At 44.9% G+C, this 57,671-nt stretch carries 52 protein-coding genes (1 of these 52 running past the window's edge); 48 read left to right on the forward strand and 4 right to left on the reverse strand.

The features are described 5' to 3' along the window. The 37 genes from ACW6QF_RS10790 to ACW6QF_RS10970 form a co-directional block, all read left to right on the forward strand. A partial coding sequence (locus ACW6QF_RS10790; protein ID WP_456087830.1) for a PD-(D/E)XK nuclease domain-containing protein occupies positions 1-473 on the forward strand: 473 nt, incomplete at its 5' end. A gap of 86 nt (positions 474-559) precedes the next feature. Beyond that, the gene (locus ACW6QF_RS10795) at positions 560-2,452 is read left to right on the forward strand and encodes a tetratricopeptide repeat protein (RefSeq protein WP_456087831.1); all 1,893 of its coding nucleotides are present in this window, start codon (positions 560-562) and stop codon (positions 2,450-2,452) included. Positions 2,453-2,661: 209 nt separating this feature from the next. After that, positions 2,662-3,057 (forward strand): DUF3244 domain-containing protein, encoded by a 396-nt coding sequence (locus tag ACW6QF_RS10800; protein WP_456087832.1) that lies wholly within the window; start codon positions 2,662-2,664, stop codon positions 3,055-3,057. Between the two features lie 5 nt (positions 3,058-3,062). Further along, a complete protein-coding gene (locus tag ACW6QF_RS10805) occupies positions 3,063-3,704 on the forward strand; it encodes a polysaccharide pyruvyl transferase family protein (protein WP_456087833.1) in 642 nt (213 codons plus the stop codon). 141 nt (positions 3,705-3,845) lie between these two features. Continuing rightward, positions 3,846-4,208 (forward strand): LytTR family DNA-binding domain-containing protein, encoded by a 363-nt coding sequence (locus ACW6QF_RS10810; RefSeq protein ID WP_456087834.1) that lies wholly within the window; start codon positions 3,846-3,848, stop codon positions 4,206-4,208. Between the two features lie 118 nt (positions 4,209-4,326). After that, a complete protein-coding gene (locus ACW6QF_RS10815) occupies positions 4,327-4,509 on the forward strand; it encodes a TIGR04149 family rSAM-modified RiPP (protein ID WP_456087835.1) in 183 nt (60 codons plus the stop codon). Between the two features lie 120 nt (positions 4,510-4,629). Next, entirely contained in the window at positions 4,630-6,069 is a 1,440-nt protein-coding gene (locus tag ACW6QF_RS10820) for a radical SAM peptide maturase (protein WP_456087836.1), read from the forward strand. 5 nt (positions 6,070-6,074) lie between these two features. Next, on the forward strand, positions 6,075-7,232 hold the full coding sequence (locus ACW6QF_RS10825; RefSeq protein ID WP_456087837.1) for a TIGR04150 pseudo-rSAM protein: 1,158 nt from the start codon (positions 6,075-6,077) through the stop codon (positions 7,230-7,232). A 23-nt stretch (positions 7,233-7,255) separates the two neighbouring features. Continuing rightward, positions 7,256-8,416 carry a 6-bladed beta-propeller gene (locus ACW6QF_RS10830; RefSeq protein ID WP_456087838.1) on the forward strand — a complete coding sequence of 387 codons (1,161 nt, stop codon included), beginning with the start codon at positions 7,256-7,258 and terminating at the stop codon, positions 8,414-8,416. A 12-nt stretch (positions 8,417-8,428) separates the two neighbouring features. Further along, the gene (locus ACW6QF_RS10835) at positions 8,429-9,301 is read left to right on the forward strand and encodes a hypothetical protein (RefSeq protein ID WP_456087839.1); all 873 of its coding nucleotides are present in this window, start codon (positions 8,429-8,431) and stop codon (positions 9,299-9,301) included. A 12-nt stretch (positions 9,302-9,313) separates the two neighbouring features. Then, a complete protein-coding gene (locus ACW6QF_RS10840; protein ID WP_456087840.1) occupies positions 9,314-10,546 on the forward strand; it encodes a TIGR04157 family glycosyltransferase in 1,233 nt (410 codons plus the stop codon). Further along, a complete protein-coding gene (locus tag ACW6QF_RS10845; protein ID WP_456087841.1) occupies positions 10,543-12,615 on the forward strand; it encodes a TIGR04157 family glycosyltransferase in 2,073 nt (690 codons plus the stop codon). Before ACW6QF_RS10840 ends, ACW6QF_RS10845 begins: the two co-directional genes overlap by 4 nt. Positions 12,616-12,628: 13 nt before the next feature. After that, the gene (locus ACW6QF_RS10850) at positions 12,629-14,056 is read left to right on the forward strand and encodes a Gfo/Idh/MocA family protein (protein WP_298552275.1); all 1,428 of its coding nucleotides are present in this window, start codon (positions 12,629-12,631) and stop codon (positions 14,054-14,056) included. Positions 14,057-14,096: 40 nt separating this feature from the next. After that, positions 14,097-14,360 (forward strand): glycosyltransferase family 2 protein, encoded by a 264-nt coding sequence (locus ACW6QF_RS10855; RefSeq protein WP_456087842.1) that lies wholly within the window; start codon positions 14,097-14,099, stop codon positions 14,358-14,360. Positions 14,361-14,376: 16 nt separating this feature from the next. Beyond that, positions 14,377-14,994 (forward strand): lanthionine synthetase LanC family protein, encoded by a 618-nt coding sequence (locus ACW6QF_RS10860; RefSeq protein ID WP_456087843.1) that lies wholly within the window; start codon positions 14,377-14,379, stop codon positions 14,992-14,994. Then, positions 14,991-16,232, forward strand: a complete 1,242-nt coding sequence (locus tag ACW6QF_RS10865; protein ID WP_456087844.1) for a TIGR04157 family glycosyltransferase — start codon at positions 14,991-14,993, stop codon at positions 16,230-16,232. Before ACW6QF_RS10860 ends, ACW6QF_RS10865 begins: the two co-directional genes overlap by 4 nt. Continuing rightward, a complete protein-coding gene (locus ACW6QF_RS10870) occupies positions 16,232-16,954 on the forward strand; it encodes a helix-turn-helix transcriptional regulator (protein WP_456087845.1) in 723 nt (240 codons plus the stop codon). The genes ACW6QF_RS10865 and ACW6QF_RS10870 overlap by 1 nt, the downstream gene beginning before the upstream one ends. 113 nt (positions 16,955-17,067) lie before the next feature. Then, positions 17,068-17,238 (forward strand): TIGR04149 family rSAM-modified RiPP, encoded by a 171-nt coding sequence (locus ACW6QF_RS10875; protein WP_456087846.1) that lies wholly within the window; start codon positions 17,068-17,070, stop codon positions 17,236-17,238. A gap of 137 nt (positions 17,239-17,375) precedes the next feature. Next, entirely contained in the window at positions 17,376-18,758 is a 1,383-nt protein-coding gene (locus ACW6QF_RS10880) for a radical SAM peptide maturase (RefSeq protein ID WP_456087847.1), read from the forward strand. 2 nt (positions 18,759-18,760) lie between these two features. Further along, positions 18,761-19,990: a TIGR04150 pseudo-rSAM protein gene (locus ACW6QF_RS10885; RefSeq protein WP_456087848.1), complete on the forward strand. Its 1,230-nt coding sequence runs from the start codon at positions 18,761-18,763 to the stop codon at positions 19,988-19,990. After that, on the forward strand, positions 19,987-21,141 hold the full coding sequence (locus tag ACW6QF_RS10890; protein ID WP_456087849.1) for a 6-bladed beta-propeller: 1,155 nt from the start codon (positions 19,987-19,989) through the stop codon (positions 21,139-21,141). Before ACW6QF_RS10885 ends, ACW6QF_RS10890 begins: the two co-directional genes overlap by 4 nt. A gap of 67 nt (positions 21,142-21,208) precedes the next feature. Continuing rightward, a complete protein-coding gene (locus ACW6QF_RS10895) occupies positions 21,209-22,465 on the forward strand; it encodes a glycosyltransferase family 2 protein (RefSeq protein ID WP_456087850.1) in 1,257 nt (418 codons plus the stop codon). Then, complete coding sequence (locus ACW6QF_RS10900) at positions 22,452-23,765, forward strand: glycosyltransferase family 2 protein (protein WP_456087851.1); 1,314 nt, start codon at positions 22,452-22,454, stop codon at positions 23,763-23,765. Before ACW6QF_RS10895 ends, ACW6QF_RS10900 begins: the two co-directional genes overlap by 14 nt. Before the next feature lie 2 nt (positions 23,766-23,767). Next, positions 23,768-25,963 carry a peptidase domain-containing ABC transporter gene (locus tag ACW6QF_RS10905; RefSeq protein WP_456087852.1) on the forward strand — a complete coding sequence of 732 codons (2,196 nt, stop codon included), beginning with the start codon at positions 23,768-23,770 and terminating at the stop codon, positions 25,961-25,963. Between the two features lie 360 nt (positions 25,964-26,323). Continuing rightward, complete coding sequence (locus ACW6QF_RS10910) at positions 26,324-26,935, forward strand: hypothetical protein (RefSeq protein WP_456087853.1); 612 nt, start codon at positions 26,324-26,326, stop codon at positions 26,933-26,935. A 77-nt stretch (positions 26,936-27,012) separates the two neighbouring features. After that, positions 27,013-27,477 carry a hypothetical protein gene (locus ACW6QF_RS10915; RefSeq protein ID WP_298548081.1) on the forward strand — a complete coding sequence of 155 codons (465 nt, stop codon included), beginning with the start codon at positions 27,013-27,015 and terminating at the stop codon, positions 27,475-27,477. Between the two features lie 151 nt (positions 27,478-27,628). Continuing rightward, positions 27,629-28,075, forward strand: a complete 447-nt coding sequence (locus ACW6QF_RS10920; protein WP_298548079.1) for an HU family DNA-binding protein — start codon at positions 27,629-27,631, stop codon at positions 28,073-28,075. A gap of 54 nt (positions 28,076-28,129) precedes the next feature. Beyond that, the gene (locus ACW6QF_RS10925; protein ID WP_298548077.1) at positions 28,130-28,327 is read left to right on the forward strand and encodes a hypothetical protein; all 198 of its coding nucleotides are present in this window, start codon (positions 28,130-28,132) and stop codon (positions 28,325-28,327) included. A gap of 24 nt (positions 28,328-28,351) precedes the next feature. Next, complete coding sequence (locus ACW6QF_RS10930) at positions 28,352-29,188, forward strand: D-Ala-D-Ala carboxypeptidase family metallohydrolase (protein WP_456087854.1); 837 nt, start codon at positions 28,352-28,354, stop codon at positions 29,186-29,188. Positions 29,189-29,256: 68 nt separating this feature from the next. Beyond that, positions 29,257-30,612: a T9SS type B sorting domain-containing protein gene (locus ACW6QF_RS10935; protein ID WP_456087855.1), complete on the forward strand. Its 1,356-nt coding sequence runs from the start codon at positions 29,257-29,259 to the stop codon at positions 30,610-30,612. Next, positions 30,590-31,567, forward strand: a complete 978-nt coding sequence (locus tag ACW6QF_RS10940) for a lytic transglycosylase domain-containing protein (protein WP_456087856.1) — start codon at positions 30,590-30,592, stop codon at positions 31,565-31,567. The genes ACW6QF_RS10935 and ACW6QF_RS10940 overlap by 23 nt, the downstream gene beginning before the upstream one ends. An 11-nt stretch (positions 31,568-31,578) precedes the next feature. After that, positions 31,579-34,431 (forward strand): excinuclease ABC subunit UvrA, encoded by a 2,853-nt coding sequence (gene uvrA, locus ACW6QF_RS10945; RefSeq protein ID WP_298548067.1) that lies wholly within the window; start codon positions 31,579-31,581, stop codon positions 34,429-34,431. Continuing rightward, positions 34,428-34,646 carry a hypothetical protein gene (locus ACW6QF_RS10950; protein ID WP_008148475.1) on the forward strand — a complete coding sequence of 73 codons (219 nt, stop codon included), beginning with the start codon at positions 34,428-34,430 and terminating at the stop codon, positions 34,644-34,646. The genes uvrA and ACW6QF_RS10950 overlap by 4 nt, the downstream gene beginning before the upstream one ends. Before the next feature lie 3 nt (positions 34,647-34,649). Further along, positions 34,650-35,258, forward strand: coding sequence for an IMPACT family protein (locus ACW6QF_RS10955; protein ID WP_298548058.1), 609 nt, complete (start codon positions 34,650-34,652; stop codon positions 35,256-35,258). Positions 35,259-35,306: 48 nt separating this feature from the next. Then, positions 35,307-36,500, forward strand: a complete 1,194-nt coding sequence (locus ACW6QF_RS10960) for a sodium:proton antiporter (protein ID WP_456087857.1) — start codon at positions 35,307-35,309, stop codon at positions 36,498-36,500. 72 nt (positions 36,501-36,572) lie between these two features. After that, positions 36,573-37,922, forward strand: a complete 1,350-nt coding sequence (gene nhaA / locus ACW6QF_RS10965; RefSeq protein WP_298548055.1) for a Na+/H+ antiporter NhaA — start codon at positions 36,573-36,575, stop codon at positions 37,920-37,922. 2 nt (positions 37,923-37,924) lie between these two features. Beyond that, the gene (locus tag ACW6QF_RS10970) at positions 37,925-38,812 is read left to right on the forward strand and encodes an aldo/keto reductase (protein WP_456087858.1); all 888 of its coding nucleotides are present in this window, start codon (positions 37,925-37,927) and stop codon (positions 38,810-38,812) included. Positions 38,813-38,817: 5 nt separating this feature from the next. Here the strand turns inward: ACW6QF_RS10970 and ACW6QF_RS10975 are convergent, their stop codons facing one another. Beyond that, on the reverse strand, positions 38,818-40,179 hold the full coding sequence (locus tag ACW6QF_RS10975) for an MATE family efflux transporter (RefSeq protein ID WP_456087859.1): 1,362 nt from the start codon (positions 40,177-40,179) through the stop codon (positions 38,818-38,820). Positions 40,180-40,337: 158 nt separating this feature from the next. On the opposite strand from ACW6QF_RS10975, the gene ACW6QF_RS10980 reads away from it, so the two are divergent. Further along, positions 40,338-45,872 (forward strand): alpha-2-macroglobulin family protein, encoded by a 5,535-nt coding sequence (locus tag ACW6QF_RS10980; RefSeq protein ID WP_456087860.1) that lies wholly within the window; start codon positions 40,338-40,340, stop codon positions 45,870-45,872. Between the two features lie 11 nt (positions 45,873-45,883). Here the strand turns inward: ACW6QF_RS10980 and ACW6QF_RS10985 are convergent, their stop codons facing one another. Both ACW6QF_RS10985 and ACW6QF_RS10990 read right to left on the reverse strand, forming a co-directional pair. Continuing rightward, complete coding sequence (locus ACW6QF_RS10985) at positions 45,884-46,288, reverse strand: HEPN domain-containing protein (protein WP_298548049.1); 405 nt, start codon at positions 46,286-46,288, stop codon at positions 45,884-45,886. Beyond that, a complete protein-coding gene (locus ACW6QF_RS10990) occupies positions 46,285-46,599 on the reverse strand; it encodes a nucleotidyltransferase domain-containing protein (RefSeq protein ID WP_298548047.1) in 315 nt (104 codons plus the stop codon). Before ACW6QF_RS10990 ends, ACW6QF_RS10985 begins: the two co-directional genes overlap by 4 nt. Before the next feature lie 547 nt (positions 46,600-47,146). Here ACW6QF_RS10990 and ACW6QF_RS10995 point away from each other — a divergent pair. Then, positions 47,147-47,956 carry a DUF6261 family protein gene (locus tag ACW6QF_RS10995; RefSeq protein ID WP_456087861.1) on the forward strand — a complete coding sequence of 270 codons (810 nt, stop codon included), beginning with the start codon at positions 47,147-47,149 and terminating at the stop codon, positions 47,954-47,956. A gap of 63 nt (positions 47,957-48,019) precedes the next feature. Here ACW6QF_RS10995 and ACW6QF_RS11000 read toward each other — a convergent pair whose 3' ends face one another. Continuing rightward, positions 48,020-48,493 carry a GAF domain-containing protein gene (locus ACW6QF_RS11000; protein WP_456087862.1) on the reverse strand — a complete coding sequence of 158 codons (474 nt, stop codon included), beginning with the start codon at positions 48,491-48,493 and terminating at the stop codon, positions 48,020-48,022. 62 nt (positions 48,494-48,555) lie between these two features. Between ACW6QF_RS11000 and ACW6QF_RS11005 the strand changes: the two genes are divergently transcribed. The 9 genes from ACW6QF_RS11005 to ACW6QF_RS11045 form a co-directional block, all read left to right on the forward strand. Then, the gene (locus ACW6QF_RS11005) at positions 48,556-49,902 is read left to right on the forward strand and encodes an MATE family efflux transporter (RefSeq protein WP_456087863.1); all 1,347 of its coding nucleotides are present in this window, start codon (positions 48,556-48,558) and stop codon (positions 49,900-49,902) included. 41 nt (positions 49,903-49,943) lie between these two features. Next, entirely contained in the window at positions 49,944-50,237 is a 294-nt protein-coding gene (locus tag ACW6QF_RS11010; RefSeq protein WP_298548038.1) for a nucleotidyltransferase family protein, read from the forward strand. Then, the gene (locus ACW6QF_RS11015) at positions 50,230-50,619 is read left to right on the forward strand and encodes a HepT-like ribonuclease domain-containing protein (RefSeq protein WP_456087864.1); all 390 of its coding nucleotides are present in this window, start codon (positions 50,230-50,232) and stop codon (positions 50,617-50,619) included. The genes ACW6QF_RS11010 and ACW6QF_RS11015 overlap by 8 nt, the downstream gene beginning before the upstream one ends. Positions 50,620-50,637: 18 nt before the next feature. Continuing rightward, complete coding sequence (locus tag ACW6QF_RS11020; protein ID WP_298548034.1) at positions 50,638-51,279, forward strand: cytidylate kinase-like family protein; 642 nt, start codon at positions 50,638-50,640, stop codon at positions 51,277-51,279. Between the two features lie 171 nt (positions 51,280-51,450). Continuing rightward, positions 51,451-52,221, forward strand: a complete 771-nt coding sequence (locus tag ACW6QF_RS11025) for a sulfide-dependent adenosine diphosphate thiazole synthase (protein ID WP_005644098.1) — start codon at positions 51,451-51,453, stop codon at positions 52,219-52,221. 282 nt (positions 52,222-52,503) lie between these two features. Further along, positions 52,504-52,908, forward strand: coding sequence for a DUF6769 family protein (locus tag ACW6QF_RS11030; RefSeq protein WP_456087865.1), 405 nt, complete (start codon positions 52,504-52,506; stop codon positions 52,906-52,908). A 105-nt stretch (positions 52,909-53,013) separates the two neighbouring features. Next, on the forward strand, positions 53,014-54,237 hold the full coding sequence (locus tag ACW6QF_RS11035) for an efflux RND transporter periplasmic adaptor subunit (RefSeq protein ID WP_456087866.1): 1,224 nt from the start codon (positions 53,014-53,016) through the stop codon (positions 54,235-54,237). Between the two features lie 76 nt (positions 54,238-54,313). Further along, positions 54,314-57,439 (forward strand): efflux RND transporter permease subunit, encoded by a 3,126-nt coding sequence (locus ACW6QF_RS11040; RefSeq protein ID WP_456087867.1) that lies wholly within the window; start codon positions 54,314-54,316, stop codon positions 57,437-57,439. Next, positions 57,436-57,671, forward strand: the 5' portion of a protein-coding gene (locus ACW6QF_RS11045) for a TolC family protein (protein WP_456087868.1). It continues 946 nt past the right edge of the window; the window shows 236 of its 1,182 coding nt (coding positions 1-236); the start codon lies at positions 57,436-57,438; its stop codon lies off the right edge, out of view. Before ACW6QF_RS11040 ends, ACW6QF_RS11045 begins: the two co-directional genes overlap by 4 nt.

Consider the following 57,671-nt stretch of genomic DNA (forward strand, 5'->3'; position numbering starts at 1 on the left):
GTTTTGTCAAATACCTGTTGCCTTTTTATGCCAATGTGAGTGCCTCGAAAACGCCATTTGAAATCAGTCGTTTTATTCGGGAAATCCGTTCAGGTGACTATGATGCCTTCTTCCGTCGTCTGCAAAGTTTCTTTGCCGACACCCCTTACGAGACGATTACCGGCTTGAAGCCGGATCGTGATACCGAACTTCATTACCAGAACGTCCTGTTTATCGTCTTCCGTCTGATCGGACTCTATACCAAGGTGGAATATCATACGAACCGTGGACGTATCGACTTGGTCTTACAAACGGATCGTTATATCTACGTGATGGAATTCAAGTTGAACGGGACGGCAGAGGAGGCCTTGCATCAAATCAACGAAAAACAATATATCCAACCCTTTGTCTCGGATGGGCGGCAGATAGTCAAGATCGGTGTGAATTTTTCCTCCGAGACCCGTAATATCGAGAGGTGGATAGTGGAAAACTGATATAGTCAACAAAATGTCAACAAAATAATAAGGGAATATGAGTGGATATAGGTAATATTGCATTTGCAAATAACAAAAGCAGTACGATGAAAAAACTTATATCGTCCATATTTCTATTGCTGATTTTTGGCCTGATCGCTTGCCAAAAGCATTCTCATGTTTTACCTCTTTTGCAGGAAGCAGAAACGCTCATGCCGGGCCATCCGGACAGTTCGTTGATTTTGTTAGAATCCGTCCGTTTTCCAGAAAAACTCTCAGAGGAAGACTATGCCACCTGGTGTTTGCTGGTCACGCAGGCGCGGGATAAGAATTATGTGAAGCATACGTCGGATTCGGTGATCAATGTGGCGGTACGTTTTTTTGAGAAACAGAAAGATCCGTTGCAATATGCAAAATCTTTGTATTATAAAGGACGTGTTTTTCAGGATCAAAAAAAAATAGAAGAAGCAGCGGAATTGTTTGTGAAAGCTTTTGATGTCGGAAAAGACTGTCTGGATTATAATTTGTTGTTCCTTATCTCTTCCCGGTTAGGGACATTGTATGGAAAACAGGATTTAGCAAAGGAAGCTCTAACGGTTTACCAAAAATCCTATCAATATGCTATTCAGTCTGGAGACAGTTCTTGTCTTTCTTTTGCTTATTCGTATCTGGGAAGAGCTTATGGTCTGTCTGAAGAATGGGAACAGAGCCTGTCTTATTATGAAAAGGCACTGTCCATCGCCACCCGGATAAAGGATTCTCAAGCTACAAATTTAGCTATGAATGAATATGTCGCTGTATGTGTGAATGCCGATAGAAGTGATAAAATTACGAATTATGAGGATCTACTTTTGGAGACAGATGAGGATGAATATAATAGAACAGGTAATTTGGAGCAGTTTTATTTGACGGCAGGAGATATGTATCGGCATATAGAAAAGTATGATGAAGCTATTCTGTATTTGAATAAAACCCTTCAGTCTGAAAATCTGTATACATTGGCAGGTGGATGCCAATGTTTATACCTTTTGTATGAGGAAATGAAGCAATATGAGAAAGCAGTTCACTATAATAATATGAATCGGATGTACACCGATTCCATTCAAAAGTTAGAGAGCCGTAAAGCTATTATGGAGATTAAATCCAAGTATGATTATGAGAAGATGCAGAAAGAAAATCTGCAATTGAAATTAAATATTCTTTATGTGGTTGGAGGAAGTTTAATCGGATTGTTTGCTATTTCATGGGCTGCTTTTGTAAAGATGAAAAAAAATCGAAGACGTATGAAAGATAAAATACAACTTATTTCAGACTTAAAGGCACAGCAGGAGACGTTACTGCAAAAATTGGACGTAAACGTACAAAAACAGAAAAAAAATCTGTCTGAAATCACTTTTTTGTCCGATCAATTAGAAACCTCACAGCAAGGGTTACGTGAGTTGCAGAATGCAATGGCGTTATTAAAAGGAGGAGAAGGTCTGAAAAAGGATGTAGATGATTTGTCAAGACAATTAGAAATGAAATCTGTTAGTATTTGTGAGATGGAAAAGTGCCGATCCATGTTGATCGATGAAAACAAAAAACTGGAAAAGAAAAATCTGGATTTTGAACAGACAATTCGTTTGTTGCGGGAAAATATTTGTAAATTGAACATAGATAAAGCACAGGAAACCCTTAATGCCGTTTCATTTGCCTTAATAATAAAAATGAGAAAAGAAAAAGCACCTCTTCAAGACAATGAGTGGGCTGAACTTTTCCTGATTGTTAACTTGCTGCACAAAAATCTTATAGATCGGTTATCAACCTCTTTTCCTCAATTAAATCATGAAGATTTGAAGCTGTGTTGTTTGGTGAAGCTGATGTTTACGAATGAAGAAATTTCTTCAATCCTTGCTGTGCAAGAAGATGCTTTAGCCAAGCGAAAGCGACGTTTAAGTACTAAATTTGGTAAAGAAAAGTGGGACAAAGGTGGTTTGGGTGCATATATCGATACTTTTTAACATATAGTGTCCATTGGCGTTAAGGCTCTGTTATGTAATAAGTTGTGGCATGGGCTTTTTGGCGTTTTCAAATCGAATGTGATATAAGACGTTTATAATTAATGAATTATGGCACTGTTGACATAGAGGTGGAATAGACTGTTTTTGCACTAAATGTCCATGTAGATGTGCTCACTCTTGTATACTTTTATCTCAAAAATCATGAAACCATGAAGCACATTAATTTAAACAATTGGATCACATTATTAGTGGGATGTCTTTTCATCCTGAGTGTACAAAATCTATTCGCCTCTTCCGGATTGGACGGGGAAGAAAAAAAGAAAATCCCGTTGCAAGGAAAATGGTTCGAGGATAAACGATCTGTGGAGGCAGAGTATCCTGTCTCGGTCTCTTGGGACGGAACCTGTCTTTATGTCGAGAGCCTTTCCCCTCGTTCGACCATTCATGTTACATTATCTAATGGTGTAGAAAATATCTGCGATGAAACGATTCAGGCAGGTTCTTGCCCGGCTACCTTATATATAGGGGCATTGGATCCGGGAGAGGCATACCAATTAGTTTTGACCAACCAGTTTGGAGATCGATTGGAAGGAGCGATCGACTGAACCTGATGGGAGAACGACATTTTGCCGGTTTCGAATATCGAGGATTGAATAATCTGGGAGATTCTATCCAGTCGGTAGCGGTAGAACGGTTATTGCCAGCAATAGAGCAGCGGTTCGATAGGGATACATTGGCTTATGCCAATCCTGTCGTTCCCATGTCGATTGTGATGAATGGATGGTTTTCGCATCATCCGCAAACCTGTCTACCGCTATCCGATATGTTAACTCCCTTCTTTTGGGGATTTCATATTACGGATTATAATGAGAGTTGGAGCTATTTTTCCCGTAAAGAGATCGTCAATTACCTGAAACGATACGAGCCTATTGGATGTCGTGATCCTTATACTGCTGATCGTTTGTCACAGTTGGGAGTGAAAACTTTTGTCAGTTTTTGCTTTACACTGACATTGCCCAAACGAGAATATCAAGAAAATTGTGATAAAGTCATTGTTGTAGACGGTGAAGGCATCCCTCTTCCGGCTGAATTGAAAGAACAGGCTGTTTATTATACACATGTCATACCCGGTAAAAACAGGGACGCGATAAAGCGATGGGAATACCGGTCGTGTTCTTCAATAATCCGGATAATTATAGAACTTCTTGGGTTAGGGATATTGGTGTGGAAATCCATACGTTACAGGATATAGAGCGAGTGGATTGGAATCCGACACCGATAGATATGGAGAAACAGAAAGAACGATTAATAAGTGATTTTCAACATATGCAGGAAAGAGTTGCTGCTTTTTGATTGCATTTATTATAGATAAAGTTAAGAAAGGGCGAGTGATATGGATACAATAGAAGTGAGAGACGATATGATCATTTATCCTTATAAGAATGGTCTGAAAACATCTTGGTGTAGTGATTTGGTTGTACTTGTGTACAATAAACCCAATATTTGGCTGGTATTTAAAGATAATGAGGTTTTAGTCCATATAAGTATGATCCAAATAGAATCTGTGTTGCAAAGTGATTTTACAAGAATAAACCGGCAAGTCATTGTCAATATGCACCATGTATCTGAATTTATATTCAAAGGTGGTTCATATTGGATTCATTTGAAAAATGGTTCAGTGTACAAAGTAAGCGAACGCAGAGAAAAAGCTGTTCGAGCGGCTTTCCTTTCGCATGCTAATCCGAATAAGGTCTAATAAAGTGTACGTTCGGTAGCGAAAAACATGCGTTCGGTAATAATGGCTTAAATTAATTGGGTGGTATAAGAGGAAATGGCTAATATTGTAAACATGTTAATTTTTAATAGAAAGCATTATGAGAAAAGTTGGTAAAATCAAGTTGAATCAATTCGGTCAAGAAGAATTGGATCGACGTAAGCTAAATGCCTTAAAAGGCGGGTGTGGATGCACAAGTGGTGATTGTGGTGACTGTGGTGGAACCTCTGATTGGACTTATTACAGTAATTATAAAGACAACAATAAGGCCTACCACTATTAATCATTTTTCTGTTCAAAAACTGGAATTCATTTTTGTGACGAATATGAATTTTGGTTATTAAAAAAATGCAACCAATAGATATCATGTTGGTTGCATTTATAACAACTAATATAATCTAATATGAAACGATCCTTTTTTTTTACATCAGGAAATAAAAATCTATACATATACGATGATCAGAGCAGATTATCTATATTGGCGCATCCGGAATTAAAGAAAGCATCTGAAAAATCGACGGATGTTGATTCGTACTATGTGAAAAAATATGCCTATTTAAAAGCGCATGGATTCTTTACAAAGCCAAAAACGGCTGAGTTTGCGGTATTGGAAGAATCAATAGTTGAAGACAATATAAAGAATATCAAGCAGGTCGTGTTTGAAGTGACAGATTCTTGTAATCTAAGTTGTACGTATTGTGCATTTGGGGAATTGTATGATGGATATGATGAAAGAATCAGTAAAAAGATTGATATTCGCAAGGCCATTCAATTGTTGCAATTTATTTTTGACCATAAGCCCAAGAGGAAAAATGATAAATTGGCAATTAGTTTTTATGGTGGCGAGCCACTCTTGAATATGACGTTTATCAAACAAATTGTAGCGCTTTCTAAAGAATTGAACCTGTCCAAACAATTTGCTCTCGAATATACCATGACAACTAACACTACGTTGCTTCATAAGTACATGGATTTTTTGGTCGACAATAATTTTCGTTTGTTAATCAGTTTGGATGGTAATGAAAAATGCCATAGTTATCGGGTCTTTAGTAAGGATAATAGAAATTCTTTTCAAAAAGTAATTGATAATTTGGATATACTCCAAAGAGATTATCCGGAATATTTTTTAAAGAATGTGTCTTTCAATGCCGTTCTGCATGATAGAAATTCAATAAAGGAAATTTATGAATTTATTTATGCACGGTATAATAAAATACCAAGAATATCAGAATTAAATACAAGGCATATTAGGCCGTGCAATAGAGATCGATTTAACGGTATGTATCACAGTGTGGCAGACAGCGATGCCGAATTCCGCAAGGTGGATTCCGAGTTGGCTCGTTTAACACACAAAAATTCATTGTCATACACGGAGTTAACAAATTATCTGAAATATATTTCGATAAATTATTACATATCCAATATAAGAGAATTATTGTATAATATTGAAAAGCTATTGCCAACAAGTACTTGTACACCTTTCTCTAAAAAGGTTTTATTGACCAATCGAAACAAGCTGTTGCCTTGTGAAAGAATAGACTATCGGTATTCGATGGGAAAAGTGGATGAAGATATAGAATTTAATATACCGGAAATTACGCGGCAATACAATTTTTATTATAAACATATCCAAAAGTTTTGTCGGACTTGTTATGCTTATAAATATTGTGGTTCTTGTCTGTTTCATATTGAAAATATAGATAAAGCAAATGAAGAAGGATTTGTTTGTCAATATCATCAAAATCAGAAGGATTTTAAGAATAGATTGGGGGATATATTCACTTTCCTTGAGAAATATCCGCAAGATTATGCTGAAATAGTAAAAAATGTAGTAATAGAATAAAGATTATGAAGAACATACCCGATTATTGGTTTACTATTGAACCTTATGTGTTTATGGATATAAAAAATAAACACGCTTTATTATATAATACGCTTGACGGAGCTACAATCGAGTCAACCCATGATGATATTATAGGAATATTACGTGAAACTCTTCAAGAAGAAAATTGCGGTGTGGCTTTATTGACTAATGAGCAATACCAACAAAGAGAGGTCAATCGTTTTATTTGCGAACTTCGTGAAAAATTCATGGGGGATGTAATAGAGGTTTCTTTATCGAATGCTAAACCGGTTCAGATATTGCCCTTTTACAATTATTCAAAGGAACAGGAACTATACAAGAAAAATAATTTTTCTTCGTACAAAAATATACTGGAAAAACTATTTGAAATATCTTTACATATAGATGCAACGACGAATATAACGGAGCTAATTCATTTCTTGGCAACGCTTCCGAAAAACCTGACATTTAATATCGTCGGAAATTTGGAAAAGGTTCCCAATTATGGTGAATTGTTCTCTTATCTGGACCACTGTTCTTCACCGAAGAATCTATTGTGTTCCTATAAAAATGTAATAGCTCTTCAACCGATTTTTGAGAATAATTTTTCATATCAGATTTCTGTTAGTATTCCGATAGATGTGGAACGATGGAATCACGCAATGGAGACCTTACTTAGTCAGACTTTACCGGTGGAATTTGTGTTTGAGGTATCATCGGAAGATGATATTCAACAGTCTGAACGCCTCATTGAACAATATCAGATAGATAAGTACAAATTGAAACCCATTTATACCGGAAACAATATTCGTTTTTTTAAGGAAGAGGTCTTTCTTTCAAAAGAGGATATTTTGTCCACCCCTATGACTATGAAAGATTTTTTCGCACGTCAGGCTGTGAATTTGTATGATTTTGGTAAAATCACCATCCTGCCTAATGGGGATGTCTATGCCAATCTTAATCATCCTTTACTGGGGAATATTTATACCAATAATATCCATGAAATCTTACACAAAGAAGTGGAAGAAGGCAAATCGTGGCTCCGTGTTCGTGATCAAGCTCCATGCTCTGATTGTGTTTATCAATGGATTTGCCCGTCTCCATCCAATTATGAGATAGCTATCGGACGTTCTAACCTATGTCATATAAAAATGACGGAATAAACAAAAAATAAAATGATATGCAGATGAAAATATTAATTTTTATAGAAATAATCATCCTGTTTGTAGTGACAGGGTGTGGAGAGAATTCCTCGACTGATGGTTTTATAACAGTAGATGTAACTAAAGGTTCTTACCCCAAGAAAGAACTGGTTCTTCAAGACTTCATGGATGTGGAATATATTCCGCTGGAAACAAACGATGAGTTTGTCAATCAGGGAGTGGTACAGGCGGTTGGTGAAAAATATATAATAGCGACAAATTATAGAAAAGATGGTGATATTTTTGTGTATGACCGAAACGGGAAAGCTATCCGTAAGATAAATCGCAAAGGGCAAGGGGGGGAAGAATATATATCTTTTATAAGTGTTACGTTGGATGAAAAAAATGAAGAACTGTTTGTAAACGATCACCATGCAAAGAAAATAAAAGTTTATGATTTAGAGGGGAATTTTAAGCGAAGTTTTAAGCAAAAAGATAGTGGAAATTCTCAGTTTTATGGGGATATATTTAATTATGATAAAGAAAATCTGATTTGTTACGATGAATGTAATGACGAAATTCCATTCCTATTTATATCAAAAGAAGACGGAGGTGTAACCAAAGAAATTAAAACTCCATTTAAAGAGAAAAAACTCTTTTTTCAAATTTTAAGACATGAAGGAGGAACAAGAGCTGCTGGACCGGGTGAATACAGTAGAATAATCCCATTTAATGGCAATTGGATTCTGTTAGAACCCTCATCAGATACGATCTACACATTAATGCCCGATTACAATTTGCGGCCGTTTATCGTACGAACACCTCCTATCCACACTATGAATCCGGAATTTTTCTTAGTTTTAAAGTTGGTTTCCAATCGTTATTATTTCATGGAAAGTATAAAGAATGTATATGATTTCAGTAAAAAAGAAGGCTTTCCGAGAACGTACTTTGTGTACGATACACATGAAAAGGATTTTTATAGTTATACAGCATACAATGGTGATTATACATATAAAAAAGAATTTTATATGTCTATGTTGACCCCTATCAATTCCAAAGGCGAATTATGGGCGACTCTAAATGCTTTCGAACTTTGCCGGGACTATAAAAAGGGAAAGTTAAAAGGCAAACTAAAGGAAGTGGCCGCAAGATTGGATGAGGATGATAATCGGGTGGTTATGTTGGTGAAGTCTAAAAAGTAAAAAATATTGCCAATGTCGGAAAACAATTTCATTCAAATAAAAAAAGATCTGCAACAAATTACCGATATGCTCATGCTTAACGGTACATTAACCGAATGTCCGGGCTTGCTGCATGGTAAAATGGGGATTGCTATTTTCTTTTTTCATTATGCACAATATACAAATAATATGTTGTTTGCTGATTATGCTATGGACTTGATTGATGAGATATTGAATCAATTACATGTCAATAGTCAAGCAAATTATAAAAAAGGGGTAGCCGGGATTGGTGTTGGTTTCGATTACATGATCCGGAATAATTTTCTGGACATAGAAGATGATATTTGTGAAGATTTTGATGGAAGAATGTATCGGGCGGTGAAATATGATCCTTGGCTGGATTTCAGCCAATACAACGGATTAACCGGTTACGGGCGATATTGGATGACACGGCTGAATTACCCTACACCTGCAATACTGGCACGTGAATGTCTAACATATATAGTAGAATTGATTGAAAAAAAATTACCGGATATATCTGTGGAAGAGCAAATAGATGTGTATTGCTTTTTATATGATTTGCAAAAAATATCCGGTTTTGATTGTTGTTTCGGACTTTTGGAACAATGTCGGAGGATATGGGGAGTAGAATCACCAAATTTTATCCAGGCTATTCCCCGATTACAGGAGTCTGTTGTTGGCAATGTCGTGCGCGTTTATCAACATCATCGTTATTTCCATGAACCGATACAAGATAAAATCGATATTGTTTTGAAACAAATCCCGGATTTGGATATGAAAAAACCTCCCATTGGTACAGGGCTTCTTAGCGGATATGCAGGTGAAGGTATGATACGTTTGGCTGCATTGGATCGAACAAATATATCATGGATGAATCTACTGTAACTTGCATTGAATATGAATTTATATATTTTCAATCAAACCCGTCGTGGAGCGGTATTTGGTGTCGGTACTTATATCCATGAATTGGTTGCTGCATTGAAAGATTGTGGTATAAATGTTTGTGTAATAAATCTGATATCTGAAAAGCCTCAAATAGGAACAGAGCAGATAGATGGAGTTGCATATTGGCACTTCCCTTTAGCCATATCGGACCGGCGAACGATAAACGATCAAGAACAATGGAATTTGTATTATCGGAATGTCGTTTATTTGCTTAGACTGCATATCAAAGACAAAAGAAACTTGATATTTCACTTGAATTTCTTTGAAAGCGGAAAATTGGCAGAAGAACTGAAAAATGCGTTTGATTGCCGACTTGTAGCTGTCTCTCACTTTTTCGATTGGGGATTTACCATTTATGACAACCCCGAACGGTTATCTCGTATTTTGAAACAAATGCATCCGGATGCGTTGGAGAAAAGGCTGCAAACGATGTTTGAGGTGGAAAGAAGCTATTATTCAACAGTTGACCACGTTATTTGCATGACACGCTATATGAAAGATCTTTTGTGTGAGAATTATGGCATTGATATCGCTAAAATATCTGTCATTCCGAATGGTTTACGGGATATGTCCGATAGGTTAATCGATAATATGGCTCTTCGAAAGAAATGGAATATATCGGTTGAAGAAAAAATAATCCTATTTGCCGGTCGCATTGATGAAATCAAGGGGGTGTTTTTTATAATCAGAGCCTTTCGCGAAGTGTTAAATAAATATCCGAATTGCCGTCTCATAATGGCCGGTAGTGGTAACTATGATATATGTTTCCAGGAGGCTAAAGATATTTGCACGAAAATAACATTTACCGGATTATTGGATAAAAAAGAGCTGAATGAAATCTATCAAATAGCAGACATTGGGGTTGTACCATCCTTATTCGAACCATTCGGCTATGTGGCTGTTGAAATGATGATGCACGAATTGCCTGTGGTAGCCACAACTACATCGGGATTAAATGAAGTGGTTAATAATGCTTGCGGGTTGAAAATACCTCTCACTATATTATCTGAAAGTGTGGAAATAGATGTCATGTTATTGTCGGAAAAGATTATATACTTGTTGCAACACCCGATCGAAGCCAGACTAATGGGACAAAACGGACGGAAAAGGTATCTTGACAATTATACTTCGGAAATATTCCGTATCAATATGGTAAAAACATATAATTCTTTATTCCAGGAATGAACCTATATATTTTTCATACATCAAGCGAAGCTGCGGTATATGGGATTGGAACCTATATTCGTGAACTAACCATTGCGCTTTGTCGTAGTAGGATTAAAGTATGTGTGGTTAATTTAAGGGCACACATACCTCAAATGCGAGTGGAGGAGACAAGCGATGGCATAAAGCGATGGTATTTTCCGGAGCCTATAGAACAAATGGTAACTGATCACCTAAGTGATTTGTATTATAGAAATATTGTATATCTGCTGCAATTATACATTGAGGATAAAAGTAATCTGATATTCCATTTGAATGCCAACCATAACAGCAAATTTGCAAAAGAATTAAAAAAGGCATTTGATTGCAAGATCGTATTGACTATACACTATTTAGATTGGGGTTTCAAACTGTCAGGCAATTTGACTCATTTCAGGAAATTATGGGAAACACAGCAAACTGTTCAGGGGCGTAAGTATATTGACAATTTGAAAGACGATTTTCAAAAAGAAAAAGAGACTTTTGATGTCGTAGATCATATTATTTGTCTTTCGAAAAAGACAATGTCTGTACTGCAAGATGATTACAAAATAAAACCGGATAAAATCACAGTAGTATATAATGGGCTTACTGATAGTAAAATCAGTGTTGAAAAATCCGTGTTAAGGCAAAGATATGGTATATCCGATGCTCCCATTTTTTTGTTTGCCGGAAGATTAGACAATATAAAAGGTTTAAAATATGCTTTAAGGGCATTCAAAATAGTATTAAAGATGTATCCGGAATGTCGTTTCATCATTGCCGGAAATGGAGAGTTTGATGCCTTCCTGATTGAATGTGAAGATATTTATATGAATGTCATCTGGACAGGATTGATAAACAAAGAGAAACTTTACGAACTATATGCAATGGCCGATATAGGAATTATGCCTTCATTTCACGAACAATGTAGTTACGTGGCTATAGAAATGATGATGCATGGATTACCCATTATAGGCAGTACTTCTACAGGCTTGTATGAAATGATAGAAAATAACGTTACTGGCTTACACATTCCAGTGATAGAGCATGCTGATAGAGCAGAAATTGATAGTTCGCTATTGGCTGAAAAGATATTATACCTACTGCAACATCCAATTGAAGCTAAGCAGATGGGGCAAAACGGGCGTAGAAGGTATCTTAATTATTATTCTTCAGATATATTTCGGGAGAATATGTTGAAAATGTATGAATCATGCTTACATGATAAAGATAATAAGATTAAAGTTTTGATCGTAACCGGACAGAGCAATCATAATTGGGAAGTCAGCCACCTTACAATCAAGCAGATTCTTGAGAACTCCGGGCTTTTTACGGTCAATGTCGCTATATCGCCTGAAAGAGGAAAGATCATGTCGAATTTCAGCCCCAATTTTACATCTTATCAGTTGGTGGTTCTCGATTATAATGGTGACAGATGGCCGGAAGAGACGGAAAAATCTTTTTTGGAGTTTGTGGAAAAGGGAGGTGGCGTGGTGGTTTACCATGCTGCGAACAATGCTTTCAAAGATTGGAAAGAATATAATCGGATCATCGGCTTTGGGGGCTGGGGTGGACGTGATGAGATGGCAGGTTCTTATATCTATCAGCAAGACGGATGTCTGGTGTATGATGAAGAATCTTCCGGATGTGCCGGTTCACATGGTTGCCGGCATGAGTTTGTGCTTCATTGTGGCAATCCGGAACATCCGGTGACGAAAGGCCTTCCTGCTGCATGGCGGCATGCACAGGATGAATTGTATGACCGGATGCGTGGTCCGGGTATTGTCAAAGATGTTTTGTTTTGGGGATATTCCGATCCAACAACGAAAGGATCCGGACGGGATGAATTGGCGATGTTTACGGTCGATTACGGAGAAGCGCGTATTTTCCATACGACTTTGGGACATGCCGGAAATTCGCTTGACGATAATGTCGCCATGCAGTGTACCGGATTCCAAGTTACATTGCTTCGCGGTGCTGAATGGGCAGCTACCGGTCAAGTGACACAACCCGTTCCGGATGATTTTCCGACCGAGGCAACCGTTTCTTTGCGTAAGAATTATAAGTAAAATAAAGTATAACATGCAGATCGCACCAAACTCTATTTTAGGCAAAAGCCACGGGCATAAAGCTCCATCGGACAAACTGAATATAGCTGTCGTAGGTATTGGCGGTATGGGAATCACCAATATCCAGCATGTTTTTGAGACGGAAAACATCGTTGCTCTTTGTGATGTGGATTGGAAATATGCAAAGCCGGTCTTGGATTGTTTTTCGCGAGCTGGAAAATATAAGGATTTTCGCCGGATGTTTGATGAGATGGGTCGGGATATCGATGCGGTTATGGTGGCGACTCCCGATCATACACATGCTATTATTGCAGCTACTGCCATAACATTGGGCAAACATGTGTATGTCCAAAAGCCGTTGGCACATTCGATTTATGAATCGAGATTGCTTACCCGATTGGCTTCCGAATACAAGGTGGCCACGCAAATGGGAAACCAAGGTGCTTCCGGTGATGATATTGATTTGGTGTGTGAATGGATTTGGAACGGTGAGATCGGTGAAGTGACAAAGGTCGAAGTGGCGACCAATCGCCCTGTGTGGCCACAAGGATTGGAAACGCCTGCCAAAGCACACAAAATTCCGGCGACATTGGATTGGGATTTGTTTATCGGCCCTGCTCGAATGAGGCCGTTTAACAAGATATACCATCCGTGGAACTGGCGTGGTTGGTGGGATTTAGGAACCGGTGCTTTGGGGGATATGGGTTGCCATGTTTTGCATCCTGCCTTCAAAGCGCTTAAATTAGGTTATCCTGTTTCAGTGGAAGCTGCATCTTCACCCTTGTTCATCGATTGTGCCCCGCAGTCGGAATATGTGAAATTCGTGTATCCGGCACGGAAAGGGATGCCGAAAGTGGATTTTCCGGAAGTCGAGGTACATTGGTATGATGGTGGGTTTATGCCCCAACGTCCGGCAGGGTTTCCGCAGGGACGTCCGCTCATGGGGATAGCTGGTGGAGTGACGATTTTTCATGGCACGAAAGACACTTTACTTTGCGGTTCTTATGGCCTTCAGCCGTGGTTGTTGTCCGGGCGTGTGCCGGATGTCCCCCAAACAATCCGCCGTATAGGTCGGGCGATGGATGGCGGTCATGAACAGGATTGGGTACGCGCCTGCAAGGAAAGCCCGGAGAATCGGGTGAAAACAAAGTCGGATTTTTCGGAGGCAGGACTATTTAACGAAATGATCTTGATGGGAATATTGGCTGTCCGTCTGCAATCGTTGAATAAAAGATTGGAGTGGGACGGGCCGAACATGCAATTTACAAATATCAGCGATGATGAAAAAATCCGGCAGATGATCGTAAACGGTTTTACAATCAAAGCGGGACATCCTTCATTCAATGCAAAAATGTCGGATCCGGTTCATGCGAAAGAATTTGCCGCCGAATTGATCAAACATACTTATCGTGCAGGTTGGAATCTGCCGGCAATGCCGTAATTTGTATGAAATGGTTTAATTTTAAAATTAATTTGAATCTATGCCAGTACAGGTTTCTGTAATAATGCCGGTATATAATATGACTGAGTTTGTTGGACAGTCAATCAATAGTATATTGCAGCAATCATTTTCGGATTTTGAATTGATTGTCATTGATGATGCATCGGAAGATGGAACAGATAAAGTAGTTCATAGTTATAAAGATCGGCAGATTATATTTGAACGTAATCCTACAACGATAGATATAGAGAAACAAAAGGAACACTTAGTAAGTGATTTTTCACTGTATGGTAAAGAATCATAACTTAAACAATTTTAATATGGATAAGAATAAAAATATAGTATTACAACAAATTGCCAATCATTTGATAATCAATTCAAGCTTCTTGACAGACTTGAGTTTGTTTCATGGTAAGAGCGGTATTGTACTGTTCTTTTACAAATATGCGCAGTATACGAAAAATCCTGTTTATGAAGAATTTGCCGAAAAATTGTTGGATGAAATATTTAATGAGATTCATGATGGTATTGGTGTTGACTTCGAAAATGGATTATCCGGTATCGGATGGAGTATATTGTACTTACTCAAAAATGAATTTATAGTTGGAAACCCGAATGAGATATTGGAAGAGATTGATTTGAAGATAATGGAGGTAAATTTATTAAGAGTAAGAAACTGCTCTTTAGAAAGAGGAATCGCAGGTTTGTCTGTATATCTTTCTTTTCGATTATCATTTCCAAAAAGTACTTCTTGTTTCGATACGAAATTTATATCCGATTGGCAAAAAGTAGTTTCAGAGAAAGTGATAAATACGAAGTTCAATCTGTTTTTTCTTATAGATCAATGTGCCTATTCTTCTTTAGAAGAAATCGGAATCACTTCATTGGGATTGTATAATGGATATGCAGGGTATGGACTTAAATTAATGACAGAATGAAAAAGCAGGTGTATCTTTTTGCAAAAAGCAGCAGGGCTTCTATCTATGGGATTGGCACGTATATTCGGCAAATGATAGAATGTTTGGCTGGCAAATTTGAATTGTCATTGCATGTTGTGCTTATTGGTGCGGACGTGGAACATTTTGAAAGAAAAGAGATGTCGGGATATGACCTTTATAGTATCCCGCAATTTTGTATCCCGATGGAAGATAAAAGTGATAGTTATCAGCGAAATATTTATTACCTTCTACGATCGAACTGTAACTACTATGAAAATAACGAACTGATTTTCATATTTAATTATTCCCATCATCTTCCTTTGATCCGTTTTTTTAAAGATGGATTCCCCAATAGCCGCTTTTATTTTGTTATCCATTATCAAAATTGGTGTTTCAGTCTAAACGGAGATGTTGCACGTCTGAAGCCGATCATTCAAACTGATGATGTTTCATCTTCTTTGGAGCGGGAAGTATATCTTTCTTTCCTAAAGGAAAAGGAGGTATATCAAATTGTAGATCGAGTTGTTTGTCTATCTGAATTTACTTTTTCGTTGTTGAATGAAATGTATGGAATATCTTGTGATAAACTTGTACGGATCTATAATGGTTTGAAAGATGAGAAAAAAATATTGTCGGTTGAGGCACGAAATTTGTTGAAAAAGCGGTATGATTTTTCTTGTGAAGAAAAGATTATATTATTCGTTGGGCGCTTGGATGCAATAAAAGGAATTGAAATGCTTATCCGATCTTTTGGAGAACTGTTGCAAAAAAATAAAAATTATAGATTAGTAGTCATAGGTGAGGGCAACTTTTCTTTCTGCTTGAGTTGTTGTGGAACATATTGGAATAAAGTGGTGTTCACCGGTCGTTTAGATAAAGAGCAATTGTATGATTTTTATCAGATAGCCGATGTCGGGGTGATACCTTCCATGCATGAACAATGTAGCTATGTGGCTATAGAAATGATGATGTTTGGATTGCCATTAGTAGTGTCAAAGATGACCGGACTGAAAGAAATGGTGCAGAATGGCAGATCTGGTTATACGTTTGATATGGAAGAGTATTGTGAAAAGGTGAAAAACGAATTGGCTGATCTTATTTTTAAAGTCTTGGATGCACCTTTGTGGAAACGGAATGAAATGCGACGTTTGTCCCGTTCTTCTTATGAAGAGAGATATTCGGTAGAAGAGATGCGGAAAAAGTATTTGGATTTGATAATCTTAGATCAGAGTAAATGATGAAACCAATTTTTGCCTTGGATCGATATTTCGAACAATTTGCATCCATTGCCATAGGGAGTTTTTATGTGTTGGATGTGCAACAAAAAAAGATTTGTTATGTCAAGTCTGATGATTTATTTTTGTGTGGTTTTTCTATCAATGATGTTTTGAGATTGGGGTATGACTTTTATTCCAAAGTGATCTTTGCTGAGGATTTGCCACTATGGATGAATATGTATAGGCTTACTTTGCAATATCTGAATAGGAAAGAGGAAGATCGGGAGATAAGTTGTTTTTCCTGTACATTTCGTTTGCAACGTACCTATACGTTTAATTCCCATCCCATTTTACAAATGGTTTATCACCGAGGGATACCTGTTTGGGTCGATAATGAATTGCGCTATATGCTTTGTTGTGTGGATAGTTCAACATGTAAAGAATCTGGACATTTGTGTTTGCACTATAAAGATGGATTGATTTTTAGTGAATATAATTTCATCACGAAACGTTGGATGCAAAAAGAAAAAGAAGTATTAACAGAGCGCGAAAGGGTGCTACTGATGTTTGGTCAACAAGGAAAAAGTGCTATTGAAATGAGCGATCTTTTATGCAAAGGGTATGATACCATACGGAATCAAATAAAAGCATTGTTCTTGAAATTGAAAACACATTCAATGCAGGAATCTATTGAGATGGTTAATCATTTTCACATGCTCTATTCCAAATTAAAAGAACTCTGATAAATATTGATTGGAAAATACAAATAGGCCCAATTGGGCTAATCGAGGTTAGGAGTATAATATTAAATTTGCAATATGTAGTATTTATGTTGATCTTTTTAAATATTAGAAGCATGAAAGAGTTAGGTAAACTTAAACTGAACGAGATTCAAGGCTCGAAAAAGTTAAACGTGAAAGAACTTTCACGTTTAAAAGGTGGTGCGTGTGGTTGTGTTAGTATTTGCACAGATAACCACGCTACAGCTACTATGGATAATGCAGTGACACTTTATGTCTCAAAGTAATTACTTGAGGTTGTGTTGAAATCCACAGTCCTGCTTATTTCAGGTTTATCTGAAATAAGCAGGTAGACTTTTGGGGTTATGTTAGATATCGGCTCCAGTCTTCCCATTTTTGATACAATCTCGAAATAAAAGAAAATATGTTTGATATTGTAACCTCTTCTGCTGGCAATAATTATATTTTGGATATCTCTAATGGGATAATTCAATATGTTCATCCATTTTTGTTTACAAGAGAATTTGGAGGAAAAGAGTATTATCAACAAAAATATAATTATTTAAAAGAATATGGAGTGCTAAAAGAAGAACAATCTGATAATTCTCTCTCTCTTTTATCAAAAGAGGATGTTGAATGTAATTTTGTTGGAACTTCTCAGATTTTGTTTGAGGTTACTGATAAATGTAACCTCAAATGTAAATATTGTGGATATGGAGAATTGTATAGTAATTATGATAAGCGTGAAAATAAAAATTTAAGTTTTGAACTTGTAAAATCATTTTGGGATTTTTATTGTAAAAAATGTGATGACTATAATTATCAAAATAATAACTTAACAATAGGGTTTTATGGAGGTGAACCATTGCTTAATTTTGGACTTGTTAAAGAAATAATATTGTATATAGAATCAAACTCTAAGGTTAAGCTGAAATATAATATGACCACAAATGCAGTTTTGTTGGATAAATATATGCAATTTTTGGTTGATAAAAATTTTAATTTATTGATTAGTCTTGATGGTGATCAATTTGCTTCTTCCTATCGAGTTGATCATAAGAATAAACCAATATATGATAAAGTTATTCGAAATATAAATGTTTTAAAGTTGAAATATCCTGATTATTATAGTAATAATGTGAATTTTAACGCGGTTTTACATAATAGAAATACAGAAGATGCAGTTTTTGAGTATTTTAAAAATAAACATAAGAAAGAACCTTTTATGTCGCCTCTCAATCCATCAGGTATAAATCCGTTAAAAAGAAGTGATTTTGATAAATTTCAAAATAAAACTCAGTCTGTTGAAAAATTTGTTTTAGAAAATGGTCGATTTAAACGAAAAATCTTATTGGAATATTCTCGTTTTTTTTATAATAGTATGTTTTCTTACTATGATAATTATATGGAGTTGTTTATTGGTAGTCGTAAGAAAGATATAGTACCAACTGCAACTTGTAGTCCTTTTATGAAAAAAATATTTATAACTGTGCAAGGAAAGATTCTTCCATGTGAAAAAATAGGTCAAGAATATCCTTTAGGGAATATTAGTGATGGAATTGTGCAAATTGATTTTGAAAAAATTGCTAATCAATATAATAAGTTGTATCAGGAAATTTATGAAAATGAGTGTAAAAATTGTCCGTTTTTATTCAATTGCTCAATGTGCTTATATTTTTTTCATAAAGGAAAATGTTCAATTAATATGAGCAAGGATGATTTTTTTGTGTTTATTAAAGAAAAAATAAATTTTATAGAACATAATAGAGCTATTTATTCGGATTTAGATAATATAACATTTAGATAAATATGGAAGGAAGGAAAGGTGTATATTGGTTTTATTTGGAATATTATGTTTATTTGAAGGTGACTTCTAAAAGGGCTATTTTGTATAATACACTGGATTCATCTTTTATTATAGTTGAAGAATCTGCAATATTATCTTTTTTGTTACTTGTTGAGAGTGAACGCAAAAATGGTGGAATAAAAGTGGATTTTTCTGCTAATTATAATACTTGTGAATTTGATGTGTTTTTTTCTAATGTGAGAATGAAATATATGGGAGATTTAGTGGAGGAAAAATATTTTCGTATAAGTCCTTTCCAAATTCCTTCTATTGTAAAAGTGAAAAATGACTTTAGAAAGACAAAAGAATGTCCAAGTATTGCATTTATGCAAAATATATTGTTTAGACTGAATTTATATATTTCTTCTGTTTGTTTATGTGATTGTAGTAATTGTGAAAATTTGTATAAACAGGTTCTATCTTGTCGAAAGTTTGAATATGGAATAGATTTACCTGTTGAAGTTGTAAGTAAATTATTAAGTTATAAATTTGATAATTTGGTTGAAATAAATTTATTAGGTGGTAACATATCAAATTATTATAATTTGGATGATTTGTTATTAGCTTTGGGTAAATATAGGGAGAAATGTTATGTCTATTATAATTATGATAATTTAAATTCTATAACAGATAAGATAAAAGAATTTTTCCAAAATAGAATTGTTATAATTGTTAATTTGAATGATTTTGCAAATGATGATTTGGATTTCATAGCTGAGTATGAAAAATGTAAATTTGTGTTTTTGATTGAAAATTTACAGGTTTATAAAAGACTTAAATCTTTAAATGTTCCATCCATATATGATATTGTGCCTTATTTTAATGGATCGAATTATTCGTTTTTTAAAGATTGCGTTTTTTTAGATGAAGATGATATTTTAATGGGCAAATATAATTTTGTAGATATATATAAAAATCAAATGTTGAATAATTTTTCTTTTGGAGAATTAACAATATTTCCAAATGGTGATGTTTATTCAAATATAAACTTACCAGTGCTGGGTAATATCCAAAATGATACAATTTATGATTTGTTGGAAAAATGTTTATTAGATGATGATTCAATTTGGTTTTTGACACGTAGTAAAACGGAGTGTAAGAACTGTGTTTTTGTTGATATGTGTCCTCCTATAGGTAATTATGAGAAAGTTTTTGATACAAATATGCTGTGTAAATGTATTAATCTGTTATGAAATTCAAAGTCCTAATTCTTTTTTTGTTATTTTCTTGTGTTCAATCTACTGAGAACGAGAGAGAAATACCATTTGCTAATGGCATTGAAAATGTCCAGGAAATAAATGTGAGTGATATTGCGCTTGACGTGAGATATATAGCGTTGGAAACGAATTCAGATTGCCTGTTGGGGAAGGATCTGTATGATATTTCATTTAGTGAAAAATATTTATTTGTTAGGGATGATTCAGATTTGTATCAATTTACATTGGAAGGGAAGTTTATTAGAAAAATTGGCAAAAAAGGCCAAGGACCTAAAGAGTTTTTGATGATTTCTTCTGTTAAATATGATAATCAAAAAGAAGAAATATATATGAATGATTTGTTGTCTGGTAAAATTAAAGTGTATTCTTTTGATGGTGATTTTATGAGGGATATATTGACTGAAAATGGAGAGCAGTTAATTTATTATAATACAGATGATAAATTGTTTTATATGTATCCTATGTTTTTTTATAATGAACAAGAATCAAATGAATTAATTGTACGTAATGAAAAAGGTGAAGAACTGTATGTTTTTCCTTTTTTTCGAGATGGAAATGTGAAGTATCCCAGTTTTTTGATTTCTCAATCGATTATTTATACATATAATGGAATTATTTATTATAAAAACCCTCTTGAATCGGTAATTTTCAGATTGGATAATGACAAGAAGACGCCGATGTATAATTTGAGTTTGGGGCGTTATGAAAATTTGAGTTTATTAGATGACGTAGTTGTTGAAAAAAAAGGAAATATAGGGCTTGGAGAATTTAATAAAGAAGCAGAGGATAAATTATCTTTTTACGATATATTTGAGTTGCAAAACTATGTTTGTTTTTTTTATCTTCAGCATGATCGCAGATTTGCTTGGTATAATAAAGTAAATAACTCTGTTTGTAGAATTCGTGGTCGTTCTGCAAAAATAGACGGTTTTACTGATGACCTACAAAATGGTTATCCCATTTTACCTCGTTTTTGGGGAGAAAGTCGAATAGTAGGATATGTTTCGGCAGGAACTTTAATTGAAGAAATGAGGTATAATAAAAGGGTTGATGGATCATTGAGGCAAGTAATGACTGATTTATCAGAAGAGGATAATCCTGTATTGCAAGTCGTTACTTTGAAATAGGGCTAAATTAGTATTTTTTAAAAATATATTGATGGATAATGTGTGTTACCTGATATAATAAATTACTATGCAAGTAAAAATTTCTATAATTATGCCTGTTTATAATATGGCTGAATTGGTTGATGAAGCAATTAGGAGTATTTTACAACAGACATTTTTTGATTTTGAGTTTATCATAATAGATGATGCTTCTGATGATGATACGAGCCTGGTACTACGTTTTTACTTGGATGAAAGAATTGTGCTTGTCCGAAATAATTCTAATATCGGTAATTATGCTTCCCGAAACAGAGGAATGCAGCTGGCACAAGGAAAATATATAGCTGTTATGGATGCCGATGATATTGCCATGCCGGATCGGTTGGAAAAGCAGGTGGCTTATTTGGAAGAACATTCGGATGTTTTGGCGGTGGGATCGGGATGTATATCGTTGCCTGGGGGTGTTTTAAGGAAGGGGCTGTCTTCTTATTTGGAAATTCAGTTAGCTTTATTGAATAATAATTGTTTTGTGCACTCTTCTTTGATGATCCGAAGAGAAATTTTGTTGAAATTAAACGGTTATAACGAACGATATTATTATTCGGCTGATTATGATTTGGTCTGTCGGCTGGTTGCGGCAGGGAAGGTTGAAAATTTAACAGAACCTTTGGTCGGATATCGTTCTCATCCTTTTCAAATATCGGTTTTGCACAAAGAGAAGCAACAGCTTTTTGCGGATGAAATACGGCAGAAGTATCAAATGGATTTTATTAATCGTTATAAAAAAGAGAATCAGTCTTTAGTGGGGAGGGCGGAAGTGGCAGTTCCTTCCATTGGACAAGCGATTGCTTATTATACGTATGCTTTATACTCTGGTGATGTACGGTATGAACAAAAGGCAGATGAGTTGCTGGATCTGGCTTTTTCTGTTTTGTCGGCTGCAATTCCGGCTCGATTGGATTGCGGTTTGTTAGGGATTACTTGTGGTATGATCTATATGTTACAAAATGGCTTTATAAAAGGTGATGAAGATGAAATTTTTGAAGAGATAGACGGCCTTTTATTTGCTGAACTTGGCGTTTTAGTCGATAAAGAAGATTTTGACTGGTATGGATGGTTATACTATTTGCGACTTCGTATATCCCGTAGGTGCCTGTTGGGGCAAGAAGCACAAAAGGGTATTTTTGAGAAAAATCTGGAATTCTTATTGGATTGTCTGATTGGTAAAATAGAAAATGGACAGGTACCGGATAGAGAAGTCCTTTTTGAAATAGAACAGTTTCATCAGTCAAATACTTACAAAGAAAAAACCGCTTATATATTAGGTGCTAATGGACAAGAATAGAGTAGAAGAGTGTACATTGGATGCTATTACTGTGATTCTTACCGTTTGGAAACGTAACCATCTGGAAGAACAATTGCAGGCTTTATTCCGGCAAACGGTTGTTCCTTCGCATATATGGGTCCAACAGAGTCTGCATCATGTTGATGTTAGTGTGATTGTAGATAAATACAAGGATAGGGTTCGTTACTCTTGTTGGGAAAATAATCCTGGCGTATTTGGGCGTTTTGAGTCTGTCGCACAGGTGGAAACTCCTTATGTCTATATTCTGGATGATGATATGATTCCGGGAAAAATGTTTATAGAGAATGCATTAAGTGCCTGTAAACGTTTAAATGCTATTATTAGTCCTCATGGCAGATTATTGTCGCCGGATACGTGTCGAACGGAAATATTTGTTGGAGACGGATATCAATTTCAACATAGTTTTTGTTTGGAAGATACAAAAGTCGATTTTGGAAATAATGCTTGGTTTTTTAGGAAAGAATGGATTTCTTACTTTCTGTCGCAAACTCCGTTGTACCGTAATAATGGTGAAGATATTCATTTTTCTGCGATGTGCAAACTATTAGGAAATATTCCGACTTATGTTCCCCGTCAAATTGTGCCTGTTGAATCCGGGAATGTGAAACGATATTATTCGGCGGATGAACATGCTTTGCATCTGAAACCTTTGTTTAACAAAGAAAGGGTTGAAGTTATCGAACGATTCAGAAATATTGGATGGCATTTGCGGTTAGAGAAGAAAGGCATAGAACGACAGGAGGACCGTTCATGTGCAATTTCGGTAGTCATGGCTGTGGTAGAAAAAGATGCAGGTATGGCCATACAAAGTATATTGCAACAAACGTGGGAAGATTTTGAGTTGATTCTTGTTTGTACGGATAAGAGTGGCATATCTGTAAATGGGGAAGATAAAAGAATTCGTTGGATTGAAACAAAGGAAGAACTTTCAAAATATGTTTTGCTGAATATCGGCTGTGGCGTGGCCAAAGGAAAATATATTTGTATGATGGAGTCCGGATATGTTTCTTTTCCGGATCGGTTGCAATCGCAGTATGAATTTATGGAAGAGGAACAAGAGGTTGTTGCTGTAGGGGAAACATTGGATGATAAAAATTTGTTCTTGCCATCTGTCTTTGTTAGACGGGATGTTTTGCAAAGAGTAAAATATTATGATGAATCTATTGGAGGTTTTGCTGAAAATGATTTGCTTTGTCATTTATTGCAAGTGGGTTCCGTCGTGCTTTTTGAGAATGTGTTTGTAAGTAAGACAGAACGATATGTAAAAGTTACTTTGTAAGTATGATAAAATCATTCCCCTATTACCACCAACTCGAATCCGCCGACTGCGGTCCCTCGTGCCTGCGCATGATCGCGAAGTACTACGGTCGCAGCTATTCCATCCAGTACCTCCGCGAACAGGCATTCATCACGCGCGAAGGGGTGTCGATGTTAGGCATCAGCGATGCCGCCGAGCGGATCGGGTTCCGGACGATGGGGGTACAAATAACGTTAGAACAGCTCAGGACAGAAGTGCCCTTGCCTTGCGTTTTGCACTGGAACCAGAACCATTTCGTCGTATTATATAAGGTAAAGAACGGAAAATATTATATCGCCGATCCGGCTACCCAAAAATTGGTCTATGAAGAATCCGAACTGGCGCGTTGCTGGTGCAGCACCGTTGTGGAAGGAAAAGATACGGGAGCAGCCTTGCTCTTCGAGCCGGGACCTGACTTTTACGATCGCGAGGAGGAGGATACACGGACAGGGAAAGGCTTGTCTTTTTTCTTCCGTTATCTGACTCCTTACCGGCGTGAACTGTTCCAGTTGGTATTGGGAATGCTGACGGCCAGCATCCTGCAACTGATCCTGCCGTTCCTGACGCAGAGCATGGTGGATACGGGTATCCGGGACGGTAATTTGAGTTTTATTACCTTGATATTGATAGCGCAGTTGGTGATCTTCGTGGCCAAACTCTCTGTCGATTTTATCCGTAGCTGGATCTTGCTGCATGTCAACACCCGGATCAATATCGCGCTGATCTCCGATTTTCTTGCCAAGCTGATGCGGTTGCCCTTGCATTTCTTCGATACGAAGATGGTGGGCGACATCATGCAGCGCATCGGCGACCATAACCGTATCGAGACGTTCATGACGGGTTCGTCCATCTCGACGCTTTTTTCGTTTGTCAATTTTATCGTGTTCGGGTTTGTATTGGCCTATTATGACCTGACGATATTGGGGTTGTTCCTGGTCGGTAACGGGTTGTATGTGGCGTGGATATTGGCCTTTATGAAGTACCGGCGCGAACTGGACATCAAGCGGTTCGCGCAGGCTGCGGGCGAACAGAGCAACCTTTTCCAGCTGGTGACGGGCATGCAGGAGATCAAGCTGAACAACTGCGAGACGGAGAAACGGTGGGAATGGGAGCGCATCCAGGTGAAACTGTTCAAGATAAGCATCAAGGGCTTGGCCCTGCAACAATATCAACAGCTCGGATCGGTGTTTTTTAACCAGACCACCAATATCCTGATCTCCTTTTTGGCGGCGCGGGCTGTTGTTTCGGGTGAAATGACGTTGGGCATGATGATGTCGCTGACGTATATCGTAGGGCAGTTGACGGCTCCGATCGAGCAGTTCATCGGCTTCGCGCGTTCGTTCCAGGATGCGAAGATCAGCCTGGAGCGGCTCGGCGAGATCCATCAGAAGGAGGATGAGGAACAGACGCTTGCCTTGAAAACGAACCGGCTCCCGGAAGAGCGGACGCTCCGGGTGGAGGATGTGTGCTTCAGCTATGACGGGGCGGACCGTGACTATGTGCTGGAACATGTCAGCCTCGCGATCCCGGAACATAAGGTGACGGCTGTGGTGGGGGCGAGCGGCAGCGGGAAGACGACGCTTGTCAAGTTGTTGCTTGGTTTCTACGAGCCGAACAAGGGGGCGATCCGTGTGGGGAACGTCTTGCTGAAGGATATGAACCCGCATGTGTGGCGTGCGCATACGGGGTGTGTGATGCAGGACGGTTTCATCTTCTCTGACACGATCGCGCGTAACATAGCGGTGGGGGTTGAATCGATCGACAGGGAGCGGCTGCTGCATGCCGTGACGGTGGCGAATATCCGGGAGTTCATCGACTCGTTGCCGTTGGGCTACAACACGAAGATCGGCATGGAAGGGAACGGCGTGAGCCAGGGGCAGCGGCAGCGTATCCTGATCGCCCGTGCGGTGTACAAGGATCCGGAGTTTATCTTCCTGGACGAGGCGACGAATGCCCTGGACGCCAACAACGAGAAAGAGATCATGGAGCACCTGCACCGGTTTTACCGGGGCCGCACGGTGGTCGTGGTGGCGCACCGTTTGAGCACGGTCAGGGATGCGGACAACATCGTCGTTCTGGACAAAGGCCGCGTAGCCGAAGAGGGGACGCACGAAGGGCTGACGGCGAAACGCGGAATATATTACGAATTAGTGAAGAACCAATTGGAATTAGGCAATTAGATGATGGTTATTAGGCACGGATAATATATGGAAGATGGAAAAGACATAGAACTGCGCAGTGAAGCTGTGCAGGAAGTGATGGGGCATGTGCCGTCCCGGATCGTGAGGTGGGGGACCACGGTGTTGTTCCTCGTGGTGCTCATGCTTGTCGTTGGCAGCTTTTTCTTCCGCTATCCGGACGTGATCGAGGCGGAGATGAGGCTGACGAGCCGTAACCCGGTGACGGAGGTCGTGGCACGCACATCGGGGAGGGTGAGCAGCCTGTATGTCGCCGACGGGCAGGAGGTGAAAGAGGGTTTGCCGTTGGCGGTGGTTGAGAACACGGCGGTGACGGAAGATGTGCTGCGGCTGAAGCAGCTGTTGGCGCGTTATGCCGGTGAACCGGAGCGGTTGGGCTATTACCTGTTGCAGGATGTCTGGCAGTTGGGTGATATCCAGCCGGCTTATACGGCTTTGGCGTCGAAAGACCCTGCGTCGCGTGATTACCGGGCAGCGTTGGGGCAGTTGCTGGCAGCCGTGAGGCGTTGGGAGATGGATTATTGCATGGAGGCCTCGGCGTCGGGGCGGGTGCAGTTGCTGCGGCAGGGCTATCCGAACCTGTATGTTCAGGGTGGCGACCTGTTTGCGCGGATCGTGCCGGAGGAGGCTGGCGAATGGGTCGGGCTGGCGTCGATGCCGGTCGCGAGTTCGGGCAAGGTGCGGAAAGGGCAGCGCGTGATTGTCCGTTTCAGCAATTTCCCGGACCAGGAGTTCGGGATCGTGGAGGGGCGTGTGTCGTCTGTCTCGATGGTCCCGCTGGAAGACAATTACAGGGTGGAGATTGTCTTCCCCGTCGGACTGACCACCAACTACGGAATCTGTCTTCCTGTGATGCAGGAAATGAAAGCCACGGCCGGAATCGTAACAGAAGAGCTTCGTCTGATAGAGCGTCTCTTCCAGCCACTGAGAAAGATCATGAAGGAAGGGCTTTGAGGCGTTTTGGGGTATAGCCGGTCTGTTCCGGTGGCTTTCCGGGTGCGAGGGATCAACTTTCCCCCTCCGGAAATGATATGAAAGAAGAATTGGTTGCGCTGTTTGGGGGCGCAAAACCTACCGTCCGCTTGTTTCACGAGTTGTTGAAGTGTATGCCTCTTGAAGAAAGGGGCATTTTTTTTGACCGTACGTTCGGGCTTGCCCTGTCGGGTTGGACGGATCTGTCAGTGCCTTACCGTTTGTTTTTGGTGCGTCTGATCAAGGCTAACCGCCAGCGTTTTGTGGATTATGTCCGGCAAAAGACGGTGTTCGGTGAGTTTTTGTATAGGATGGACGAGTTAAATTTGTTCTTGAAGGGCCTTAATTTGTTGGTAGATCCGTATAAAAATCCTAAATCTTCATATACGGAAATTTCTTTTTCTCTTTTGCTCGCTTTCGATATGGATGTGTCCGTCAAGTATTTGGCTGACAAAATCCGGTATGCGAGAATGGATTCGTATGATTTTGCCGACCTGATGGAGAAAAGCAGTGAGATGGAGTGATAAATCAATGCTTAACCGTCCGGCCTACTCTGGGCAAAGGTACCGCTGTCGCCTGCGAAGCGAGTTTCAGACCTTTTTTAACGGTTTGCCGCTACTCTATCTTTGCAATGTGATCAAAAACAAATTATTAATCATTTAAAAATTAAAGATTATGGCTCTGAAGTACAAATTAGTTCAGAAAAGGAACTTAGGCAAGGACCAGGAAGAAAATCCTGAAAAGGTGTATGCACAGATGGTCAGTGGTGACTTGGTGACATTTGAAGAACTGGTCGAAGAAGTCGGTGACAGCACCGTTGCCGGTAGTGCCGGGGTAAAGGCTGTATTGGATCGTCTGAATGTGGTTTTGGGACGTCATTTGCGTAACGGGCGTCGTGTGAATGTGGGCGAATTGGGTACTTTTCGTCTGAATTTCGGTTCGCAGGGTGTAGTGGGTTCCGATGATTTCAATACGGGGCTGATCCGTGAACCCCGTGTTCGTTTCCTTCCGGGTAAGGCGTTGCGCACCATGAAAAGCCGTACAAGTTTCGAACGAATCGTTCCGGCAACGGACGGATCGGCTCCCGGCGGGGGAGAGGAAGAGAGACCGGGAGAACTTTGAGAATTGAAAATGGAAAATTGAGAATTGAAAAATCATAATCTCAGACCATAAATCATGAAGAGGTTGACGGTTCAGTTGACAATGGCAGTCCTGCTCACAATGAGCGGGATTGTTCTTCTCTTCTGCGGATTCTGGATCGATCCGCAAGGGAAGGTGGATAACAGCGTGTTGGTGGCTTTCGGGGAGATCAGCACGTTTGCGGGGGCGCTTTTCGGGGTGGACTACTCTTATAAATTGAGAATTAAGAATTGAGAATTTAAAAATGAAGATTAAAAAATGAGAGATGGGAGGTTGAGTGAACATTTCGGGTTGGAAGAGATGTGTTATAGCAGGACCGGGATGGAAAATGGGATTGACAATATGCCGGGAAAGGAGGCTCTTGCAGCGTTGAAGTACTTGGTTACGGGGCTATTGGAGCCGTTGCGGAAGTTGTATGGCAAGCCGGTCGGGGTGACAAGCGGGTATCGTAGCGAAGAAGTCAACCGGCTGGTGGGAGGCGTGCCCGGCAGCCAGCATACAAAAGGGGAGGCTGCCGATTGTTATGTGCCTGACGCGGCTGGACTGTTGGCTGTCTTACGGCAGTCGGGGCTTGAGTTCGACCAAGCGATCCTTTACCGGAAGCGGAATTTCCTTCATTTGTCGCTAAAGGAAACCGGTAAAAACAGGATGCAGGTGCTTTTACGTCTTTTGGCACTGGTTTTCTTGTTGTCGGGATGCGGAGTGGGCAGGCAGAGCCATCGGCTGGAATCGGCAGTCTGTTTGGACAGTGTCCGTTTGTCTGTCGGGGAGATAGGGATGCAGAAAAAGGATATCCGCCTGATCGATACGGTTGCCTGGAATTTGCAGCAGGTCGTTTATTTCGCCCCTGACAGTACGGGTAAGCAATACCCGGAATCCGTTACAACGTTGCAAATGGATCGTAGCCGACAGTTTACCGATACAGGAAGGATTGTGACATGCCGGCAAACGGACTATACCGGCCGGCATACGGAGGAAAAACTGGGCCGGACGGAGACACGCCGGACCACCCGTTCACCGGGTTGTTTTTTCTTTGGGATTGTCTTTTTATTTGTCTTGAGTTTCTTTCTTTATAAAAGATTGAAGCCTGGATAATGCAATAAAAAGGCCTTTCTCTCCGTATAAATCCGTATAAAATAGTAATTTTGTAAGCTAATTAGGTTATGTATATGCTAAGAACGGAAATTAGGAAACTGGGAGGATTGATCTCTTTCTTGTTTGTGGTGTTGGCCATTCAGGCACAGCAGTATACGGTGACAGGAGGAAACGGAACTCCTTATTTGTTGGAAAATCGAGGGAATCGCATATGGGTTTATCTGGTATATGGAATGGATAATGTGGAGATTCGCTATACCTCTTCGTCCGCCAACCATCAATGGTACCGGTATAAGCAAAAGGCATTGGACCGGGAGCCCGTTTCGTGTGAACAGAACGGGGCGACATCTGTTATTCGGAATATAGAGGATGGAACCGGGTACTATGTGGAGGATCCGGCTTCCGGCCTGAATGGTTGGTATGTATGGATCATCGATTATAGCAAATATGTCTTTAATGTCGAGAGTATCACAGTCAAAGGAAATTGTGACGGCTTTCGGTTGGAAGGTTCTCCGGCTGTCCCGGTCATGTATTATTATACCCCGTCGGGAAGCCGGATGACGGTGAAGCGGGAGTTCGATGTCGCTTATCAGACATTGGAGTGGTCTGAAGACAACAAGTATTTTTCGCCGAAGAATGTGCAAAGGACACTGTCGGAAGGACCTTATTCGGTAAGGATAAACGATAACGAAACAATTCCGTTGTGCGATACGGAGGTCACGCTTTCCGGCGATCAGTTTGCGAAACATTTCGGAGTGGAGAAATCGATTACTTCGGATACCTATCAGGCGGTGGCTGTCGAAGTGCATGTCGATACGACATTCATGATGGATAATGCGGAGAATATGACAGCGGGAGACGGGGAATATCTTTCCGCTCCGGCAACGGTCACTTTCCGTGCGTATGCCAATGATCCGGTAGCGACGCTGTATACCTGGAAGATATATAGGAGCGATGTGGAGAACGGGGCTGAGAATCCGTTGGTGGAATACAGGGATGAGGAGATCGATTATACGTTTACGGAGAAAGGCGATTATACGGCGGTTGCGACTGTCAGTAACGCGACGGGAGAGTGTGAGGCGGTTTCCAATTCGATTGAAATCAAGATTGCCGAATCGGAGCTGCAAATCCCGAATGCTTTCTCGCCCGGTACGACGCCCGGCATCAATGATGAGTTTCGTGTCGCCTACAAATCGCTTGTGACCTATAAGTGCTGGATATTCAACCGGTGGGGGGTACAGATGTACCATTCCACTAATCCGGCGGAAGGGTGGGATGGCAAAAAAGGAGGAAAATATGTCGCTCCCGGCGTCTACTTTTATGTGATAGATGCAGTGGGATCGGATGGTATTAAGTATAATAAAAAAGGTTCTATAAATATTCTTAGACCCAAGAAAATTGATGATGAAATTATTGAGCAGTAACAGTATAGCCGGTTTTGTGGTGGGAAGTGCAGTGTGTCTGACCGCCTGCCTCTCCATCGGTTCGAGCGATTCGGAGAAAGTGAAAGAACAGCGTCCGGTCGTTTCATCGGTGACCATGTCGCCGGACATTCCCGTTTCCGCCTCTTTTTGCGGAAAGGAGATCGATTTGACACGTTACAATATGCATGAAGGTTTTGACCGGGAATTGAGTAGTTTTACCTATTTCCATTCTACCACCATGCTGCTGATCAAGCGGGCAAACCGCTATTTCCCGATAATCGAACCGATCCTGAAAGCCAACGGCATTCCGGACGACTTCAAGTATCTGGCGGTGATCGAGAGCCATCTCGACCCACGTGTCTCATCGCCTGCACGGGCGGTGGGAACCTGGCAGTTGTTGGAGGGGACGGCCCGTCAGTACGGGTTGACGATAACGCCTACGGTCGACGAGCGTTGCGACGTGGCGAAGGCGACCGAAGCGGCTTGCCGTTATCTGAAAGCGGCCTATGAAAAATATGGAGACTGGGCGCTGGTCGCGTCTTCCTATAATGCCGGTATGGGACGTATTTCGGGAGAGCTTGTCAAGCAGGAGGCAGACAGTTCGTTCGATCTCTGGCTGGTGGAAGAAACTACCCGCTATGTCTATCGTATCATGGCCATCAAGCAGATATTTGAAGCTCCCTATAAATATGGGTTCGTGTTGAGGGCGCAGGATTTGTATAAACCGATCGCATGCGAGAGCGTTGCCGTCTCGACGGATATTCAGGATTTGTCCGGTTTCGCCAGGAAGAAGGGCGTCACGTATGCCGATTTGAAACGTTTCAATCCCTGGTTGCGCGATCGTAAATTGCTGACGGCGGGAAAAACATATACGATCCGGATCCCGAAAGAATCTGACATGTATTATAAAACGCCCAACACCTATGTGCATAATCCGGCCTGGGTGGTGAAATAAGAAAACTGAAAATGATGAAGGATAAGAATGCATTGGAAGGCGGCCGCATTTCCGTTTTAGGCGCCCGCGTCCATAATTTGAAGAATATAGATGTCGATATACCTCGTAACAAGCTCTCCGTGATTACCGGTATGAGCGGTAGTGGTAAGTCGTCTTTGGCTTTCGATACGATTTTTGCGGAAGGACAACGCCGTTATGTGGAGACTTTCTCCGCTTATGCGCGTAACTTCTTAGGGAATATGGAACGACCGGATGTGGATAAGATCACCGGCCTGAGTCCTGTTATCTCGATCGAGCAGAAGACAACGAACAAGAATCCGAGATCCACGGTGGGAACGACTACCGAGATTTATGACTTTTTCCGTCTGCTTTATGCAAGGGCGGGAGAGGCTTATTCGTACCTGAGCGGCGAGAAGATGGTGAAATACACCGAAGAACAGACGTTGGAACTGATTCTGAACCGGTATAAGGGAAAAAAGACCTATCTGCTTGCCCCGCTCGTACGTAACCGTAAAGGACATTATAAGGAACTTTTCGAACAGATGCGAAAGAAAGGGTATCTGAATGTCCGGGTGGACGGTGAGATGAAGGAGATATTTCATGGTATGAAGCTCGACCGGTATAAGATGCACAGCATCGAGGTCGTGATCGATAAGCTGGTCGTTTCGGAATCGGATGAACGCCGTTTGAAAGAAAGCCTGCGCGTCGCCATGAAGCAGGGCGACGGACTGGTACTCGTGCTGGATGCCGAGACTGACGAAGTGCGCCATTTCAGTCGCCGGTTGATGGATCCCGTGACGGGATTGTCTTACAGCGAACCGGCTCCCCATAATTTTTCGTTCAACTCTCCACAGGGCGCTTGTCCGAAATGTAAAGGATTGGGACAGGTCAACTTGTTGGACATGAACAAGATCGTACCCGATGCGTCGCTCAGCATCTACAGCGGCGGTATCGTGGCGTTGGGAAAATATAAGAATTCCTTGATATTCTGGCAGATCGAAGCTATTTGCGAGAAATATGGCGTAACGTTGAAAACTCCGATCAAAGATATTCCCGAAGAAGCGATCGATGAGATCATGAACGGGACGGACGAACGCCTGCAGATTAAAAACGATTCGCTGGGCGCTTCCAATTATTTCCTGTCGTATGAAGGGGTTGCCAAATATATCCTGATGCAGCAGGAGAGCGAGGCTTCCGCTTCCGCACAGAAATGGGCGGGACAGTTCATACGGATGGCTGCCTGTCCGGAATGTAACGGGCAGCGGTTGAACAAGGAGGCGCTGCACTATAAAATAGCCGGAAAGAATATCGCCGAGCTTTCGGCAATGGATATTTCCGAATTGTATGAGTGGCTGGACGGTGTCGAAGATCGGTTGAACCCCAAGCAGCGGCAGATCGCTGTCGAAATCTTGAAGGAGATCCGTTCACGCCTGAAATTCCTGTTGGATGTAGGGCTGGATTACCTCGCGTTGAACCGTGCTTCGGCGACGTTGTCGGGTGGCGAGAGCCAGCGCATCCGTTTGGCGACTCAGATCGGCAGCCAGCTGGTCAATGTGCTTTATATCCTGGATGAACCGAGCATCGGGTTGCACCAGCGGGATAATGTCCGTTTGATCAACTCGTTGAAGGAATTGCGCGATACGGGCAACTCTGTTGTCGTGGTCGAGCATGACAAGGACATGATGTTGAATGCGGACTATGTGGTCGATATGGGACCGAAGGCCGGCCGTCTGGGAGGAGAGGTGGTCTTTGCCGGAACTCCCGGCGAGATGTTGAAGGTCGACACGCTTACTTCGGCCTACCTGAACGGGAAGACGGAGATTGCCGTTCCGGAAGAGCGGCGGAAAGGAAACGGACAGTTCATCACGATAAAAGGGGCGAGCGGGAATAATCTGCGGAATGTGGATGTCACGTTCCCGTTGGGTACGCTGATCTGTGTCACGGGTGTGTCCGGCAGCGGAAAGTCTTCTTTGATCAACCGGACCTTGCAGCCGATTCTCAGCCAGCATTTCTATCGTTCCCTGGAAGATCCGTTGCCTTACAAATCAATCGAAGGGATAGACAATGTCGATAAGATAGTCAATGTGGACCAGTCACCGATCGGACGTTCGCCGAGAAGTAATCCGGCTACTTATACCGGCGTCTTTTCGGATATCCGCAATCTGTTTGTGGATCTGCCTGAATCGAAAGTGCGTGGCTACAAACCCGGACGTTTCTCGTTCAATGTCTCCGGCGGACGTTGCGAGACGTGCAAAGGGAACGGATACAAGACAATCGAGATGAATTTCCTGCCGGATGTGCTGGTTCCCTGTGAAGAATGTCATGGCAAGCGATACAACCGGGAAACGTTGGAAGTCCGCTTTCGCGGGAAATCCATTGCGGACATTCTGGATATGACGATCAATATGGCGGTGGAGTTTTTCGAGAATATTCCCTCGATCTTGTCGAAAGTGAAGGTATTGCAGGATGTAGGCCTGGGCTATATCAAGTTGGGGCAACCTTCCACGACTCTTTCCGGCGGTGAGAGCCAGCGTGTCAAACTGGCGACCGAACTGGCCAAGAAAGATACGGGCAAGACGCTTTACGTATTGGACGAGCCGACGACCGGTCTTCATTTCGAAGATATACGGGTCTTGCTGGGCGTCCTGAACAAATTGGTGGATAAGGGTAATACGATCATCGTCATCGAGCATAACCTCGATGTCATCAAATGTGCCGACTATCTGATTGATATGGGTCCCGAAGGCGGACGTAACGGCGGGCAGGTCCTTTTCACCGGAACTCCCGAAGAAATGGTAAAAGCGAAAACGAAGAGCTATACGGCTCCATTTTTGAAAGACGAATTAAAAAGCGGTAAGAAATGAAGAATCCTATTCAGATGATTAAACAATGCGTGGAGAAGGAAGAACCTTACTTCCTGCTGCGCGGACAGGATTTATGTGCGTTGAAGGCCATCGAAACCTATTATGAGGAGGTGAAGAAGCACGTGAAAGATCCTTATTTTATTGAAGAGATAGAAGAGATAATGAAAGATTTCCGGGCATTCCGGGAAGAACAGGAAACCCATATACCGGATTAAAAGATGGCGGACGACAGTTACAAGACCATTAAGCAGGTAGCCGAAGGGTACTATACGGAGAAGCGCAGCCGCTTTATCTCGTATGCGATCCCGGTGCGTACGGTGGAGGAGGTGAAAGAGCAACTGGACAAATACCGTAAACAGTATTACGACGCCCGCCATGTCTGCTGGGCTTATATGTTAGGGCCCGAACGCCTTACTTTCCGTGCGAACGATGACGGCGAGCCGTCTTCCACAGCGGGAAAACCGATCCTGGGACAAATCAACTCGAACGGGTTGACGGATATCCTGATCGTCGTGGTCCGCTATTTCGGCGGCATCGAATTGGGGACGAGCGGCTTGATTGTCGCTTACCGGACAGCGGCCGCCGAAGCGATAGCCGCTGCCGAGATAGAAGAGCGCACTGTTGATGAAGATATCACCATTGCATTCGAATACCCTTATCTGAACGGAATCATGCGCATTGTCAAGGAAGAGAATCCGGCGATCATCTCCCAAAAGTTTGAAATGGATTGCGAAATGACCCTTCGCATCCGCAAGGGAGAGGCCGGACGTTTGAAAGCGCGGTTGTTAAAGGTGGAAAGCGCCTATATTCCCAGAACCGAATTTTAAGCAGGTTGTTATATTACTATAATTCTAAACAAAAACAATTCGTAAATAATGAAGAAGATTCTATTGTTTTCTTTTTTTCTGATGTTGGGATTGGTGGTATCTCAATTTCTGCCGGCGATGGTAGGTGAGAGCTACTTGTCGGTGAAGACGGTCTCCAATACCCTGTTATATGTCTGCCTGGCCTTTATCATGATAAATGTGGGGCGGGAGTTTGAAATGGATAAAAGCCGTTGGCGGTCCTATACCGAAGATTATTTTATTGCAATGGCGACGGCCGCTTTCCCCTGGATCTTCGTGGCGTTATATTATATGTTCGTGTTGCTTCCCGATATCTACTGGAACAGTGGAGAGGCCTGGAAAGAAAACCTTTTGCTGAGCCGGTTTGCAGCCCCGACTTCGGCGGGCATCCTGTTTACGATGTTGGCGGCGGCAGGGTTGAAATCTTCCTGGGTGTACAAGAAGGTGCAGGTATTGGCGATCTTCGACGATCTCGACACGATCCTGTTGATGATTCCTTTGCAGATCATGATGGTAGGCTTGCGTTGGCAGTTGGGCGTCATCATTCTGATTGTGATGGTCCTGCTGGTCATCGGATGGAGGAAGATGGGCAGTTACAATATGCGGCAGGATTGGAAGGCGATTCTTTTCTATGCCGTCCTTACCTGCGGGATCACGCAGGCGGTTTATCTGGTGTCCAAGTACCTTTATGGCGAAGATGCCAGCATCCATATCGAGGTCCTGTTGCCTGCGTTTGTATTGGGGATGGTGATGAGGCATAAGCATATCGATACGAAGGTCGAGCACAATGTGGCAACGGCTGTCTCGTTCCTCTTCATGTTCCTGGTGGGGGTCAGCATGCCGGTCTTTTTCGGAGTGGACTTCGCCGCGCAGTCTGCAGAGGCGACAACGATAACCGGAGCGCAGCCGATGATGTCCTGGCCGATGATCATCCTGCATGTCGTGATTGTTTCGTTCCTGTCCAATATCGGGAAACTGTTCCCGCTGTTTTTTTACCGGGAAAGGCGGAAGCGCGAACGTCTGGCGCTGTCGATCGGCATGTTTACACGCGGTGAAGTAGGGGCCGGGATTATCTTTATCGCGCTTGGCTACAATTTAGGAGGCCCTGCGCTTATGATTTCTGTGCTCACCATAGTGTTTAATTTAATTTTAACTGGTATATTTGTCGTGTGGGTTGAAAAACTGACCCGCAGCGCTTACAAGCTGGAGCAAGCCGGCAAGTAGGCGGACAGTTGTTAGGAAAAACTCAAAGGGAAGCGGTTTGCAGGCCGCTTCCTGTAAATACTTAAATACCCTATGGATAGAACCATCAACGTTATCCTTAAACCGTTGCGTCGTTTCGCTATGCAGAAACCGAACGCGAGTATCTTATTGTTCATGGCTACGATCCTTGCCATGCTATTCGCCAATTCCCCCTGGGCAGAGTCTTACCACAACATCCTGTTGTATCCGATCGATTTGAAGATAGGCAATTTCACACCGTTTATGCATCATGGAGAAGCGATGTCGATGCTGGCTTTTGTGAATGACGCCTTGATGGCGGTCTTCTTTTTTGTGATCGGACTGGAGATCAAGCAGGAGATTCTGATCGGGGAACTGAGTTCGGTACGGAAAGCGTTGCTTCCGATTATTGCGGCCTGCGGCGGGATGATCGTTCCGGTATTGTTTTATTTCCTGGTATGTCATTCGGCTCCCGAAGTGCGGGGAGTGGCTATTCCGATGGCGACCGACATCGCCTTTGCGCTTGCTGTATTGGGACTGTTAGGGAAGCGGGTTCCGCTCAGCATGCGTATCTTCCTGACGGCATTGGCGGTGGTGGACGATATCGGCGGTATCATCATTATCGCCTTGTTTTATAGTGGCGAGATTGCGTTCGAGCCGCTTCTGGTCTCACTTGCCCTCCTGGCTTTGCTATATGTGGGAGGAAGGATGAGGGTGAATAACATCATCTTCTATTATATAATCGGTTTCTTCGTGTGGATGCTGTTTCTTGAGTCGGGTATTCATCCGACCATAGCGGGCGTGCTGGTCGCATTCACCGTTCCGGCCCGTCCGGTTGTCAAGCTGGATGATTTCACCTGCGAAATGACCGGCTATCTGAATATGTTGGATTACACCGAAGTGCGTCATTCGCGGCAGGCGGCGGTTCTTTCGCCGACACAGATACAGGTACTCAACAATATCCATTCGCTGGCTGATAAAACGATCAGTCCGTTGCAGAGCATTGCCGACAAACTCCATCCGTTAGTCAATTATCTGATCCTGCCGCTCTTCGCCTTTGTCAATGCAGGCGTTACTTTCGGGGATATCGGGATCGGTTCGTTACCGGGAATCCCGTTGGCGGTATTCTTCGGCCTGTTTGCCGGAAAGTCGCTGGGTATTTTCCTGTTCACCTATATTTTTGTCCGTTTGCGTCTTGCTACGATGCCGGAAGGGGTGAGCAAACGGAACCTATTCGGGGTGTCGATGTTGGGCGGTATCGGTTTTACGGTAGCTCTCTTTATCGCGAACCTCTCTTTCGCCGGTATGCCCGGTATCGGAGCGGATTTGTTGAACCAGGCGAAGTTGGGCGTATTTGCCGGTTCGTTCATTTCCGGCTTGTGCGGCTATTTGATATTGAAGAAAGTATTACCTAAAAAAGTATAGAGATGGACAGACGCGAATTTATTCAGACAGGGGTTGCCGGAGTAGCCGGTTTATCATTCGCCCGCACGGGGCTTGCCAACATACAGATGACCGTTCCTTCGGATGTATCGGTCGACAGGGTGAAACTGGGAAAGACCGGATTGAAAGTCTCCCGCATTGCCATGGGAACCGGGACGAAAGGCTGGAACTACCAGTCCAACCAGACCCGGCTCGGATTGGATAACTTTGTGAAGATGGCCCGTCACGGGTATGAACGCGGCATCCGCTTCTTCGACATGGCCGATATGTACGGTTCGCAGCCATTCGTCGGAAAAGCCCTGAAAGAGTTGCCCCGCGAGAAACTCACGCTGATGACGAAGATGTGGACCTACGACGAAGGGTCGGAAAAACGCGAGCCGGTCAGCAAAACCCTCGACCGCTTCCGCCAGGAAGCCGGCACGGACTATTTCGATATCCTCCTGCTGCACTGCATGACGAAAGGCGACTGGGCGGAAACCCGTAAATTCTATATGGACGGCCTGGCGAAGGCCAAGCAGGACGGCATCGTGAAAGCGGTCGGCGTCTCCTGCCACAACTGGGATGCGATGGTCGAGGCTGTCGACAATCCGTGGTGCGACGTCATCCTCGCCCGCCTGAACCCATTCCAGAGCCACATGGACGGTACGACCGAAGCGGTAAACGAACTCTTAGGCAAGGCCCGCAAGAAAGGAAAGGGACTTATCGGAATGAAGATTTTCGGTGAAGGCAAACACGTTTCCGATGCCGAACGCGAACGTTCCATCCGTTTTGCCGTCACCGAAAGCAATCTGCACTGCATGACGCTCGGCCTGGAGTCCATCGCCCAGATGGATGATGCGATAGAGCGGGTGATGCGGAATGCCAAAGGATAGCTGCCTTATTCCGCCGCCTTGCCTACCTTGTGCCGGTACTGATAATCTACCGTCAACGCGATGAAGATGATCAGTTCGGCACACGGAACAGCCAGCCATAACCCCTTCTCTCCCAGCAAGTGAGGAAGAACGAGGAAACACAGGCTCATCAGGATGATCCCTCTCAGCAACATGAAAAGCATCGCTTTCCGTGCCCATTCGATACTCTGGTAGTACCCGATCCATGTAATATTCAAGGCAAAACAGATAAACCCGGAAGCGAAGTAGGGGATGCCCTCCGTCGCAATCCCGTAAGCCGGACAGCCGGGTTCCAGAAACATCGCTACGATATAAGGACAAAACGCATACATCACGGCAAAAGCCGTCAGTCCGCTGATAAAAGCCGTTTTCAAGGACAGCCGGAACGTCGCATGAACCCGTGCGGCATCTCCCGTACCATAATTATAGCTGATGATCGGCTGTGCCGACTGGGCGATCGCGTTTGCGATCATGAACACGATCGGCAGGCAGTAGCACGCTACGCTGTATGCCGCCACGCCATCCTCTTTCAGCATCCGGATGAAAGCATAGTTACCGACCAGCATCATGCAGGCGATCGCCAGTTCGCCCAGCATCGCCGAAGCTCCCAACCGGACCATATACCCCGTGTTCCGGCAGGTCAGGCGCAGGCTTTTCATACTCATCTTCAACTTGTATAAATGCAATGTCCTGGAGAAGCCGAAGAGATAGACCAACACCATCAATCCGCCTGCCACCTGTGCCAGCGCGGTTGCCAGCGCCGCTCCGGTCAGCTCCATCTGCATCGGGAAGACGAAAACGTAGTCGAGCACGACATTTATCAAAGCCGGTACGACGTTGCACAGCATCGCGAATTTCGGCGAGCCGTCCAACCGGATCATGAACATTCCGATATTGGCCAGCATACTGAAGAGGGAGAACGGCACGATCCAGTTCATATACTCCAGCACAAGCGGCAGCAACTGGTCGGAACTCCCCAGCATATAGGCCGTCTGTTTGCTGAATAGCATCACCAGGAATATCCCTATCGCCATCAGCAGGAGGGACACCAGCAGTGCCTGTGTGACATTGATGTTAGCCGCCTTGATCTTCCTCTGTGACAGGTGGACGGAGGCCACGACCGACGAACCCACCCCGAAGAGCAGCCCGATCCCTGTCGTTATCATAAAAATCGGGGCAACGATATTGACGGCGGCCAACGCATCGCTCCCCACGCCGCGCCCCACGAAGACACCGTCGGCGATCGTGATACACGCCATACAAACCATTCCCAGTAACGTCGGGAAAAAGATTTTGCGGAATAAAACCGGAATGTTCATACTGCCAAAATCAATACGATCTCTCTGCATACCTCAACTGATTTTTTATTTTGGGTTACAAAAATAGTCTTTTAAGCCCGATCGAAAAATTATCATTTGGTAAAAAATAAGAAGAACAATATACATAAAAATTCCTATATTCGCAGACAGTCTGTTTGTCGAAAGTATAACCGTTAAATTCAGGAAATATGGCGAAATATCTATATTATGTCTGCATCTGCTGTCTTTTGTTCTTATTCAGCGGATGTGAAGGAAAAAATAAAAGCGAGATTGAAGACCTCCCTTTCAGTCCCTATGTAGAGGCGTTCACCTCCGGTACGATTTCAAGATATACGCCGGTATATCTTATTCTCAATCAGGAAATAGCGGCCGACAGGATGAAGCCTGACCGGCTCCGCGACGTAATCAGGATCAAGCCCGAAACAGCCGGGGAGTTCGCATTCGAGAACAATCGGACGATCGTTTTCAAACCGGCCGAAAGCTTCGGGCGCAATACCCGTTACGAGGTAAAGGCAGACCTCTCGGAGTGGTTCGATACGGAACGGAAAGACCAATATTTCACCTTCAGATTCTCGACGCAACCCTTGCTGTTGCGTACCAACTTGCAATCCGTCGATATCAACCGGAAGAATGAAAACGGCTACGACATCGTCTGCTCGGTGTTCACGCCGGATAAGGAAATGCCCGAAACCGTAGAGTCGCTTGTCCGTTTCTCCGAAAAGGCAGACGCCACCTGGCAGCATAGCCCCGACGGGAAGAGGCACGAAGTCTCCATCGCGAACATACAGGCCGGGACGGATGCAACACGCACCTTTACCCTGTCCGTCGCCCCGAACAAGTTGGAAGTGCCGGAAGAAGAATTGCTATCCGTCGACATCCCTGAGCTGAACGATTTCGCCGTATATAAAGTCGAATATGTCGCAAAACCGGAACGCTACGTCGAAGTCACCTTCACGAAACGGCTCGACGCGGCACAGAACATGCAAGGACTCGCCTGGATCGACGGCAATACATCGGAGACCGTGAACGTCGAGGGCAATAAGCTCCGCCTTTACCCCGATGCCGGCAGCAAAGGAGCCCTTAATGTCCATCTGAGCCGGAACATCAGGAGTAAAAACGGGCTGAACCTGAAAGAGAGCATCGTCCGCCAGATCATTGTCAGCGATGAAAAGCCCGAAGTCCGCTTTATCGGCAACGGCGTGATCATCCCGCAGTCCACACAACTGACCGTCCCCTTCCAAGCCGTCTACCTGCGCGGCGTGGTGGTACGTGTCATCAAGATATTCGAACAGAACATCGGGCAATTCCTCCAGACGAACGACCTCGAAGGGACGAGCGACCTGATGCGAGTCGGCCGTCTGATCGCACGCAAAACGATCTTCTTCGATGAAGACGCCCCCCAGGACCTCAGCCGTTGGAATACCTACGCGATCGACCTGAAAGAGCTGATCGACCCCGAACCCGGCGCCATCTACCGGGTGGAACTGTCGTTCAACCGCGATTTGTCGGCCTATCCCTGCGGAGACCTCGTGAAGAAAAGCAAGGAGCAACTGCTTGCCGATGATGCGATCAAGTTCAAGGAAGAGAGCAGCCGTTTCGACGATGGCGGCTACTACTACTATAACGGCGACCTCGACTGGTCCGACTACAACTACGAAAAACGCAACGATCCCTGTTCGAGCAGCTATTATTTCAACCGGTCGACCGGCAAGAACGTCCTCGCCACCAATCTCGGCCTGTTGGCGATGGCCGGCGAAGACAACGAAATGACCGTCCTCGTGCATAACCTCCTCGATACCCATCCGGAGAAAGGCGTCAAAGTCACCGCCTGCAACTACCAGCGCCAGGAATTGGCCTCCGGTATGACGGACGACAAAGGGCAGGTGCGCTTCTCCCTGAAAAACGGCCGCCCCTTCTACCTCACCGCTTCCCTCGGACAGCAACGCTCGTACCTCCGCGTGGATGACGGTTCCGCCCTGTCGCTAAGCTCGTTCGATGTCTCCGGCGAAGTCGTGCAGAAAGGCATCAAAGGCTTCATCTACGGCGACCGCGGCGTGTGGCGTCCGGGCGACACGCTGCACCTCGGCTTCATGCTGAACGACCGCAGCCGGATGCTCCCGCCGAACCACCCGGTCATCATGGAACTCTGCAATCCGCTTGGCCAGCTCTACCTGCGCAAGACACAGACGAAAGGCGAGTCAGGACTCTACGCTTTCGACATGCCGACCGAATCCGACGCCCCGACAGGCGCTTGGAACGTCAATGTCAATGTCGGCGGCGTCACCTTCACCAAACGCCTCCGCATCGAAACGATCAAACCGAACCGCTTGAAGATCTCCCTTGCGATGCCCGAAAAAAATTTGCTCCGGGGCGAACCGCTCGATGCCGCTATGCACGTCGAATGGTTGCAGGGAGCGACCGCCCGCAACCTGAAATATGACATCCAGGGAACCTTTATCCCGACCCCGACCACCTTTGCCGGCTATCAGAAATTCTATTTCGACGATCCCTCGAAAATCTTCAATAGCGAAGAAAGCAAAGTGATCTCGGGTACGACCGATGCCGCAGGCGACGCCACCATCAAGGCCCGTTTCGAGATCGGCGCCTCGGCCCCCGGCATGCTGTTGGCGAACTTCGTCACCCGCGTGTATGAAGAATCCGGCGATTTCAGCATCGACGCCAACCGGGCGTTCTATTCACCCTACCGCCGCTATGCCGGCATCAAGTCGCCCCGGCAAGACGAGAAACCGTTGGAGACCGGGACCGAATACAAATACGAGGTAGCCTCCGTCGACTACTTGGGAAAGGCGCAGGCCGACACCGAACTGGAAGTGAAGGTCTATAAAGTCCATTGGTACTGGTGGTGGAGTTCGGACAACGGCAGCCTGGCGAACTACGTCTCCGACTCGTACAACAAGCCGGTGAAAACCTTCACCGTCCGTACGGGTGCAGATGGCACGGCCTCCTTCAACCTGAAATACGCCGACGCCGATTGGGGAACCTATTTCATCTCGGTGAAAGACAAGGAAAGCAAACACTCCACCGGTGTGATGAGCTACTTCGACTGGCCTTATGGCGAGGGAAGACGCGACGCCGACGGTTCTTCGTCCGCCAATATGCTCACTTTCAAGACCGACAAGGAGACCTACGCCCCCGGCGAACAGATCATCGCCACCTTCCCCTCCGTCAAGGGAAGCCGCGCGATCGTCAGCATCGAGAACGGCACGCGTGTCCTCTCGACCACCGAGCACATGTGCGACGATGGGCAGACCACGGTCAAGCTCGCCGTCACCCCCGACATGCAGCCCAACGCGTACCTATATATAACGCTGCTCCAGCCGCACGGCGTCACGAAGAACGACCTTCCGATCCGCATGTACGGTGTCGTCCCCTTCACGGTTACCTCACCCGAAAGCCATTTGGCCCCGGTCATCCGTATGGCGGACGAGATCAAGCCCGAAGCCCCTTACCACGTGACGGTCTCCGAGAAGAACGGCCGCGAGATGGCCTACACGCTGGCGATTGTCGATGAAGGCCTGCTCGACCTCACCCGCTTCCGCACGCCCGATCCCTGGCAGGCGTTTAACGCCCGCGAGGCATTGGGAGTCAATACCTGGGACTTGTACAACCATGTGGTCGGCGCGTATGGCGGCCGCATCGAGCAACTGTTCAGCATCGGCGGCGACGACGCCCTGAACAAAGGCCCGAAAGCAATCGTGAACCGTTTCAAGCCGGTCGTGCAGTTTGCCGGCCCGTTCCTGCTGAAGAAAGGGGAAAAACGGCAGCATACCTATCAGATGCCGAATTATAACGGCCGTGTCCGCGTCATGGTCGTCGCCGGAAACGGGGAGGCCTACGGCAACACGGAGAAGAGCGTGCTCGTGCGCAAGCCCGTCATGCTGCTCGGCACACTTCCGCGCGTCATCGGCATAGGAGAGGAGATGGCAGTTCCCGCTACCGTCTTTGCTACCGAAAAAGGAGTAGGAGACGTGCAGGTCACGATCGCTTGCTCCGGCAACATGGAGGTCGTCGGCGAGAAGAGCCGTATGCTGCACTTCGAAACGGTCGGCGACAAACTGGCGCAGTTCCGCATCCGCGTGAAAGACACCCCGGGAGCCGGACACGTGAAGATCACGGCTACCGGCGGCGGTGAAAAGTCGGTATATGAAACCGATATCGAGATCCGCTCCGTGCGCCGTCCGCAAGTCAAGGTGACGCCCGTGACGCTCGAAGCCGGAAAGAGCTGGAAAGAGACGATCGGCCTTCCCGGCGTGGACGGCACGAACTCCCTTGTGCTCGAAATGTCGGATGTCCAGCCAGTCAACCTCTCCACGCGGTTGTCCTACCTCATCGGCTATCCGCATGGATGTGTCGAACAGATCACCTCGAAAGGGTTCCCGCAACTGTACCTGAGCGGATTCGCCTCGTTGACCCGCGAGCAGGAGCAATCGGCCGAAGCAGCCGTGAAAGAAGTGATCCGCCGCCTGCGTTCCTACCAGACGGTAAACGGCTCTTTCTCCTACTGGCCCGGCGAAACCTCCTCCAACGCCTGGGGCACTGTCTATGCTACCCACTTCCTGCTCGAAGCCGAGAAGAAAGGTTACCTTGTGCCCGAAGGCATGAAACGGAATGTGTTGAACGACTTGATCCGCATCGCCCGTAACTGGAAACCGCAAGCCTCCTATTCTGCCGAATCAGAAGAAATGACACAGGCATACCGCCTGTTTGTCCTCGCTTTGGGACAGACCGCCGAGGTAGGCGCCATGAACCGCTTGAAAGAGAGTAAGAAGCTCGCGCCTATGAGCCGCTATCTGTTGGCGGCCGGATATGCCTTGATCGGACGTCCGGATGTTTCGAAGGAGCTGATCGCAAAGACCACGGCCCTGACCACCGCCTATTCCGAATACGACCAGACGTTCGGCAGTGACCTGCGCGACACCTCCATCCGCCTGATGACGCTCTGCCTGCTCGACAACGGCAAGGAAGCGGCCCTCCTGGCGAATGGAATCTCCAAGACGCTTGCGTCCGACGAGTGGCTGAGCACGCAATCGACGGCATTCAGCCTGGTGGCCCTTTCCGACTATATGGAGAAATACAAAGTGTCCGGCTCGATGGACTTCTCCTATGCCGTAGGCGGCAAGACGGAGAAGGTTTCCACCACCCGGAACATCTGGACGGAGACGTTGCTCGACAAGGCCGCCTCGTCCGCCTCTCTGGAGTTGAGGAATACCGGGAAATCCACCTTGTTCGCCCGCCTCGTGACCGAGGGGGTCCCGGCCGAGGGCAAAGAGGAAGCCTATGCGAACGGCCTGACGCTCGCCGTCAGCTATATGGATGGGAACGGCCGTCCGGTGAATGCCTCCGCTTTGCAGCAGGGCGCGAACTTCACGGCTGTGGCGACCATCGCGAACCCGTCTCCGCGTGGCTATAGCCGCTTGGTGCTGACCGAGATTTTCCCGGCCGGATGGGAGATCCTGAACACGCGCTTCCTTACGGGCGGCACGGCAGACAACCGCGTGGCAGGCGTCAACTACCAGGATATCCGCGACGATCGCGCCTACAGCTACATCGACTATCTGCCTGCCGGAAAACAAGTGACGGTCCGCATCCACCTCTGCGCCGTCTATCCCGGTCGTTTCTATTTGCCTCCGGTCTACTGTGAGGCGATGTACGACCCTACAGTTCGGGCGAATACGGAAGGGATGACGGTGAGGGTGGAGTGATCGGAGATAGCTTATTCTTTCAGCAAAGAACCTATCGCTTCTATGAAAGCCATAGCTTTAGGCAGCAATTCATCTATTTCCTCTTCACTCGAATAAGCGAAATCGTCATAGTCACTACTATGTCGGCGTTCAAAGAGCAAGGAAAAACAGCGTCCCGACTCACGGGATAAGCGATTGGTTGCTACAAAGTGCATTCCGATCATTTGCTTGACTCCGGCATGGGTACTTGGATTTATCCCATGTTTGATGAGCAAAGCTATTGCTGCATAATAGCAAGCATAGTATAAGCGGTTGACTGCCGTATTATAATATCCCTGTTGTTTTAGATAGGGTACTTCTTTTATTGTTTCATTGGCACGTTGATAACGATAAGTTACCAATGCATTCAGGTTTTCATGGCTTAACTGTTCTTTCATAATACAATTCCTTCATTCGTTACGTTTATATGAAAAGGAGTGCGGAATGGCCGCTTTTCCCAAATATCCTTTAACAGGACTCGTACGTTTATTTGCACACCTGTTTCTATTTCAATATCATATAGAGGGGCAATGATGCGCTCTTCCTCCTTTACGGTCAGTTTAGTGCCTTCAACCAATATCAACAAATCGATGTCACTGTCCGGACGAGCATCTCCGCGTGCTTCGCTACCATAAAGTATAGCTTTTGCATTGGGAGCTACCTGTAACAGGACTTTCTGTATTTGCTTTATGATTTGCGGACGTTTCATATTCTATTTCTTGTTTTTGGGCAAAGTTAGACAGAATATTTGGAAAATCATAATGAATATTTTTTATGTTAGGGTTACTGCATCAAAATATGGATTCACTTCTGCCTGTATTCGAAACACACAAATAAAGATTTATCTGTGAGCAAACAGCTACATTTGGAAAAATCGACCTAAGAGATTGAATTTCAAAATATTTTATTTTTCAAAAACGCTTGGTTTTCACAACTTATATTATACCTTTGCAAAAGACTGAAAAAAGATGCTTTAATCAGTCATTTTAGTCCGATCGTACGGCTATTTTGTCGGTACAGTTCGAACAAAAATAATCTCGTAGGCATACGGAACAGCTAAAAAGCGGTTTAAAACGGCCTCGGACATATACGGGACGGAAAAGAAATGAAATGTAATCATCCCGAACATGTCCGAGACGGCAAAAAAACGGTTTCAAATGGACTCGTAGCTGTCGGAGACGGTATTAAAACAAAATGGAGCGCATCGAACTGCCTCCGTGTAATAATAATTAATAATTTACCTTAAAAACAAAATCATGGCAAGAGTCCAAACATTTCCTAAATCTAAGCTGAAGTTAGCAGAACTTCAAGCAGTCGGTCACGCTATCGAAAACCAAATCCTGTCAGCCGATACCGATGTGACTGTGACAGATTTCCAATCACAATTTGACGAGTATCAATCCGCTCTTTCCGTCTTTGACAGCAGCCTCTTGAAGCTCAAAAAAAGCAACTGGACCAACGTAATGAAAGAACTCAAAGCGAAACGTACGAAATTGCGCAGCAATGCTTTCTCTAACATACGTTCTTTGGCCAACTGTACGGATGAAGAAATCAAAAAACCGGCCGTCATGCTGCTCCCTTTGATCGACCGTTATAAATACGTATATCAAAAGACCTTCGACGACCAGACAGGGCATACTTCGAAGTTGATATCGGAAGTTGAATCGGACACTTTCAAGTCGCATGTTGAAAAACTAAAACTGACGAAATGGTTTGCTGATATCAAGGCAGTCAACAACGAATGCGCCGAAGCCTCTTCCAAGCGCAAGGAAGAACAGAGCCTGCGCAACCAGCCGGTAAAGACGCCGGTAAGCCGTGCCGCTTTCAACAGATCCTATGAAGCCCTGGTCATACGCCTCAATTCCCTGGCCGAGATAAACGGGGATGATAGTTACATCGGGTTGTTCTCATGGTGGAATGAACTGATCGACAGCTACCGCGTCAGCATCAGCCTGCGCAGCGGCAAGGGCAAAGGCGGCAAGACCGACAATGGTAGCAGCAGCAAGCATGATCCCAACTCCGGCGGGAACATAAATGAAGAGCGTCCAGGAGAATTACAGAATTAACGTACTGACTACCTGAGAAACGATCCTATCGGACGGGACGGATAGTACGATGCAAAAAAGGAATCACATCGGCAAAAAAGCACAGAGCCGTTCCAGATACTTCGCATCTGTCCCGTCGAATGCATTCAAGTTGTCGCTATCGATATCCAAGACAGCGACAACTTTCCCTTTTCTGACCACCGGCACGACGATCTCCGATCGCGAATCCGAACTACAGGCGATATGCCCCGGAAACAGTTCCACGTCCGGGACGACAATTGTCCGTGCTTCCTTCCATGCCGTCCCGCATACGCCTTTTCCATACCGGATACGTGTGCAGGCGAGCGGACCCTGGAACGGGGCGAGCACGAGCATCTCTTCTTTCACCACATAAAAGCCTACCCAGAAGAAATCGAATGTTTGTTTCAGGGCAGCGGCGACATTCGCCATATTGGCGACGACGTCCGTCTCTCCCGCTGTCAGCGATTGCAATTGAGGAAGCAGCGTCTCATACATTTCCTGCTTGTTCCTACCGTTAATGATTAAGTTTTCCGCCATTTTTTATAATTTATAAGATAACAAAAGTAACCTTTTTTTTGGATTCTCCGTACCTTTGTGATATGAGTAAACAGAATTCTCCTTTGGTGCTTGGAACTGAGCACATCAGCAAGTTATTGACACAATATGCCATACCGGCCATTATCGCCATGACTGCCTCTTCGCTCTACAATATGGCAGACAGTATATTTATCGGACACGGAGTAGGGCCGTTGGCTATCTCCGGCCTGGCGCTGACATTCCCGTTGATGAACCTCGCGGCCGCTTTCGGCTCGCTGGTCGGGGTAGGGGCTTCGACGTTGGTGTCCGTGAAGTTGGGACAGAAGGAATATGAAGGGGCGAACAAGGTGTTGGGAAACGTGCTGGTACTGAACGTGGTCTTGGGACTGGCCTTTACACTGGTCTTTATGGCGCTGCTCGACCCGATCCTCTATTTCTTCGGGGCGAGCGAGAACACGATTTCGTATGCCCGCGATTATATGAATGTGATCCTGATGGGAAATGTGATCACTCACATGTATTTAGGGCTGAATGCCGTCCTGCGCTCTTCCGGCTTCCCGAGGTTGGCGATGTATGCGACGTTGGCCTCGGTCGTGATCAACTGTGTGCTAAATCCGCTCTTTATCTTCGGATTCGGCTGGGGGATCAAAGGATCGGCATGGGCTACCGTCATCTCGCAGGTCATTTCGCTGACCGGGCAGTTGATCCATTTCTCCCGGCCGAAGGAATTGTTGCATTTCAAGAAAGGCATTTACCGGCTGAAAAGCGAGATCGTGAAGGGGATTCTTTATATCGGGATGTCGCCCTTCCTGATGAACCTTTGCGCCTGCCTGATCGTGATCCTGATCAACCGGGGACTGAAAGAACACGGTGGCGATATGGCGATCGGGGCATACGGGATCGTGAATCGGATTGTATTCCTCTTCATCATGATCATCATGGGGTTCAATCAGGGGATGCAACCGATTGCCGGCTATAACTTCGGCGCCCACCAGTATTCGCGGGTGACGGAGGTGACGAAGCTGACGATGAAGTGGGCGATAGGCGTGGCGACGACGGGATTCCTACTTTGCCAACTGTTCCCGTCGATGATCGTCCGCATGTTTACGACCGACCCGGAGCTGATCGAGGCGGCAGTGTATGGTTTGCATATCGTTTTCGCCGTCTTTCCGATTGTCGGTTTCCAGATGGTGGCGACCAACTTTTTCCTCTCCATCGGGATGTCTAAGAAGGCCATCTTCCTCTCGCTCACCCGCCAGATGCTGTTCCTCGTCCCCTGCCTGCTGATCCTTCCCCGGTGGCTCGGGACGCTTGGCGTATGGATCAGTATCCCGATTGCCGATACGACCGCCACAATTGTCACGGCTCTTGTCTTGATAAACCAGTTCAGAAAGTTTCATTCTAAATAAATTTTGTTTACCTTTGTCTTATAACATAATACGAATGAATAATGAGGACAAAAGCAGAATATCTCGAATTACTTCGTTGCTACAAACAACAAATGGCGGAACAATATGGCATTATCCGTTTAGGAATCTTCGGTTCCGTTTCCCGCAATGAGCATGAAACGGATAGTGATCTGGATGTTTGTGTGGAAATGAAGGAACCGGATGGTTTCATTCTTTTAAATATTAAGTATGAATTAGAAGAATTGCTGAATTGCAAAATAGATATTATTCGTCTGCGAGATAATATGAATGCTTTATTAAAAAGAAATATAGAAAGGGACGGGATTTATGTGTAAGGAAGAAGTCTTATTATTATTCGAGCAGATCCAAGATTCATTGGAAACGATTATTACTCGTGCTATTCCAGTAAATACGGCAGAAGATTTTACTCATTCTGCTGATGGTATGATGCGATTAGATAGTATTTGTATGCTATTAGTTACTATCGGTGAAGCCATAAAGAATATCGATAAATATACACATAAGTCACTTCTTCCAAAATATCCGGAAATTAATTGGCGGAATGTTATGGGATTACGTGATATAATCGCTCATCAATATTTTAATGTAGATGCAGAAATAATCCTTCGTATTGTAAAGATTAATATTCCTCAGTTACAAAATGTAATAAAGCAAATTATTATTGAATTAAGGAAAGAAGCATTAGAAGATATCTAAAACATAGAATTGATAGATATGGATAACAAGATCATATTGACCATCGGCCGGCAGTTCGGCAGCGGTGGTCGCGAGATAGGACAGAAGCTGGCAAAAGAGCTGGGCATCAGCTATTATGACAAGGAGCTGATGGCGCTTGCCGCGAAAGAAAGCGGGTTGAGCGAGGAGTTTTTCGAGAAGGCGGACGAGAGGGCTTCCAGCGGTTTGGCTTATGCCTTTACGATGGGCTATTCGTATATGGGCCTGTTCCCGCCCTATGCCGATGTGTTATCTAACGACCGTTTGTTTCTGTATCAGAGCGATACGATCCGTAACCTGGCGGAAAAAGGCTCTTGCGTGATTGTCGGGCGGTGTGCCGACTATATCCTGCGTGACGATCCCGACTGCCTGAGCTTCTTTATCCATAACAACAAGGAGAACCGCATCCAGCGGATCATCGAAAGCCAGGGACTGACGGTCGAACAGGCAGAGGAACTGATGATGAAGACCGACAAATCGCGTGCCGCTTACTATAATTATTATACGAATAAGGAATGGGGAGTCGCTTCGACCTACAATTTCTCGATAGATGTCTCCGTATTGGGAGTCGACGAGACTGTCGCATTCATGAAAAGTTTCGTCGAACGGAAAATGAACAAACGTCCGCCGCATTTCGGATAATTTGTTATCTTTGCAACCGACTTATCATAGGGGTGCCTTACTATACAGGCTGAGATTATACCCATTGAACCTGCCGGATAACGCCGTGAAGGGAAAAGGTAGAATTACTAAATAAAGGGAAGCGTTACCTCTATGTGCTTCCCGATGTTTAAACTCTAATTATTATTTGTAATGGAACAGATTGTTTCAACAGGGATTATCGACTCTTACTTTGCGAAGTTAAAGAGCAATTTGTCTATTGATGTCGCGATTGTCGGTGGCGGTCCTTCCGGTATCGTGGCCGCTTATTATCTGGCCAAGGCCGGAAAGAAGGTGGCTTTGTTCGACCGTAAGTTGGCCCCAGGTGGAGGTATGTGGGGCGGCGCCATGATGTTCAACGATATCGTGGTCCAGGAAGAGGCTATGCCGATCGTGCGCGAGTTGGGCGTAAGCTATAAGGATGCGGGCAACGGCACGTATATCATGGATTCCGTACATACGACCTCGGCTTTGATCTATAGCGCGACGAAGGCCGGTGCGACGATTTTCAATTGCTATTCCGTAGAAGACGTGGTGTTCCATAACGATGCCGTAGCCGGCGTGGTGGTAAACTGGGCTCCGGTGATCCGCGAAGGGATGCATGTGGACCCGTTGACGATCATGTCCAAGGCTGTCCTGGAGGGAACCGGCCATGACTGCGAAATCGCCCGCGTGGTGGCTCGTAAGAACGATATCAAGCTGAACACTCCGACCGGAGGCGTGATCGGCGAACGTTCGCTGAACGTCGAGTTAGGTGAGTCTACAACCGTAGAAAATACGAAGGAGATCTATCCGGGACTGTTCGTTTCCGGTATGGCGGCCAATGGGGTAAGCGGCAGTTTCCGCATGGGGCCGATCTTCGGCGGTATGCTGATGAGCGGTAAGAAGGCGGCCGAACTGATTTGTGCGAAGCTGGACAAATAAAAATATCGGTTGGTTGCATAAGTCTTCATTAATCTGTATATTAGAACACAGATAACACGGATGAGACGGATTCACACAGATTGATTATTGTAAATCAATAAAATAAAAATCTGCGATTATCTGTTGAATCAGTGTCATCTGCGTTCTATTTTATATCTTGACACATCCTCCTTAAAAGAGTCGGAGGCAAAATCACTATAAACATATCGATACATCATTATTTAATATATAAATGACTGCTTGGTAATTAAAAACTTCTTATTTTTGTAGTCGATAAAAAAGATGAAAGCGAAAAAGAAAATATACCAGTATGTGATGCTGCTTGTTAGTATCGTGGTGCTACTGTCGGTGGTCATACCGCATCATCACCATAGTAACGGGTTGCCGTGCTATAAATCGCTTTCTACCGAAGCCGCTCATGGCGGGCACGGGAATCCCGAATCTCATGATTGCGGATGCAACGGGCATAATATCGCACTCTACACTTCCATTTTCACGCATGTGACGGATGGAGACGTGAACCAGTTCCTTTTCCCGTTGCTTGTACTGTTTGATTATATAAATCCTCCTGTTCCGGTCTTTTACAAGCTCTTGTTCAAGAAGGACCGGACCTGCTACATCGAATCCTTGCATGATACGTGGATCATTTCTGCGTCAGGGCTTCGTGCGCCTCCGTTTCTTGTATGATTGATGATTGCGGAAGGTAGTATCGGGAATGTTAATTCCTGCCTTTGATACAACTTTCATCCCCATTTATTTATTATCGAATATACAGTAAACGAATTTACCAGAATGAAAAAAATATATTTGGTGTGGGTGGTTTTCGCCTACATCCTGACAGGTTGCAACAGCAATACTGCCGTACATGAAGAGCATCAGCACGAGGCTCACGAACACGAGGAAGGGCATGATCACGAACACGAAGGACACGATCATGAGCACGAAGGGCACGACCACGGACATGAACACGAAGAAGCCGGAGGAGGACATGCCGGTGAGATTTCTTTCAAGAAAGCATTGGCGGAAGCTGTCGGTTTGCAGACGCATAAAGTAGAGCCGGGCGCTTTTACCGATGTGATCAAGACAAGCGGACGCGTGATGGCTGCGCAGGGAGAGGAGTCGACCGTGGTGGCTACGGTTCCCGGCGTAGTGACATTCGGCAACCTGTCGTTTGTCGACGGAACGGCGGTTCGCAAGGGGCAGGCTATTTTGAGCCTTGCTTCGAGCGGTTTGTCTGATGGCAATGTGGCGGCTAAAGCCAGATATGCATACGAGAATGCAAAGAAAGAATATGAACGTATGGAAGCCCTGATAGGGGATAAGATCGTTTCCGCCAAAGATTTCGAACAGGCACGCCTGAATTACGAGAATGCGAAAGTGGCTTGGGAAGCGGTGGCCGGAAAACAGACGGCTAACGGCGTATCGGTCGTTTCGCCCATGAACGGCTACCTGAAGAACCTGCAGGTGAAAGAGGGCGATTATGTGACGGTCGGCCAGCCGTTGGCTACGATCTCGCAGAATGGACGTCTGGTGTTGCGTGCGGAGGTTTCGGAGAAATATTACAACTATTTGCCTTCCGTCCGGTCCGCCAATTTCCGTACGCCGTACGATAACGTGACTTACAAGCTGTCCGACCTGCATGGGCGTCTGCTTTCTTATGGAAAGGCTTCCGATGCCAACTCGTTTTATGTTCCGGTGACATTCGAGTTTGACAACAAGGGGGCCATTATCCCCGGTTCGTTTGTCGAGATCTATTTGCTTACGGCTCCGATGCAGAATGTGATCAGTGTTCCTGTTTCCGCCCTTATCGAGGAGCAGGGCGTTTACTCTGTCTTTATCCGCGTGCATGAAGAAGCCTATAAGAAGGTGCCTGTGACGTTAGGCGCCGACAACGGTTCCGAAGTGCAGATCCTGAGCGGCCTGAAAGCCGGCGACGAAGTCGTGACGGTCGGCGCTTACCAGATCAAGCTGGCTTCTGCTTCCAATGCAATTCCTGCACATACACACAATCATTGATAGTTAAGAATTAAAAATTAATAATTAATAGTGAGCAATGGGCATTTCTATTTCTTATTATTAATTAACTGAGATCATGCTGAATAAGATAATATATTACTCGCTGCATAACAGGTTGGTCGTGTTGATCTGTTCCCTGCTGCTGATGATTGCCGGAACCTACACCGCTTTTCATACGGATGTGGATGTGTTTCCGGATTTGAACGCGCCGACCGTTGTCATTATGACGGAGGCGAACGGTATGGCGCCCGAAGAGGTGGAACGTTTGGTGACTTTCCCGGTAGAAACGGCTGTGAACGGTGCGATGGATGTGCGCCGTGTCCGTTCGTCTTCTACGACGGGCTTTTCTGTCGTGTGGGTGGAGTTCGATTGGGGGACGGATATTTACCGGGCCCGGCAGATCGTCTCCGAAAAGTTGGCGGTTGTAGGTGAGAGCCTGCCGGAAAATGTCGGGAAGCCGACGTTAGGCCCGCAATCTTCCATCTTAGGAGAAATGATGATTATCGGGCTGACGGTCGATGAAACAAGTGAAGGCAGGGGAGATGCGCGAACTGCTCCGACCACCCAAATGGATCTGCGCACGATTGCCGACTGGACCATCCGTCCGCGACTGCTTTCGACAGGCGGAGTAGCGCAGGTTGCCGTGATCGGTGGCGATATCAAGGAATACCAGATATTACTCGATCCCGCCCGCATGAAACATTATGGCGTCGGCCTGGACGAAGTGTTGGCCGTTACCCGTAACATGAACCGGAATGCCAATGGCGGTGTCCTGTATGAATATGACAACGAATACATCATCCGGGGCGTCCTTTCTACCGCGGATGCCGAAGAGATCGGAAAAGGAGTCGTCAAGGTTGCCGGGGATTTCCCCGTCTTGTTGGAAAATATCGCAACGGTGAAGATCGGCGGCAAAAGCCCGAAGCTCGGAACGGCTTCCGAACGGACGAAGCCGGCCGTGCTGATCACGGTCACCAAGCAGCCCAACACCAGCACGATCGACTTGACGGAGAAGTTGGATGCGATCATGGCGGACTTGCAGAAGAACCTGCCTGCCGATGTGCATGTCTCGACCGACATATTCCGTCAGAGCCGTTTTATCGACAGCTCTATTAATAATGTAAAGAACAGTTTGTTCGAAGGCAGTTTCTTCGTGGTCATTGTCCTGTTCCTGTTCCTGATGAATATCCGCACGACGGTGATCTCGCTGGTTGCCTTGCCTCTTTCCTTGTTGGTGTCCATACTGGCGTTGCATTATATGGGATTGACCATCAATACCATGAGTTTGGGAGGGATGGCGATTGCGATCGGTTCGCTGGTCGATGATGCGATTGTCGATGTGGAGAATGTGTATAAACGCATACGGGAGAATCGTCTGTTGCCTCCCGACCGGCAACGTTCCATCCTGGAAGTCGTGTTCGATGCTTCCCGCGAAGTGCGTATGCCGATCCTGAATTCGACGCTGATTATCGTGGTCAGCTTCGTGCCCCTTTTCTTCCTGCACGGGATGGAAGGGCGTATGTTGGTGCCGTTAGGGATCGCCTTTATCGTGGCGTTGTTTGCCTCTACGGTTGTGGCGTTGACATTGACTCCAGTGTTGTGCAGCTATCTGCTGAACCGGAAGTCTACGGACAAGAAAGTGGAGAAGGAGGCTTGGGTGGCCCGCAAGCTGAAAGAATTGTATGGCAAAGCGTTGAATGGAGCATTGGCACATAAGAAGATAGTGTTGGGATGCACGATCGGCCTGTTCCTCGTTGCCTTGGGAACGTTCTTTACATTGGGGCGCAGCTTCCTGCCGCCGTTCAACGAAGGTTCGTTTACGATCAACGTAAGCTCTCTTCCGGGCATCTCCCTCGAAGAATCGGACAGGATGGGGCGACGGGCGGAAGAATTGCTGATGCAGGTCCCCGAAATCCAGACGGTTGCCCGCAAGACTGGGCGTGCCGAGCTTGACGAGCATGCCTTAGGGGTGAACGTGTCGGAAATCGAGGCTCCGTTTGTGTTGAAAGACCGTAGCCGCGATGCCGTTATGAATGACGTCCGTAAGAAATTGTCCACCATCAGCGGGGCCAACGTCGAGATCGGACAGCCGATCTCCCACCGTATCGATGCCATGCTCTCCGGTACGGAGGCGAATATCGCGATCAAGCTGTTCGGTACGGACCTGAACCTGATGTTCACGGTCGGCAACCAGATCAAGGAAGCCATCCAGGGAATCCCCGGCCTGGTGGACTTGAAAGTGGAACAGCAGATCGAGCGTCCGCAACTCACCATCACGCCGAAGCGCGAGTTGATGGCCCAGTATGGCATCTCGTTGCCTGAGTTTGAAGAGTATGTCAATGTCATGCTCGGAGGCGAAGCGGTCAGCCAGGTGTATGACGACGGCAAGACATTCGACCTGACGGTCAAGACTTCGGACGAGAGCCGCGCCACGATGGAGGATATCCGCAACCTGATGATCGATGCAGGCGGCAAGAAAGTCCCGTTGAGCTACGTCGCCGAAATCCGTTCCGTGACAGGCCCGAACACGATCAACCGCGAGAATGTGCAACGTAAGATCGTGATCAGCGGCAACGTTTCCGAGCGCGACCTCCGAAGCGTCGTCAATGAAATACAACAGAAGGTGGATACTTCCATCCGGTTGCCCGAAGGCTATCATATCGAATATGGCGGACAGTTCGAGAGCGAGCAGGCGGCCAGCCGTACGTTGTTGCTTACTTCGTTGATGTCTCTGTTGGTGATCTTCCTGTTGCTCTATAATGAGTTTAAGAATGCGAAGGAGAGCGGGGTTATTCTGTTGAACCTGCCGTTGGCGTTGATCGGGGGCGTGTTCATCCTGAAGCTGACTTCCGGCGAGGTGAGTATTCCGGCTATCATCGGTTTCATCTCCCTGTTCGGCATTGCCACCCGTAACGGCATGTTGCTGATCAGTCACTACACGCATCTGCGGACCGTAGAGAAGATGCCGCTTCGGCAAGCTGTCCTGCAAGGCTCTATGGATCGTCTGAATCCGATCCTGATGACGGCGCTCAGTTCGGCTCTCGCGTTGATCCCGCTCGCGCTGAACGGCGATTTGCCCGGCAACGAGATACAAAGCCCGATGGCTACCGTTATCCTGGGAGGTTTGCTGACATCCACTTTCCTGAACGGCTTCATCATCCCGATTGTTTATTTATTAATGAATAAAGAAGATAAAGAATGAAACGATTCATATTGACAATAGCATTGGTCTCTTCCGCATTGGCAGCCGGGGCGCAAACTTCCATCGAGGAAGTGCTCCGGAGTGTGGAAACCAACAATAAGGAATTGCAGGCAAACCGCCAGATGGTGACGGCACAGAAGTTGGAAGCCAAACTGGACAACAACCTGCCCGACCCTACCGTTACCTATTCTCATCTGTATGGAAACAAAGAGGGGATGGGATTTACCGGTGA

This window comes from Parabacteroides sp. (assembly GCF_977054455.1).

Coding starts and splice junctions, on each gene's coding strand:
- ACW6QF_RS11030 (WP_456087865.1), top strand. CDS start 52,504: ATGAAAGCGAAAAAGAAAATATACCAGTATGTGATGCTGCTTGTTAGT.
- ACW6QF_RS10935 (WP_456087855.1), top strand. CDS start 29,257: ATGTATATGCTAAGAACGGAAATTAGGAAACTGGGAGGATTGATCTCT.
- ACW6QF_RS10865 (WP_456087844.1), top strand. CDS start 14,991: ATGAAAAAGCAGGTGTATCTTTTTGCAAAAAGCAGCAGGGCTTCTATC.
- ACW6QF_RS10980 (WP_456087860.1), top strand. CDS start 40,338: ATGGCGAAATATCTATATTATGTCTGCATCTGCTGTCTTTTGTTCTTA.
- ACW6QF_RS11015 (WP_456087864.1), top strand. CDS start 50,230: ATGTGTAAGGAAGAAGTCTTATTATTATTCGAGCAGATCCAAGATTCA.
- ACW6QF_RS10805 (WP_456087833.1), top strand. CDS start 3,063: ATGGGAGAACGACATTTTGCCGGTTTCGAATATCGAGGATTGAATAAT.
- ACW6QF_RS10895 (WP_456087850.1), top strand. CDS start 21,209: ATGCAAGTAAAAATTTCTATAATTATGCCTGTTTATAATATGGCTGAA.
- ACW6QF_RS10915 (WP_298548081.1), top strand. CDS start 27,013: ATGAAAGAAGAATTGGTTGCGCTGTTTGGGGGCGCAAAACCTACCGTC.
- ACW6QF_RS10870 (WP_456087845.1), top strand. CDS start 16,232: ATGAAACCAATTTTTGCCTTGGATCGATATTTCGAACAATTTGCATCC.
- ACW6QF_RS10845 (WP_456087841.1), top strand. CDS start 10,543: ATGAACCTATATATTTTTCATACATCAAGCGAAGCTGCGGTATATGGG.
- ACW6QF_RS11010 (WP_298548038.1), top strand. CDS start 49,944: ATGAGGACAAAAGCAGAATATCTCGAATTACTTCGTTGCTACAAACAA.
- ACW6QF_RS11035 (WP_456087866.1), top strand. CDS start 53,014: ATGAAAAAAATATATTTGGTGTGGGTGGTTTTCGCCTACATCCTGACA.
- ACW6QF_RS10985 (WP_298548049.1), bottom strand. CDS start 46,288: ATGAAAGAACAGTTAAGCCATGAAAACCTGAATGCATTGGTAACTTAT.
- ACW6QF_RS11000 (WP_456087862.1), bottom strand. CDS start 48,493: ATGGCGGAAAACTTAATCATTAACGGTAGGAACAAGCAGGAAATGTAT.
- ACW6QF_RS10900 (WP_456087851.1), top strand. CDS start 22,452: ATGGACAAGAATAGAGTAGAAGAGTGTACATTGGATGCTATTACTGTG.
- ACW6QF_RS10960 (WP_456087857.1), top strand. CDS start 35,307: ATGAAGAAGATTCTATTGTTTTCTTTTTTTCTGATGTTGGGATTGGTG.
- ACW6QF_RS10840 (WP_456087840.1), top strand. CDS start 9,314: ATGAATTTATATATTTTCAATCAAACCCGTCGTGGAGCGGTATTTGGT.
- ACW6QF_RS10860 (WP_456087843.1), top strand. CDS start 14,377: ATGGATAAGAATAAAAATATAGTATTACAACAAATTGCCAATCATTTG.
- ACW6QF_RS11025 (WP_005644098.1), top strand. CDS start 51,451: ATGGAACAGATTGTTTCAACAGGGATTATCGACTCTTACTTTGCGAAG.
- ACW6QF_RS10835 (WP_456087839.1), top strand. CDS start 8,429: ATGTCGGAAAACAATTTCATTCAAATAAAAAAAGATCTGCAACAAATT.
- ACW6QF_RS10940 (WP_456087856.1), top strand. CDS start 30,590: ATGATGAAATTATTGAGCAGTAACAGTATAGCCGGTTTTGTGGTGGGA.
- nhaA (WP_298548055.1), top strand. CDS start 36,573: ATGGATAGAACCATCAACGTTATCCTTAAACCGTTGCGTCGTTTCGCT.
- ACW6QF_RS10810 (WP_456087834.1), top strand. CDS start 3,846: ATGGATACAATAGAAGTGAGAGACGATATGATCATTTATCCTTATAAG.
- ACW6QF_RS10975 (WP_456087859.1), bottom strand. CDS start 40,179: ATGCAGAGAGATCGTATTGATTTTGGCAGTATGAACATTCCGGTTTTA.
- ACW6QF_RS10855 (WP_456087842.1), top strand. CDS start 14,097: ATGCCAGTACAGGTTTCTGTAATAATGCCGGTATATAATATGACTGAG.
- uvrA (WP_298548067.1), top strand. CDS start 31,579: ATGATGAAGGATAAGAATGCATTGGAAGGCGGCCGCATTTCCGTTTTA.
- ACW6QF_RS10955 (WP_298548058.1), top strand. CDS start 34,650: ATGGCGGACGACAGTTACAAGACCATTAAGCAGGTAGCCGAAGGGTAC.
- ACW6QF_RS10930 (WP_456087854.1), top strand. CDS start 28,352: ATGAGAGATGGGAGGTTGAGTGAACATTTCGGGTTGGAAGAGATGTGT.
- ACW6QF_RS10850 (WP_298552275.1), top strand. CDS start 12,629: ATGCAGATCGCACCAAACTCTATTTTAGGCAAAAGCCACGGGCATAAA.
- ACW6QF_RS10925 (WP_298548077.1), top strand. CDS start 28,130: ATGAAGAGGTTGACGGTTCAGTTGACAATGGCAGTCCTGCTCACAATG.
- ACW6QF_RS10990 (WP_298548047.1), bottom strand. CDS start 46,599: ATGAAACGTCCGCAAATCATAAAGCAAATACAGAAAGTCCTGTTACAG.
- ACW6QF_RS11020 (WP_298548034.1), top strand. CDS start 50,638: ATGGATAACAAGATCATATTGACCATCGGCCGGCAGTTCGGCAGCGGT.
- ACW6QF_RS10995 (WP_456087861.1), top strand. CDS start 47,147: ATGGCAAGAGTCCAAACATTTCCTAAATCTAAGCTGAAGTTAGCAGAA.
- ACW6QF_RS11005 (WP_456087863.1), top strand. CDS start 48,556: ATGAGTAAACAGAATTCTCCTTTGGTGCTTGGAACTGAGCACATCAGC.
- ACW6QF_RS11040 (WP_456087867.1), top strand. CDS start 54,314: ATGCTGAATAAGATAATATATTACTCGCTGCATAACAGGTTGGTCGTG.
- ACW6QF_RS10830 (WP_456087838.1), top strand. CDS start 7,256: ATGAAAATATTAATTTTTATAGAAATAATCATCCTGTTTGTAGTGACA.
- ACW6QF_RS10890 (WP_456087849.1), top strand. CDS start 19,987: ATGAAATTCAAAGTCCTAATTCTTTTTTTGTTATTTTCTTGTGTTCAA.
- ACW6QF_RS10825 (WP_456087837.1), top strand. CDS start 6,075: ATGAAGAACATACCCGATTATTGGTTTACTATTGAACCTTATGTGTTT.
- ACW6QF_RS10820 (WP_456087836.1), top strand. CDS start 4,630: ATGAAACGATCCTTTTTTTTTACATCAGGAAATAAAAATCTATACATA.
- ACW6QF_RS10920 (WP_298548079.1), top strand. CDS start 27,629: ATGGCTCTGAAGTACAAATTAGTTCAGAAAAGGAACTTAGGCAAGGAC.
- ACW6QF_RS10885 (WP_456087848.1), top strand. CDS start 18,761: ATGGAAGGAAGGAAAGGTGTATATTGGTTTTATTTGGAATATTATGTT.
- ACW6QF_RS10800 (WP_456087832.1), top strand. CDS start 2,662: ATGAAGCACATTAATTTAAACAATTGGATCACATTATTAGTGGGATGT.
- ACW6QF_RS10880 (WP_456087847.1), top strand. CDS start 17,376: ATGTTTGATATTGTAACCTCTTCTGCTGGCAATAATTATATTTTGGAT.
- ACW6QF_RS10905 (WP_456087852.1), top strand. CDS start 23,768: ATGATAAAATCATTCCCCTATTACCACCAACTCGAATCCGCCGACTGC.
- ACW6QF_RS10815 (WP_456087835.1), top strand. CDS start 4,327: ATGAGAAAAGTTGGTAAAATCAAGTTGAATCAATTCGGTCAAGAAGAA.
- ACW6QF_RS10875 (WP_456087846.1), top strand. CDS start 17,068: ATGAAAGAGTTAGGTAAACTTAAACTGAACGAGATTCAAGGCTCGAAA.
- ACW6QF_RS10795 (WP_456087831.1), top strand. CDS start 560: ATGAAAAAACTTATATCGTCCATATTTCTATTGCTGATTTTTGGCCTG.
- ACW6QF_RS10950 (WP_008148475.1), top strand. CDS start 34,428: ATGAAGAATCCTATTCAGATGATTAAACAATGCGTGGAGAAGGAAGAA.
- ACW6QF_RS10970 (WP_456087858.1), top strand. CDS start 37,925: ATGGACAGACGCGAATTTATTCAGACAGGGGTTGCCGGAGTAGCCGGT.